Consider the following 57,671-nt stretch of genomic DNA (forward strand, 5'->3'; position numbering starts at 1 on the left):
GAGCCAGACCACGGTGTCTCTGATCGACCACACGGTGCGGGAGCTGCTCGCGAATCCCGATCAGCTGGCCACTGTGCTGACCGAGCCGCGGCGATGGCCCGACGCGATCGAAGAGGCGCTGCGGGCACACTGCCCGGTATCGTCACTGCCCATGCGATGGGCCAAGGAGGACATCGACCTCGGCGACGGAGTAGTGATCCGCGCCGGGGACGCGATCCTGGTCAACTATCTCGCATTCGGTCGTGACCCAGACCTGCACGAGGATCCGGACGTGTTCGACGTCGATCGCGCGGACAAGGAGCACCTCGCCTTCGGCGCCGGGCCGCACTTCTGCCCCGGTGCGCGGCTCGCCCGCTTGGAGGCCGCGGTGGCCGTTCCCGCGTTGTTCGACCGTTTCCCGCGCCTCGCGCTGGCCGTCGCACCGGAGCAGGTCGAGTCATTGCACTCGTTCATCGCCAACGATGTCGCGGCGCTGCCCGTGCTGCTGCGTCACCGCGACGTGAACGCGACATGAGTTTCACCGGCTTAGTCGACCGAACCAGGCGGATCCTGGACGAGGCGAGATACCTGTCATTGGCCACCGTGTCGAACGACGACCGACCGTGGGCGGCGGTCGTCCAGTACGCCTGGGTCGCCGGTCCGTTGCGCTTCCTGTTCGGCTCGCCGGCCGAGTCGAGGCACAGCCGCCACATCGCCTCCCGGCCGTGGGTCAGCGGCTCCCTGTACGTTGCCGGCGACCCGACGTCCCTCACCTCCGTGGACGGTGCCCAGTTCACCGGGCGTTGTTTCGAGCTGGGCGCCGAGGACGTGGCGCGCTTCCACGCCACCTTCTACGACGCCGTACTGCCCGATCCCCAACAGCGTGCGGAGTGGACACTTCCGGAGTCGGACCTCGTCGCCCCCGCCGCCCATCGGCTCTACGTGGTCGACGTCGAGCGATGGTGGCTGGTCGACACCCGTACCTGGGCACAGGACCGCGTCGACCGCCGTGTCGAGATGCCGTTGTCCGAGCTGTCACGTTGACCGGCGGTCGTCACTCGCGGGGTGTCAGCCCTCGTCGAGGCCGTCGGCGAGGACCGACCAGAAGATCGCCTCGTAGGCATTGACCATCCGCGCCGTTCGTACGGCGTCGGCGGCGTTGTCTCCTGTGGACAGTCCGGCCGCGAGCACCTCCGCTGCCTGGTCCTTCATGCTCTGCGGAGTGTCGGCGAAGAAGAGGAAGTGGCCGACTGCTTCCTCGGAGAACCCGTACCGCTCGCGCAGTGTGGCGGCCACGCGAGCGTAGGTCGCGCCGGACTCCTCGACGTTTGCCAGCAGAGCGAGTGCCGCCTCGCTGCTGGTGCCGTACATGGAAGTCTGAGTCAGGTAGGCGGGATACGCCTGCGCGAGCGGATGCGGCTCGTACCCCGCCAGGTCGTGGTGCCCCACGTCGAGCGCCGAGGCGAAGTCCATCAGCAGCCGCAGCGCCTCGGCCTCGCCGCCGGCCATCGTGAGGAAGAGATCTCCGGCCGGCGGCGCGGAGAAGCGGGCCGCGAGCAGCGCGAAGCTCCGTCGATCGCTGCCCACGAGCCGGTACAGCTCACAGGCCAGCCGGCAGAGTCGCTCGGTCGGCACCTTGCCCGCGTCGAGCAGGTCGAGAAACCGGTTGTGTGCGGCCTGCTTCGCGATCTCCTGGCGTGCAAGGTCGACAAGGCCCTCGACGTCGTGGTCCATGTTCGTATGGCAGCACCGGGCCGTGGACGCTGTCCATATATGCGAGCCGGACCCAAGCGTGTCGCCACCGGGACACGAGATTTCCTTGTGACGCTTGGGCGCGTGACCAGGGAAGAGAGAGTGAGGTACCCGCTCCGGTATACAAGTTACCTATACGGGGCTAGGGTATAAAGGCATGACCGACGACAACGACGACGAAGGAAGTCCAATGTCCGCTGCGAACCTCTCACCTGAATCGCGTGCCGGACGTCGGGAATGGATCGGGTTGGGCGTGCTGGTACTGCCGTCCATGCTCCTGTTCATGATGCTCACGATCCTGTTCCTGGCCATCCCGCACATGGCCGCCGACCTGGCGCCCAGTAGTACGGAGATGCTGTGGATCCTTGACATCTACGGTTTCCTGATGGCCGGGTTCCTGGTCGCGATGGGCACGTTGGCCGACAGGATCGGCCGCCGGAAGCTGCTCGTGATCGGCGCTGCAGTATTCGGTGTCGTCTCGATTCTCGCCGCATACACCGACGAACCGGCCATGATGATCCTCTGGCGGGCGATCCTCGGCATCGCGGCCGCGACACAGATGCCCTCGACGCTGGGCCTGATCTTCACGATGTTCCGCGACGCGAAGCAACGCGGAATCGCCATCGGTGTGTGGGCCGCCGGCATCTCCGCCGGTGTCGCCCTCGGCCCGTTGCTGTCCGGAATCCTGCTGGAGGCGTTCACCTGGCGCGCGACCTTCCTGGTCGCGGTGCCGGTCATGGCCGTGGTCGTGATCGGAGCACCCCTGCTGCTGCCCGAGCACCGCGACACGAACGCCGGCCGGCTGGACCTGGTCAGCGTGCTGCTGTTGCTCGCCACGCTGCTGCCGTTCATCTACGGCATCAAGGCGCTGGCCAAGGACGACCCGCTCGCGGTGGCACTGCTGACGGTCGCGGTCGGGCTCGGCTTCGGCGCGTGGTTCGTCATCCGCCAGCTGCGTTCGGATGCTCCACTGCTGGACGTGCGGCTGTTCGCGAACCGAACGGTCAGCGGCGCCCTGGGTGTGTTCATCCTGGCCGCGTCCGCGCTGGGTGGCGTGTACCTCCTGTTCACGCAGTACCTGCAGCTCGTCGCGGACCTCTCGCCGCTGGAGACGGGGCTCGCGATCCTGCCCGGCGCGGCGCTGCTGGTGGTGGTCTCGGTCGTCGCACCGATCATCGCTCGCCGGGTCCGGCCCGGGTACGTCATCGCCTTCGGCCTCGCCGTGCAGGTGATCGGCTACCTGATGCTCACCCAGGTGGAGAGCACGTCCGGGCTGCCACTGCTGATCGCGAGCTTCATCGTGCTCTACCCGGCGGTCAACCCGGCCATGGCGTTCACCACCGACCTGGTGGTCGGATCGGTGCCGCCGGAGAAGGCCGGCGCCGGCTCGGGTCTCAGCACCACCGCGAACGACCTGGGCATCTCGCTCGGCGTCGCGCTGCTCGGCAGCATCGGCATCGCGGCCTACCGCAGCGAGATCGACGGCACCCTGCCGTCTGGGCTGCCGGCCGAGGCGGCCGCGTCCGCCAAGGACAGCATGGACGGCGCCGTCGCGGCCGCGGGTGCACTGCCCGCCGACCTGAGTGCGGCCGTCCTCGAGCCGGCGCGGGCCGCGTTCACCAGCGGGTTGAACCTCGCCGCGATCGTGGCCGCGGTGATCGCCGCCGCCGGTGCGATCCTCGCCGCGGTCCGGCTTCGCCACGTGCCGCCCACCGGCTCGGCCAAGGCCGGGCAGGACAGCGACACGAAGTCGGACGAAGCGGAAACCGTGTAAGGAATTTCAGCCCGGCGGGTTGGAGACGGGATGGCCATCGTGGAACAGTCCGGAACCAGTGGGTCCGATGTGGACATGACCGCACCAGACGCGGCTCGGCCGAGCTTCGGCCGCGGGCTGTTCCACGGCCGGCCGCGAATCGATCTGCTCAACCTGCCGGGCCCCCTTTCCCGCCTGGACGAGGAGAGCGAGGATTTCCTCGCCCGGTTGCGGGTTCTCTGCACCGAGATCGACGGCCGACGGATCGAGCGGGAGAATCGGATTCCTCGCGAGGTGATCGCCGACCTGAGGAACATCGGCGCCTTCTGTATCAAGATTCCCAAGGACTACGGCGGGCTGGGCCTGCCGGGCGTGTGCTATCACAGGGCGCTGATGCTCGTCAGCACCACGCACCCGGCGCTGGGGGAGCTCCTCGCGGCACACCAGGCCATCGGGTTGCCACAGCCGATCCTGCTGTTCGGTACCGAGGAGCAGAAGCGCGAGTTCCTGCCGCGGTGCGTGCGGGAGATCTCCGCGTTCGTCCTTACGGAGCCGGATATCGGCAACGACCCGTTCCGCATGCACACCACGGCGGTGCACAGCGCGGACGGCTCCGGCTACACCCTCGACGGGGTGAAGTCCTGGGCCACCAACGGCACGCTCGCCGAGCTGCTCGTCGTCATGGCCATGGTGCCGCCCTCCGACCAAGGCCCGGGAGGCATGACCGCCTTCGTCGTGGAGGCGCGCGACCCGGGTGTCACGGTGGAACACCGCAGTGCCTTCCTCGGCCTGCGCGGCCTGGAGAACGGAACGCTTCGGCTGCACGAGGTCCTGGTGCCCGCGTGCAACCGGATCGGCGGCGAGGGCGACGGCCTCGAGGTCGCACTGGCGGCGCAGGGCACCGGGCGGCTGTCGCTGCCGGCGGTGTGTGCCGCCGCCGCGAAGTGGAGCCTCAAGATCGCCCGGGAGTGGTCGCGGGTACGGGTGCAGTGGGATCGCCCCATCGGCGAACACGAGGCGGTGGCCGGGAAGATCGCGTACATCGCGGCGACCGCGTTCGCGCTGGAGGCCATGGTCGAGGTGTCCGGCCGGCACGCCGACGCCGGCACGGTCGACACCGGCACCGAAGCGGAGCTGGCGAAGCTGTACGCGTCGGAGAAGGCGTGGACCATCGCCGACGAGCTCGTGCAGATCCGGGGAGGGCGCGGCTACGAGACGGCCGAGTCGGCGGCGGCGCGCGGTGAGAAGGGCGTGCCCGCCGAACAGGTCCTGCGCGACCTGCGGATCGGCCGGATCTTCGACGGTTCGAGTGAGGCACTGCGGGTCTTCATCGCCCAGGAGGCCCTCACCGGCGGTGTCGAGACCGGCCGATTGCCGGACATCGTCGGCGCGACGCGGGTCGGCGCGTGGTACGCGCGGGCGCTGCTCAGCCCTGGCGCCTCCGTGCTGCGGCCCGCCGACTTCGGCGCGCTGGCCACGCACGTGCGTTACGTGGAGCGTGCGAGCCGCCGCCTCGCCCGAAGGCTCGGCCGGCCCCGCTGGGCGGATGTCGAGGAGCGCCAGCTGTTCCTCGGCCGGATCGTCGACATCGCCGCGGAGCTGTACGCGATGAGCGCGAGCTGTGTCTACGCCCGGGCCCGCGCCGAGGACCGCGACGCGGCGACCGCGCTGGCGGACACGTTCTGCCGCCAGGCGCGCGGCCGGGTGGCGGAGCTGTTCGACCGCCTGCGCCGCAACACCGACGACCACGACCGTGCGGTGGCACGCCAGGTTCTCGACGACCGGTACACGTGGCTGGAGGACGGGATTCTGGACCCGTCGATCGACGGGCCGTGGATCGCGGAGCCGGCCCGGGACCCGTCGCGCCCAGCCAACGAGCGCCGTAACGCGGCATAGGGGAGTCGCCGCACGAAACGGCCGGACGGGAGACCGTCCGGCCGTTTCGTCCACCCGGGACTACGCCGGGACCGCCTCGATCAGCGACAGCGGGCCGGCGGCCCGCGGCGACACCGACCGAACGGCGAAACCGGTCTCCTCCAGCATCGCGCGGAAGCGGCTCTCCGTCCGCTCCCGGCCGCCGGAGTTCACCAGCATGTTCATGTCCGTGTAGAACATGATCGGGTCGCCCGACGTCGCGGTCTCCGGCAGGATCGACCCGACGATCAGCAGAGTCGCCGCGTCCGGCATGTGCGCGCGGCACGTGCGCAGCAGCGCGCATGCCGGCTCGTCGTCCCAGTCCTGGAACACACTCTTGATGATGTACAGGTCACCCTCGTTCGGTACCGCCTCGAAGAAGTCGCCCGCGACCACCTCGGCCCGGTCGGCGACACCGGCCGCGGCGAGGACGTCGCCGGCCTGTGCCACGCCGCTGGGACTGTCGAGCACGACCCCGTTCACGTGGGCGTTCGCCGTGAGGATCGCCGCGAGCAGAGTGCCGTCGCCACCACCGATGTCGACGACTGACTTGACGTCCGCGAAGTCGTACGCGGCCGCGATCTGCCCCGCCGAGATCCGTGCCTCCTGGCTCATCGCCTGGTTGAACAGCGCGCTCAGATCCGGGTTGTCGGCGAGGTAGGAGTAGATGTTCTGGCCCAGGACGTGGTTCCAGGCGGCCTCGCCGGTACGCACGGAGTGGTCGAGTCCCAGCCACGCGCGGAAGTGCGACTCGTGGCAGAACATGCGGGTGAAGGCGTAGAGCGAGTTCGGGGAGTCGGAGCGCAGCTGTGCGCCGACGTCGGTGAGCCCGAACCGTCCCGGCTCCGGCTCGGTGGTGATCCCGACCGCGGCGAGCAGGCGCAGCATCCGGCGCAGCGACGGCTCGTGCGAACCGGTCGCCGTGGCCAGGTCCGCGCTGGTGCAGACCCCGTCGTGGATGAGGTCGGCGATCTTCAGCTCGGCCGCCAGACCCAGGGCGTGGGCGGCCATGTACCCGCCGATCATCTCGATCAGCTGTGCTCGGTTGCGCATGCTGTCGGCGATGTTCTCGCTGGTCATCAGGACACCTTTCAGTTCGGTTGGGACAGGCGGTGCCGAACCCAGACGTTGGGCTCGACGTAGACGGCGCGGTCGAGCTCGACGCTGACCTCGACCCGGGTCAGCGCGCCGGGCACCACGACGGGTCCACTGGTGTCGAACGGCAACCCGGTCCAGCCCCGCCACTGGGCGAGACTGCCCGCGATCGTCATCGACACCGGGCAGACCTTGAGGAACTCGCCGCCCACCCGCGCGTGCACGCGCAACCAGGGATCCTCGGGCAGCCCGTCGGGGCGGGTGCGTGCGACGTAGTCGCCCATCGAGAGGTCAGGCTCGGTGTGCTTGTGGCTGGGCCGGACCGGCACCACCACGTCGGTGAAGCCGCACCGCCGCGCGTGCTCGGCCAGTGCCCGAAGGGTGTGTTCGGACAGGTTCCGGGACCGCTTGCCCGGCACGACCGCGACCTCGAGCGCGCACAGGGCGGTCAGCTCGGCACCCGCGTAGGTGTCGTGCATGCTCTGGCGCAGCACCTCGTCCCAGCCGGTGTCGGGCAGGCCGGCCGCGTCGCCGTCCCACGCGAACGGCACGCTCGCCGCCCGTGCCACGACCTCGGTGCCGTCGAGCACCACGAGCTGGTGCTGGGCGTGCTGCTCGAAGGCCCAGTCGACGAGTACCGGGTCCGGGCGGATGTAGTCCGGCCAGGTCGCCTCCATGGTCAGCATCGCGAGCTCGAGGTCGGGCCGATCGGCAAGCGACACCGCAGGCAGGTCCGTCGTAGTAGACATGTGTCCTCCCGGGGACTCAGGCGGCAAGGCTGCGAGCGGGCTGCGGGTCGCTCGGCAACGCGGCGCGGACGCCGGCGTTGGCCCGCAGCAGCTCCAGGTAGCGGGAGCGCGGGATGGTGACCGCGCCGAGCAGCCTGGCGTGACCGCCGTCGTGCTGGACGTCGACGGCGACGCCGCCGCTGTCGGCCACCCGCCGCGCCAGGCACGCCACTGCGACCTTGGCCGCGCCACTGCGCCGGGCGAACTGGGAGTCGGCGCTGAAGATCCCGCCGACCCGCACGCCGAACGTCCCACCAACCAGCTCGTCGCCGTCCCACACCTCGGCACTGTGCGCGTGACCGGCCGCGTGCAGCCGACACAGGCCGGCCACCAGTCCGTCGGTGAGCCACTGCGGGGTGCGGCCGACCCGGCACTGGTGCACCACCCGCTCGAAGCAGGTGTCGAGCGTGGTGGTCCACTCGACCTTGTTGCGCAGCTGTTGGGCCAGGCTGCGCTGGATGCGGAGCTGGTCGACGAAGATCACCGGGCGCGGGTCGGGCGAGCACCAGGCGACCGCGTACGGGTTGCCGTCGTCCCTCGCGTCGTCGATGACCCGGACCCGCCCCGCGTCGATGTCGGCCCCGGCGGTGATCTCGTGCATGATCTGCTGTTCCTCGGTGTCGGCCGGGAACGGGTACAACCCGTGCCGGTACGCGTCGAGGAGGCTTGCCGGACTGAGGTCGTCGCAGAAGGCGACCGGGCCTTCGGCGGGGGCGTCGGTCAGGTCGAGAGCGGCCCAGGGCGACGTCACTTCGGGAGTCAGCCGGTCCATCACGCCACCCGCAGGAAGTCGATCGAGGTCAGGTAGTCGATGTAGCGGTCGAGCATCCCCTCGTCGACCGGTGGGATCTCGATCCCGCTGCCGCGCAGCGCATCCTCCACGTTCGTCCGCGTGAAGCCGGGGAACGTGGTCTCCAGGTACATCTCCGCGACGCTCATCTGACCCTGCGCGCACCGGTCGATGAACAGCGGCGCGAACGGCGTCATCGGGTGGTCCGGCTGCTCGATGGCGACCCGGACGAGCTCGTCGAGCCACTCGCTCCACGAGACGTCGCGGACGTCGTGGCCGTGCGCGCGCAGCCGGTCCGCGAGCATGGCGATGTTGACCTTTCCCGGGTTGGTGAGGTGGTAGACCTCGCCGGTCGGCAGCGCGCGTGCGGCGATGTGTGCCACCGCGGCCGCGAAGCAGTCGACGGGCGTGTAGTCCAGGGGCAGCTCCGCTACCGGAACGGTGCCGGTGTCGACGACGAACCGCTTCATCGCACACATCTCGGTCGCCGTGTTCCACGCTCCGGTTGCCCGGTCCCCGGAGATGTCGGCCGCCCGGTAGATGGCCACCGGAAGGCCCTGTTCCGCCGCGTTCCGCAGCAACGCCTCGGCGACCCACTTGCTTTCCACGTAGCCGACCGACAGGTGGTCGGCATATGCGGCAGGGGTCGTTTCCGAGACGTGGCGGACTCCGGCGGTGCCGAAGCCGGCGATCACCGCCATGGTCGAGGTGTAGTGGATCGGGATGTTGCGGTGGCGCCCGGCCATCCGGATGAGCTCCCTGGTGCCGGAGACGTTGGCCGGTCGCATGTGTGAGTACGGATAGATGAAGTTGACCCGCCCGCCGGGGTGGTGGATGACGTCGACGGTGCGGGCCAGGGTGTCGAACTCCGCCTCGGACAGGCCGAGCAACGGCTCGGCCAGGTCGCCGGGGAGCGCGACGATCCGGCCGGTGTCGAGGTACGGGGCGAGGTCGTCGTCGAGGTAGTGGCGCCAGTTGGCCCGGACGCGCTCCGTCGCGCTGCCGGGGTCGTCGGCGCGGACGAGGCAGTGCACGACCGCGTCCGTCGAGGCCAGCAGCTCACGCAGCAGGTAGATCCCGAGGAAGCCGGTGGCTCCGGTGAGCAGGATGTGCTCGGGGCTCTGCCAGCGCGGCGGGTCGCTGACCGATGCCTGGATGGGTACGTCGAGCTCGGCCTCGGCCTCGAAGTCCACCCGCCGGCTGGTGTCGTCGCCCCCGAGTGTGCCGGCTCTGGCCGCTTGTACGGCCTGGGCGAAGCCGCGCAGTGTCGCGTCCTCGAGCAGCAGCCGGATCAACGGGCGGACCTGGGTGATCAGGACACCGAAGGCGCCGCGGGCCTTGGCCAGCAGCTCCGCGGCGAGGATCGAGTTGCCGCCGAGGGCGAAGAAGTTGTCCCCAGGGTTGACGTGGTCCACGCCGAGCACCTGGCACCACAGCCGCGCGACACCGCGCTCGAGCACGTCGGCACCCTGCCCGTCCGTGTCGTCGTCCGCGTCCGCCGGAGCGGCCGTCTCGGGCTCGGGCAGGGCGGCCAGGTCGACCTTTCCGTTCGACTTCAGCGGCATCTCGGGCAGCGCCACGAACGAGGTGGGCACCAGGTGGTCGGGCAGGTACCGGGACGCGAAGTCCCGCAGCTCCCGGGCCTCGAACTCGCCACCCTTCGGCACGGTCACGTACGCCGCGAGCTGCCGCTGCCCGCCGCGCTCGTAGTCGGTGACCACGACGTTGTCGACCAGCGGGTGCGCGGCGAGGGTCGCCTCGATCTCGCCCGGCTCGACGCGGAAGCCGCGGATCTTGACCTGTCGGTCGATCCGCCCGGCGACCTCCAGGTTCCCTTCGGGTGTCCAGGTGCCGAGGTCGCCGGTCCGGTACATCCGCGCTCCGGGCCTTTCCGCGAACGGGTCCGGCATGAACCGGCCGCCCACGTCCTCGGCGAGGTAGCCGCGCGCCACGCCGCGCCCCGCGATGTAGATCTCCCCGCGCCGGCCGGCCTCGACCGGGCGCAGCCCCTCGTCGAGCACGTACACGGACGTTCCGTGCAACGGCTTTCCGACCGGCGCCGAGCCGCGGGCCGGCAGCACGTCCGTGGTCAGGTCCATGACGCACGAGGTGATCGTGGTCTCGGTGAGCCCGTAGGCGTTGACCAGCCGGGTGTGGGGCAGCAGTGTCAGGGCGGTGCGGCAGTCCTCGGCCAGCACGGCTTCGCCGCCCACGATCACCAGGCGCACCGGCAGCTCGGTGGGCCGGCCGTCGAGCTCGGAGAGGAAGCGACGCCAGTAGGCGGGCGTCAGGTCCATGACGGTGACGCCGTGCCGGCGAAGCTGGTCGGGCAGCTCGCTCGGGGCCCACGCGAGGTCCGGCAGCACGAGCGTCGCGCCACCCAGCAGCGACACGGTGATCTGCTCGATGGACGTGTCAAAGGACAGCGCGCCGAACTGCAGCACCCGATCGGACGGGTTGACGCCATACGAGTCGGTGAGCTCGCGGCTCACGTGGCTCAGCGAGTCGTGGGTGACCACGACGCCCTTGGGGGTTCCGCTCGACCCCGACGTGTAGATGACGTAGGCCGCGTCGGCGCCGTCCACCGGGATCGCCGGCGGGGCCGTGGAAAGGCCCACGCCGGCCGTCGCGGTGAGGGAGGTGACCGGGAGGTCGGCGAACCGGGGATGGTCCTGCTCGTGGGCGATGACCGCCGCGCAGCCGGTCTCCTTGGCGAACGCCGCGATGCGACCGTCGGGCGTCCCGGGTTCGACCGGCAGGTACGCCGCGCCCGCCTTCCAGATGGCGAGCAGGCTCACGATCGTGTCGATCGACCGTTCCAGATGGACCATGACAACGGTGTCCGCTTCGACACCCGTGTCGAGAAGGCAGTTCGCGAGCTGGTTCGAGCGCACTTCCAGGTCGGCGTAGGTGATCCGCTGATCTCCCTGGACAACCGCGATGTCGTCGGGTCGGGATACGGCACGCGCGGCGAACAGTTCGTGGACGTTCGGCTGCCGAGCGATGTTCATATAACCCCTTTGGTACTCGAACATGGCTGAAGTTGTCTGTTCGCAGTCGTCACTTCAACGTTATGAAGAGCCCTTGAGTCTGGGTTGCGACGCGGTTGCGGAATATTCGAGTGCCGCGGCCGCGCTTTAGGGACATGGCCCACGGCCACCTGATTCGTCCGCTGTGCGACCGGGCCGCTAGACCCCACTTCGACACTCTGTTCCCGAGCAGCTCCCAGGCTGAGGAGGACCGGATGTCTGAAGTCCAGTCACGCACGGTGTTGCTGGCGGCGCCGCGGGCGTTCTGCGCCGGCGTGGAGCGCGCGATCGAGATCGTCGAGCGCCTGCTCGCCGCCCGAGGAGGGCCGATCCACGTACGCAAGCAGATCGTGCACAACGCCCACGTGGTCGCCGAGCTCGAGAAGCGTGGTGCGGTCTTCGTGGACGAGCTGGACGAGGTGCCCGCGGGCGCGACTGTCGTGTTCTCCGCGCACGGCGTCTCACCGGCTGTGCGCGCGGAAGCGGCCCGGCGTGGTTTCGAGGTCTTCGACGCGACCTGTCCGCTGGTGAGCAAGGTCCATGCCGAAGCACGGCGCTACGCCGATCGCGGGGACACCGTGCTGCTGATCGGTCACGCGGGCCACGAGGAGATCGACGGCACGCTGGGGGAGGCGCCGCGCCAGACGGTTCTGGTGCAGTCCGTGGCGGAGGCACACACGGTCGAGGTGCCCGATCCGGACCGGGTTTCGTACCTGACCCAGACGACGCTCGCGGTCGACGAGACCGCCGAGATCGTCGACGTGTTGCGGCAGCGGTTTCCGACGCTGCGCGGTCCCGGCTCGGCGGACATCTGCTACGCGTCGACGAACCGGCAGGCCGCCCTGCGCGCGATCGCCGACGAGTCGGATCTCGTGCTCGTGGTGGGCTCGACGAACTCGTCCAACACGCGGCGGCTGGTCGAGCTGGCCCGAGGCCGAGACCGCGCCGCGTACCTCATCGAGGACGCCGATGCGATCCGGCCGGGCTGGCTCGACGCCGTGGCGGTCGTTGGAGTCACCGCGGGCGCGTCCGCCCCGCCCTACCTGGTCAAGGAGGTCGTCGACGCGCTCTCCGAGCTCGGGCCGATAACCGTAGCCGAACGTGAAGTGGCCCAGGAGACCGTCGAGTTCACCATGCCCGGGGCCATGCGATCGCTGTGACCTGCAATTACCGTGCGGTGGACCGGAAATTGCCCGCCGGTGGGTTTGAGATGTACCCCTCCTGGGTATGGTACCGATATGAAGACATGGACGAAGCTAGCGGCGTTCGTATTCGCTCTCGTGTTGGTTTTCGGTAGCGCCTACGCGGTCGGCAAGCTTGTCGGTCCGATGGGCGGTGAACCGGCGACCGGGCCGGCCGCGGCGGCACCCGCTGCCGAGGAGGAAGGCCCTGGCGGTCTGATGATCTCCCAGGAGAGCATGACGCTGAAGGTGCTCAGTGACAGTTTTCCCGCTGGCACCAAGCAGATGTTCGCCTTCCAGATCCAGGAGCGCGACGGCAAGCCGCTGACGCGGTACAAGCCGCAGCACGACAAGCTGCTGCACCTGATCGTGGCGCGGCATGACCTGTCGAACTTCCAGCACGTGCACCCGACCATGGGCTCTGACGGCACCTGGCGGATACCGCTGACGCTGCCGGAGGCGGGGGAGTATCGGGTCTTCGCGGACTTCTTCCCGGCGTGGGGCAAGCACGCGACGACGCTCGGCGCGGATGTCTCGGCATCGGGGAACTACCAGCCGAAGCCGCTGCCGGCGCCGTCGAGCACCGCGGCCGTCGACGGCTACACGGTGACGATGAGCGGCAAGCCGGTCGCGGGCGAGTCCAGCAAGCTCACCCTGCACGTGTCGAAGGACGGCCGGCCGGTGACCGACCTCCAGCCCTACCTCGCCGCCTACGGGCACCTTGTCGCACTGCGGGACGGGGACATGGCCTACGTCCACGTGCACCCGGACGGCGAACCCGGCGACGGGAAGACCAAGCCTGGCCCGGAGATCGTGTTCCACACCGAGGTGCCGACCTACGGCGCGTACCGGATGTACCTGGACTTCAAGCACCAGGGCGTCGTGCGCACAGCCGAGTTCACGGTGAACGTCGAGGGCCCGAACCCGCCACCGCACGGCCTTTCCCCTGAGGAGTTCGAGAAGGCCAAGGACGCCAACCTCGGGGGCGAGGAGGGTTCCGAGTCCGGTGGCGAGGAAGGCGAGTCGGGAGGTGGGTCCCATGAACACGGCGGCTGACAAGCTCGAGCTGCTGGTCGGAGGGATGACGTGCGCGTCGTGCGCGGCGCGGATCGAGAACCGGCTCAACACGCTCGACGGCGTCGACGCGACCGTCAACTACGCCACCGAGAAGGCGAACGTGCGGCACCCGCCGTCGCTGTCAGCGGCCGAGGTGATCGCCGCGATCGAGGAGATCGGCTACACGGCGAGACGTCCGGCGCTGTCCGCCGGTCGGTCCGCGAGGTCCGATGTGGACGGTGTGGCCGCCGAGGACGACGGGAACGCGGCCGACGAGCACGACATCGAGCTGCGCGAGGCGCGGAACCGGGTGTGGATCACCGCCGTGCTCACCGTGCCGGTGATCGCCCTCGCGATGTTCGAGCAGCTCCAGTTCGAGTACTGGCAGTGGGCGTCGCTGGCACTCGCCGCGCCGGTGGTCGTGTGGGGCGCCTTCCCGTTTCACAAGGCCGCGTTCGCGAACCTGCGGCACGGTGCGGCGACGATGGACACGCTGATCTCCGTCGGCACCATCGCGGCGTTCCTGTGGTCGCTCTACGCGCTGTTCCTCGGCACCGCGGGCACGCCCGGCATGACACACCCGTTCCGCATCACGATCGAACCGACGGCCGGCGAGGGGAACATCTACCTCGAGGTCGCCGCCGGCGTGACGTTGTTCATCCTGTGTGGACGCTACCTCGAGGCGCGCGCCAAGCGCCGTGCCGGCGGGGCACTCCGCAAGCTGCTCGCGCTCGGGGCCAAGGACGTCACGGTGCTGCGGGACGGCGCCGAGGTGATCGTGCCCATCGGCGAGCTCACGGTCGGCGACCGGTTCGTGGTGCGGCCCGGCGAGAAGATCGCCACCGACGGCGTGGTCGAGCAGGGCTCGTCCGCGGTGGACGCCAGCATGCTCACCGGTGAGTCGGTGCCGGCCGAGGTCGGCACCGGCGATGAGGTCGCCGGCGCGACGGTGAACGTCGGCGGCCGACTGGTCGTGCGGGCCGTGCGCGTCGGCTCGGACACCCAGCTCGCGCAGATGGCCAAGCTCGTGGAGGACGCGCAGACCGGCAAGGCCGCGGTCCAGCGGCTGGCCGACCGGGTGTCGGCCGTGTTCGTGCCCGGCGTCATCGGTCTCTCGCTCGCCACGCTCGGCTACTGGTTCGGCAGCGGGGCACCACCTGCGGCAGCCTTCACGGCCGCGGTGGCCGTGCTCATCGTCGCGTGTCCGTGCGCGCTGGGCCTGGCCACGCCGACCGCGCTGCTCGTCGGCACGGGTCGCGGGGCGCAGCTGGGCATCCTCATCAAGGGACCGGAGGTCCTGGAGTCCACCAGGAAGGTGGACACGGTGGTGCTGGACAAGACCGGCACCGTGACCACGGGCGAGATGTCCCTTGTGGACTTCGTGGCGGCCGACGGTGTCGACGGCGACGAGCTGCTGCGGCTCGCGGGCGGGCTCGAGGCTGCTTCGGAGCACCCGATCGCCAGGGCGATCGCGGCCGGCGCGCGGGAGCGGGTCGGGGAGTTGCCGGAGGTAGTCGACTTCGTGAACGAGGCGGGTCTCGGCGTACGCGGCACCGTCGACGGTCACGACCTGGTGGTCGGCCGTACCGCACTCCTCGACGCCTGGTCCGCACAGGTGCCGGCGGAGCTCGCGGCGGCCGCGCACACGGCCGATGCGACCGGGCGAACTTCGGTGACGGTGGGCTGGGACGGCGCCGTCCGCGGCATGCTGGTGGTGTCGGACGCGGTGAAGCCCACAAGCGCGGCGGCGGTGGCACAGCTGCGGGAGCTCGAGCTCTCCCCGGTCCTGCTGACTGGCGACAACCGGGCGGCGGCTGAGGCGGTCGCGGCGGAGGTGGGCATCACCGACGTGGTGGCCGAAGTGCTGCCGGCCGGCAAGGTCGACGAGATCAAGCGGCTGCAGGGCCAGGGCCGGGTCGTGGCGATGGTCGGTGACGGGGTCAACGACGCCGCCGCGCTCGCCCAGGCCGACCTCGGGATCGCCATGGGCACCGGCACGGACGTGGCGATCGAGGCGAGTGACCTGACCCTCGTGCGGGGTGACCTGCGGGTGGCAGCCGATGCCATCCGCCTGTCGCGCCGCACGCTCGGCACGATCAAGGGCAACCTGTTCTGGGCCTTCGCCTACAACGTCGCCGCCATTCCGCTCGCGGCGAGCGGTCTGCTCAACCCGATGCTCGCCGGGCTGATCATGGCGGGCAGCTCGGTGTTCGTGGTGTCCAACAGCCTTCGTCTGCGGCTGTTCTCGTCCCGCACGGCGTAGCGGCGAACGTCCGGTCCGAAATTTGGCGGATTCATTTCGAAGCCCTCGGAACTGATCGCGACCCCACAACGACTTCTCCTATGTACCACAAAAGAATTCTGTGGACGTAGGAATCGTCGCATGTAGTCGGTCGTCAATCGTACGAAGGACTTCTTATGAAAATATCCCCGCAGGCTGGCAAGAAGTTCGGCGCGATCGTGGAGGGCTTCGACGCCGAGACGGCGTCGGCGGACGAGATCGTGGAGCTGAAGAGGGCCGTCTACGCCAACAAGATCGCGGTGCTGAAGAACCAGGACCTGAGCGCCCAGCAGTTCCACGCGCTGGGCAAGCGGATGGGCGAGACGGGTGCGTACTACGAACCGGTCTACCACCACCCGGAGGTCGCGGAGGTCTTCGTCTCCTCCAACGTCAAGGAGGAGGACGGCCGGCAGATCGGCGTGCCGAAGACCGGCAAGTTCTGGCACTCGGACTACCAGTTCATGCCGGAGCCGTTCGACATCACGCTGATCTACCCGCAGGTGGTGCCGTCGAAGAACCGCGGCACGTACTTCATCAACATGGCGGAGGCCTACGAGAGGCTCTCCGAGGAGCTCAAGGTGGCCGTCAAGGGAACCACCGCGACGCACAGCGTGCTGCAGTACTTCAAGATCCGCCCGACCGACGTCTACCGGCCGATCTCCGAGATCATCGACGAGGTCAACGCGAAGACGCCACCGGTGACCAGCCCGACCGCGGTGACGCACCCGGCGACGGGGGAGACCGTGCTGTATGTCAGCGAGGGCTTCACGATGTCGATCGAGGACGCGGATGGCACGCCGCGACCGGACCTGCTGAAGGAGCTGCTCGAGGCGACGGGTCAGCTGGACCGCACCTACGAGCACGAGAACATCCACCTGCAGACGTTCGAGAAGGGCGACATGCTGGTGTGGGACAACCGAAGCCTCATCCACCGGGCGCTGCACACCGCGACGCCGGAGCCGGCCGTGTCCTACCGGGTCACCGTCTACGACGACCACTCGACGGCATAGACCCCAGACGTACGCACACGGGTCGCGGAGTCGACCGGCGGCGGCCCACGGCCGTCCGCCGGCTCCGCGACCGTGGTAGCCCGCGACGACCAGGCGAGGGGAAACATGGCAGACCCATTGACCCCGGCAGCCATCCGGGCGGACGTCGCCAGGATGCTGCACCGTGCTCCAGACGAAAGCCTCGACGAGGACCTGTTCGAGTGTGGCCTGGACTCGGTGCGGCTGCTGACGCTGCTCGAACGGTGGCGCGAGGCGGGAGCCGACGTCGGCTTCGTGGAGCTGGCGCAACGGCCGACGCTCGAGAACTGGTTGCCCCTGTTGACCTCGCGGCTGTCTGCGACGCCACATGCGTGACCGGGAGAGCACGCGGCTGCCGCTGACCGCCGCACAGGAAGGGATCTGGACGGGCCAGCAGTTCGATCCGGACAGTCCGGCGTTCAACACCGCCGAGTACGTGGAGATCCACGGTCCCGTCGACGTCCGTCTGTTCGAGGCCGCACTACGCCGTGCCGTCGCCGAGACCGACGCGGTCAACGTGCGGTTCGGGGTGGACGAAGACGGACGACCGTGGCAGGACCTGGCCGACTGGCCACAGTGGACCTTGCACCTGCGAGACCTGAGCGGCGAACCCGACCCGGTCGCCGCGGCGGTGGAATGGATGTCCGCGGATCTGGCGGCGCCGGTCGACCTGCGCACCGAGCCGCCGTTCGGGCAGGCACTTCTCCGGGCCGGCGCCGAACACTTCCTGTGGTACCAGCGGGTCCATCACATCGCGCTCGACGGGTACGGCCTGTCGCTCGTGGCGCGCCGGGTCGCCGAGATCTACACCGCGCTGGTGGAGAACAGGGAGCCCGCGGAGCACGCGTTCGGCCCGCTGCACGCCGTCGTCGACGCCGACATGTCCTACCAGGACTCTCGGCAGTACGCCGCGGATCGGAACCACTGGATGGCGAAGGCCAGGACTGGGGTCGCGCCGGTCGTGCTCGCCGACCGATCGGGGCCGCTCGCACGAACCGTGGTCCGGGAGCACGCCGATCTCGACGCCGCCGCAGTCGACGCGCTCCGGGCCGTCGCGGACGACGCCGGCGCGATGTGGACCGACGCCCTGACCGCGGCGTTCGCGGCCTACCTGCACCGGATGACCGGAACGGCCGAGGTGGTGCTGGCGCTGCCGGTGATGGCCCGCGTCGGCTCGGTGTCGTTGCGCGTGCCGTGCATGTTGACCAACGTGGTGCCGGTGTGGCTGCGGTTCGGGCCGACCACCACCCTGGTCGAGCTGACCGGACAGGCGGCGGCCGAGCTTCGGGAGGCCCGGCCACATCAGCGCTACCGGTACGAGCAGCTGCGCCGCGATCTCAAGCTCGTCGGCAGCGAGCGGAAGCTCTTCGGCCCGTCGGTCAACATCATGCCCTTCGACCACCGCCTGCGCTTCGCCGGGCACCGCGGTGTCGTGCACAACGTCAGTGCCGGGCTCGTCGAGGACCTGGTGGTGCACGTCTACGACCGTGGCGAGGGCACTGGGCCGCGAATCGTCCTCGACGCCAACCCGAACTGCTACGACGCCGTCGAGCTCGCCACCCACCTGCGCCGGTTCCTGACCTTCCTTCGCCGCGCGGTCGCCGAGCCCACCGCACCGGTCGCGCGCATCGACCTGCTGGTCGGGCAGGAGCGACGGCTCCTGTTCGAGCAGTGGAACGACACCGCCCGCGAGCTGCCGGAGATGACCTTGCCGGAGGTGTTCCAGGCGCAGGTCGCGGCGACGCCGGAGCGAACCGCGCTCGTCGCCGCCGGCGGCACGTTCGACTTCGCCGAGCTCAACCGGCGGGCCAACCGCCTGGCCCGGCTGCTGATCGAGCACGGCGCCGCACCCGAGCTGTACGTGGCACTGCTGCTCCCACGCACGGCCGACGCGATCGTCGCCCTGCTGGCCGTGCTCAAGGCCGGCGCCGGATACGTGCCGGTCGACCCGGACTACCCGGCCCGGCGGGTCGAACTGGTGCTGGCCGACAGCGAGCCGGTCGTGCTGGTGACCACGGAAGCGCTTCGGCCCGCCGCTGCCGGCGGGACCACGCAGGTCGTCGCGCTCGACGCGCCGGACACCGCCGCTCGCCTCGACCAGTTGTCCGACCGGGACCTCACCGACGGCGAGCGGCTCGCGCCGCTGGTGCCGGCGCACCCGAGCTGCCTCGTGTACACCTCCGGCTCGACCGGGACCCCCAAGGGTGTGGTCATCGAGCACCAGGGCCTGGTCAACCTGTTCCACCACCACCGCGACGAGATGATCCGGCACGAGACGACCGCGACCGGCCGTGAGGTCATGCGCGCCGCGCTGTCCGCATCGCTGTCGTTCGACACCTCGTGGGAAGGGCTGCTCTGGCTCTTCGACGGCCACCAGCTGCACTACGTCGACGACGACCGCCGACGCGAGCCCGAGGCGATGCTCGACTACGTCGTCGAGAACCGCATCGACTTCCTCGACATCACACCGACCTACGCCGGGGAGCTGGTCGCGGCGGGGCTGCTGGGCGAGGGCCGGCACCGGCCCGCGGTGATCGCGCTCGGCGGCGAGGCGGCGGGACCCGCGCTGTGGAGGGCGCTGCGCGACGTGCCGGGGACCGCGACCTACAACCTGTACGGGCCCACGGAGTGCACTGTGGACACGCTGTCGTGCCGGCTGGCCGACAGTCCCGACCCGATCGTCGGCCGCCCGTTGGCCAACACCCAGGCCTACGTGCTGGACGCCGCGGGGCAGCCGGTGCCCCCGGGGGTGGTCGGCGAGCTGTACCTCGGCGGCCGCCAGGTGGCCCGCGGTTACCACAACCGACCGGACCTCACCGCGGAGCGGTTCGTCCGAGACCCGTTCGGCGCGGACGACGCGCGGCTCTACCGCACGGGTGATCTCGCGCGTTGGCGTCCGGACGGCCGTCTGGAGTTCCTCGGCCGGTCCGACGACCAGGTCAAGATCCGCGGCTTCCGGATCGAACCGGGCGAGATCGAGGCGGAGCTGCACGAGCACCCGGACGTCGCGCAGGCGGCGGTGATCGTTCGCGAGGACGCGCCCGGCCTGCCGCGACTGGTGGCCTACGTCGTCCCGACCACGAACCGCGTCCTGCCGGATCCGGCCACGCTGCGCCGGTTCGTCGCCGAGCGGCTGCCCGACTACATGGTCCCGCCCGCGTTCGTGACGGTCGATCGGCTTCCCCGCGACACCAACGGAAAGCTCGACCGCCGCGCCCTGCCCACTCCGGACGGTGACGCTGCTCCCGGCGGTCGCGCGCCGCGAGACCGCCGGGAGATCGCGCTGTGCGAGCGGTTCGCGGAGCTGCTCGGCCGGGACGAGGTCACGATCGACGACGACTTCTTCTCACTCGGCGGACATTCGCTCCTCGTCGGCAGGTTGATCGCCGGCATCCGCACCGACTTCGGCGTGAGCATCGGAATCCGAGCCGTGTTCGAGGCGCCCACCGTCGCCCAGCTCGCCGAGCGGCTCGGCGGCGGTGAGCTCGGCGGTGAGCTCGACGTGCTGGTTCCGTTGCGGCGAGGGGGAGACCTGCCCCCACTGTTCTGCATGGCCCCGGCCACCGGGCTCGCCTGGTGCTACGCGAACCTCATCACGGCCATCGGCGAGGACCGGCCGGTCTACGGCCTGCAGTCACCCGGACTCACCGCCGCGGCGCCGTCGCCCGCGAGCGTGTCCGAGCTCGCCGCCGACTATGTGCGGCGAATCCGGGAGGTCCAGCCCGACGGTCCGTACCACCTGCTCGGCTGGTCCTTCGGCGGGCTGGCGGCCCACGAGATCGCGGTGCAGCTGCAGGAGCGGGGAGACGAGGTCGCCGTGCTCGCACTGCTCGACTCGTTCCCGATCCCGCACGCGTGGCGATCGGCCCCTAGTCCGTCCGAAGAGGACTACTTCGCGGAGACCCTCGGCGAGGCCGGGACCGGCCGTGCCGTCGTCGACGAGCAGCACCGAGGGCGGCTGTACCGCGTGTTCCTCGACAACTCTCGGCTCGGCGCCGCGCACATCCCCGGACACTTCGCCGGCGACGTGACGCTGTTCGAGGCGGTCGAGGGCAAGACGGCCGACTGGCCCGGGCCGGAGTCCTGGTGGCCCCATATCGGCGGCGAAATCTATGTGTACCAAGTGGACAGCACGCACGAGCGGATGACCGGGCCGGCGGCCGCGGCACGGATCGGCACGGTGCTCGCCGCGCCCGCACGTCGGGAGAACGCGGCGTGATCGGCCGCCGGAAGTGGGTCGGCCTCGGCACCGTGCTGGCCGCGACGTTCATGACCCAGGTCGACGGGTTCATCGTCAACGTGGCGAGCCCGTCGATCCAGCGCGACCTCGGCGCTGGGTTCGACCAGATCCAGCTCGTCGGCGCGGCCTACGTGATCGCGTTCGGCGCGCTGCTGATCGCCGGCGCGCGGCTCGGCGACCGGGCGGGGCACAGTGTCGTGTTCCTGTACGGCGTCGGCGGGTTCACGCTCACCTCGCTGCTGTGCGGGCTCGCGCCGAGCGCCGAGCTGCTGATCGCCGCCCGCTTCCTGCAGGGTGCCACCGCGGCGTTCATGGCACCGCAGGTGCTGTCGATCATCCGGGCGACGGTCCTGGACGCGGAGGACCGGGCGCGCGCGGTCGGCGCGTACGGCGTGGTGATCGGTCTGGGCGTGATCTGTGGGATAGCCGGCGGCGGGATTCTGGTCGACCTCGACATCGCCGGGCTCGGGTGGCGACCGGTACTGCTCGTGAACGTCCCCGTCGGACTGGCGATCCTGGCTCTCGGTCCGGTGCTGCCGCGCGGCGAGCCCGGTGCGGCGCAGCGGCTGGATCTCGCCGGCGCCACCCTGACCATGGTGGGGCTGCCCGCCGTGCTGGTCCCGCTGATCTTCGGTCCGGGAGGGGCCTGGTGGACCTGGCTGGGCCTGCCGCTCGCGGCCGCCGTGTTCGCGGTGCTCGCGAGGCAGCAACGGCGGCTGGTCGCGCGCGGCGGAGACCCGCTGTTCCCTCCGCGGGTGGTCACCGCACGCGGGATGCGGCTCGCGCTGGCGACCGTGGTCACGCTGTTCGCCACGAACTCCGGGCTGTTCCTGGTGTTCACCTACCACCTGCAGACCGGGCTGGAGATCGGTCCGCTCGCCGCCGGGTTGATGTTCGTGCCGCTCGGACTCGGCTTCTCGCTCGGCTCCGCGGTCAGTCGCCGGCTCGCCCGCCGCGTGGCCGCCCCGGTCCCGGTCGTCGGCTGTGCGACGCTCGCCGCCGTCCTGCTCGCCGGGGCAGCCATCGCGAAGACCCCGGAGTCCGTGCAACCACCCCTGCTCGTGGCGATGATCGGTCTCGCCGGCATCGGCCAGGGGCTCGTCGTGGCGCCGCTCGTGGCCGGGATCCTCGGCCGGGTCGGCCCGGCCGACGCCGGCGCCGTGTCCGGCATGGCGGCGACCGCCACGCAGCTCGGCCTCGCACTCGGCGTCGCGGTGGCCGGCTCCTGGTACCGGCTCGTCCTCGGCGCGCCACCGGGCCAGAGCGGTGTGCCGTTCGCCGACCACGCGACGGCCTTCGCCGCCGCGGCCGTTCTGCTCGCGGCGCTGGCCACGGCCACCAGCCTGCTCAGCCGGCGGCTAGACCGGCTTCCCGTGCCACCAACCGAACCCGAGTCCAAGGCGGCGAGCATCACGGCTGCCGCCCCGAGCAGCTAGAGGAGGCCATGATGAAGGTCAAGCGGACCGTGCCGGCGGTGATCGGCGCCCTGTGCCTCGCCGCGACGGCATGCACCACGGCGACCACCTCCGCCGAGTCGGGCGGCGCGGATCGCCCCGGCTTTCCGGTGACGATCGAGAACTGCGGCAAGGAGTACACGTTCACCGAGCCACCGAGCCGGGTGGTCGTCATGAACGGCGGATCGGTGGCCGAGGTCTCCGCGCTGCTCGAGCTCGGACTCGGCGACCGGATCGTCGCCAACGCCCAGTCCTACGGCGCCTCGGAGGTGCCGGACCGGGTCGACGCGATCGCGGCGCTGCCCACCGGCGACATCGAGCTGAACGAGCAGATGGACATCCCGCGCGAGGCGATGGTCGGGCTGGCCCCCGACTTCGTGATCTCCACCTACGACGGCGGTTTCCGCGCCGAGGCCGGCTTCGCCACCCGCGACGACCTCGCCCGGATCGGCGCCAACACCTACGCGCCGGCCAGCGCCTGTGGCGAGGTCGGCACGGTTTCCGGTCGGCCGTCCATCGAGGACAGCTACCGAATGCTGCGGGACTTCGGCAAGATCTTCGGCGTCGGTGAGCGGGCCGAGGAGGTCATCGCCGAGTCGGAGCGGCGGATCTCGGCCGTGACGGACCAAGTCGGCGACCTGCCGGAGCAGAAGGCGATGGTGATCGTCCCCGGCATGGCGATGGGCGGCGAGTTCAGTTCCGTCGGTGGTAACGGAATCTGGAACGACATCCTGACCAAGGCCGGAGCGGTCAACACGTTCGACGGCGCTACCGACAACCTGTTCGCCGACCTCAGCAAGGAGCAGGTGGCGAAGGCCGACGTGGACGCGCTGATCGTGGTGAACTACCAGGCGCCGGACTCCGACGCCGACGCGCGGGCGCTGTTCGACCAGTTCCCGCAGTGGGATGCGGCGAAGAACGATCGGTACGTCGTGCTGTCCGACTCCATCTACCTCGGGCCGAGCAACCACCTCGCGGTCGAGCGGATCGCCGAGGCCGTCCATCCGGACGCGTTCTGACATGACGACGACGACACGACCGGCGGCGCGGGAGGCTCCCCGGGCCGGTTCGAGGATCCGGGCGGACCGGCCGGCACCGTTGCACGCGGTGCCGCTGCCGCTGTGCCTCGGCTTGCTCGGTGTGGTCCTGGTGGTCCTGGTGCTCGCGGCGGCCGCGATCGGCTCGGTGTCGGTGTCCATCGGCGACAGCTGGCAGGTCGTCTGGGGGCACCTCACCGGGCAGGCCGTGACGGTCAACCCGGCGCACGACCAGATCATCTGGAACTTCCGGCTGCCGAGGGTGTTGCTCGCCGCGCTGTGCGGCGCGGGCCTGGCGGTAGCCGGGGTCGTGCTGCAGGCGATGGTGAACAATCCGCTGGCGGACCCGTTCATCCTCGGCGTCTCGGCGGGCGGGTCGGTCGGTGCGGTCGCCGTGATGGCACTCGGCGCGGGCGCGCTCGGTGGCCTCGGCGTGTCCGGTGCGGCGTTCCTCGGGGCGATGCTCGCGGTGGTCCTCGTGTTCGTGCTGGGACAGCAGCGCGGCCGGCTCAACCCGGTGCGGCTGGTGCTCGCCGGGGTCGCGGTCAGCTACGTGTTCACGTCGATCACCAGCTTCCTGCAGCTGCAGACCGAGCCGAACAACATGCGCCAGATCATGTTCTGGTTGCTCGGCAGCGTCTCCGGGGCGCACTGGGAGCAGCTGCGGGTCGCGGGAGTCGTCGTGGTCGCCGCGACCCTGCTGCTGACGTGCCACGGCCGCCAGCTCAACGCGCTGGTCACCGGCGACGAGTCGGCCACCGCGCTCGGCGTCGATGTCAGGCGGCTGCGGCTGGTGCTGATCGTGCTGACCTCGTTGGTCGCGGGAGTGCTGGTCGCGATCGCCGGCGGGATCGGGTTCGTCGGTCTGATGGTTCCGCACCTGGTCCGGCTCGCCTTCGGCGCCGACCACCGCCGGTTGCTGCCGCTCGCGGCGCTCGTCGGTGCTGTCTACCTGGTGGCGGTCGACCTGCTGTCGCGGACCGTCGATCCACCCAACGAGCTGCCGTTGAACATCCTGACCGCGGTGTTCGGCGCGCCGTTCTTCATCTGGCTGCTGCGCCGGGATCGGAGCCTCTCTCACTCATGAAACTACAGGTTCAGCAGGTGAGCGTCACGATCGGCGGCACGCCCATCCTGCGCGATGTCAGCCTCGACGTCCTGCCCGGCGAGTTCGTCGGGCTCATCGGTCCGAACGGCAGCGGCAAGTCGACCTTGCTGCGCACCGTCTACCGGTCGGTGCGGCCGGCAGGTGGAGTGGTGCGGCTCGGCGACGAGGACGTGTGGTCCATGTCGGCCCGGACCGCCGCGCGGCGCACCGCGGCGGTTCTGCAGGACAGCCCCATCCCGCCCGGCCTGACCGTGCGGGAGGTCGCCGCACTGGGCAGGACACCGCACCAGGGGATGTTCGAGCGGGAGACCGCTGAGGACCGCGAGATCGCGGACTCCGCGCTGGCGCGTACCGGCATGCTGGGCCACGCCGAGCGGATCTACGGCTCGCTGTCCGGCGGTGAGCGGCAGCGGGTGCTTTTGGCCAGGGCGCTCGCGCAGCAGCCGCGACTGCTCGTCCTCGACGAGCCGACCAACCACCTGGACATCCGCGCCCGGTTCGAGCTGCTGGAGCTGGTGGGCACGGCCGGCGTGACCACCCTCGCGGTGCTGCACGACCTGGACCTGGCCGCCCGGAGCTGCGACCGGTTGGTGGTGCTGGACAAGGGCGAGGTCGTAGCGGCCGGCCCGGTCCTGGAGGCGTTGACTCCCGAGGTTCTGACGGACGTGTTCGGGGTGTCGGCCGTGACCGAGCAGCACGAGGACGGGATCGTGCGGGTGTCCTACGGAGCGCGGCCTCTCGCACGGGCGAGCTGACCGTCGTTCCCTGTGCGGTCAGAAGTTGCGCTTCCGGTAGCTCTGACGGGACTCGAACCGAGATTCCGGTGCGATGCTCCGAATCACGGCCTGCGTGCCGGCTCCGGCATCCTTGCCCGGTTTCGGCGCACGCCGGATCCGGCCGGCGACCGCGACGGGCGGACTCGGCCCGCGCCGCGGCGGCGGCATCCTGCCGAGCAGCACGACGAGCACCAGACCGAGCACGACCAGCAGGTGCGACAGCACGCCGGCCACGTTCCACCGGCCGGACAGCACGTCGCTCACATGGCCCCAGGACAGCACCGCGACGAACGTGCCGAGCAGGGGCACCAGTGCGGCCGGCGCCGCGCGACGGGTGGCCACGGCGATGAAGGCGACGCCGAGCGCGAGATGCCATCCGGCGTTCTCATATCCCGCCGGGGACTGGGCGCTGCCCGGCAGGGCAAGCGAGACCAGGGCGGAGGCACCCAGCAGCACACCGGTCCCGGCCAGCGTCACCCGGGGCTTGACGTCGCGCGAGCTCGCCGGTGGCACCCGCGCCAGGACCGCCTCCGTGACATCCGGCCACGCCACCACGGCCGTGGTCCTGGTCCGCCTCGTGATCAGCGCGGCGTCGTCGTACCACCGCGTGCAGTCGAAGCAGTGCTCCAGGTGCTGGTCGGGCGCCATGCCGGCGTCCTCGGGGCCCTCCTCGTCATCGAGGCGGGCGGACAGAGCTTCTCGGTATTCTTCGCAGTCCACGCGATAGTAGTCGGACAGTTCGCCGGGCCGGTTCCAACAAACCACCAATTGCGCGGACGAATCGCGCTTGACAAGCGCTGGATCGCATTCTCCTGCGCCGGAACCGCGCTTACGGTGAAAAAATGTCAGAGGCAGCGTTAGACGACACAATCACCGATATGGCTCTCGCCGCCGGGCGCGGTGACCGCGCCGCGGCCAACTCGCTCATTCAAAACACGCAGCGTGATGTATGGCGTTTTCTCATCTACCTCGTCGGCCGCGCGGACGCGGAGGATCTCACCCAGGAGACATTCGTGCGCGCGCTCGCCGGTGCACACCGGTTCAGTGGACGTGGCCACGCGCGGGCATGGCTCCTGGCCATCGCGCGCCGGGTGGCGGCCGACCACTTCCGGGCACTGTCGACACGTCCGAGACTCGCGACCAACGACGACTGGCAGGTCGCCGTCGAGCGGGCCCGGGCGCCGAACCTGCCCGGCATCGACGAGACGGTGTCGATCGGGCTCGCGGTTCGGGAGTTGTCGACCGAACGGCGAGACGCCTTCGTCCTCACGCAGGTGCTCGGACTGGCCTACGCGGAGGCGGCGCAGGTGTGCGGTTGCGCGGTCGGCACGATTCGATCCAGGGTCGCCCGCGCCCGCCAGGACCTCGTCGAGATCTTGGAACCTGGACTGCTCCGACACGGCCGGGGGAGTCGGCGGTAGCCCGAACGGGTGACGCTGTCCGTCCGATTGTGCACGACTGCGTGCCGACCCGTACAACGCCGCGAAACACCGGCACATCGCAGCTGGCACACCTGCTGAGCAGGGCCGTATCAGGTGGACCGGCGCGCCGGGGGCCGAAGCCGGTCCACGGCCGGGATCGGCCGTGTTTTCCCAGAGTAGAGGCATTTCCGGCCAACATCGGCTCGTCGGCCGGCACCGTTGTCACGGAGAGTTCAGTTGCCGGAAGATCAAGTCTCGCCGCACACGCTGGTGTAGTCTCTTCGCATAGTGTGTCCTATTTGCGAGCTTCTTGCGGTAGGCGACAAATGGGGGAGGAAACCTTCGCCGGGCGGACCCAGGACCCGTACGAGACACACGCGAGGAGGAATATCGTCGAGGTCAGGAGTGAGATCTGTGCCTGGTCACCAGCCGCTGAGTAGCGTCGCGCGTCATCGCCGTCCCGGAACCCGCGCCGGCGTGCCCGGCGCCGTGTCCGCGTCTTTCACGAACCCCTTACGTTGAGCCGGGTTCGGGGCGCATCGTGGAGCCTTCCGCAGCACCCGGTTACCTGCCGTCGAGCGTGAGAGCGGGGCCGGTGCTGGCGCCGAGGCTGGCGGTGGGCGTGGTCGTCGCCGTGTTCGTCAGCATCAGCCTGATCGGCTTCGTGCACGTGCTGTTCCTGCCCGTCGGAGTGGGCGGGATCGTGTTGTCGTTCGCGTGCATCGTGGCGTTGCTGCTGTTGCAACTGCTGTGGTACGCGGGTGAACCTTCGCGGTTTCGATCTCCGATCGGGTACGGCATCCTGGCGGCGCAGGCCGGCCTGGCCTACCTGCCGATCCTGATCTTCGGACAGGCCTGGGCCGGGATGCCCGGGTTCCTCGCCGGCAGTGTGCTGCTGGCCCTGCGACCGGTCGTGGCCTGGCCGGTGTTCGGCGTGATCGTGGCCAGCATGGGGTTCGCGCAGGCGCAGTTCACAGGCGTGCCTGTCGACATCCTCTACACCTCCGTGTCGACAGTGACGACTGGTCTGGTGGTGTACGGGCTGTCCCGGCTGCGCGCGCTGGTCGTGGAGGTACAGCGCAACCGCGCCGAGATCGCGCGGATGGCCGTGTTGCGTGAGCGGTTGCGGTTCGCGCGCGACCTGCACGACCTGCTCGGCTACAGCCTCTCGGCGATCACGTTGAAGGTGGAGCTGACCCACCGGTTGATCGAGAAGGCGCCGCGGGAGGCGAGCGATCAGTTGCTGGAGATCCTCGACATCTCCCGGCTGGCGCTGTCCGACGCCCGCACGGTCGCCAGCGGCTATCGGGAGTTGTCGTTGGAGGAGGAGTGCCGCTCGGCCGCATCCGTGCTCTCCGCCGCCGACGTCAACGTCCAGATCGACGCAGACCACACGGACTTGCCTGTCCGGGTGAGCACCGTGCTGGCCACCGTGTTGCGCGAGGGAGTGACCAACCTGCTCCGGCACAGCAAGGCGAAGCATTGCGAGATCATCATCAGGCAGTCACGCGACCACGCCACGATCGAGATCGTCAACGACGACGTGCACCGGGCCCGGACACCCACCCCGTCCGGTGGTGGTGGCGGCGGGCTGCACAACCTCTCCGTGCGGGCCGCGGAGATCGGCGGCTCGGTCACCGCCGAACGCGAGCACAAGCTGTTCCGGCTACGGGCTCAGGTCCCTCTGCGACCGCAACGCCAGCAACGCGACCAGTCGGACGTGACGTCACAGCCAGCCGGCCTCCCGGGCGATCCGGATCGCATCGACTCTGTTGCGTGCACCGAGCTTGCTGATGATCGTGGTGAGGTAGTTGCGGACCGTGCCGACCGAGAGGAAGAGTCGTGAGGCGATGTCGTCGGCCTGCATCCCCTCCGCGGTGAGGCGAAGAACCTCGGTCTCACGCGGGGTCAGCGGCGTCTCCGCGCTGTCCCAGGCAGCCATGGCAAGCTGGCTGTCGACGACCCGACGGCCGGCTGCGACGTCGCGGATCGCGTCCGCGAGCTGATCGGGCGGGGCGTCCTTCAACAGGAAGCCGGTTACCTTCGCCGATAAGGCGCGGCGCAGGTTCCCCGGCCGCGACAGTCCGGTGACGATCAGCGTCTGGATGTCCGGCAACTCCTCGTGTAATTCGCTGACCGCGGTCAGGCCGTCCTTGCCCGGCAGGTCGATGTCGACGACCGCGACATCGGGCCGAACCTTGTGCGCCGTCGGGAGAATTTCGGTCCCGTCGGCGATCTCGGCAACCACTTCGATATCCGGTTCGAGGTTGAGCAGGGCCGCAAAGGCGCCGCGAATCATATGCATGTCCTCGGCGAGCATCACCTTGATCATGTGGCCCCCTTCGGGCTGCCCGATGTGCCCGTTCTACCACGCTTCGTCGGCATCTGCATCGTTCGTGAACACGAAGGCCCTGCCGTGACAACGCTTTCTGTCGAGGTTCAGCCGATTCTCGTAACGGTCCTCGTGGCTGGTCACAAAAGTGTTGGCTATTTCCGCCACGATTTGCCGGAATTTCAATCCGGCGTCTTCGCAGGGAGACCGACGACGAACTCGCCGACGCTGACCTCCGCCGGCCAGTCGAGGTCGAACGCGGCGGTCGCCACCTCGCTGTCGCCCATCGCCAGCGCGCACGGCGCGAGCCCGAGCATCGTGGCGACGAGGTAGAGAGTCTGCTGCAGCACCCCCACGTGCTTGAGCGCTGTGGTGTACGAGATGCCGTCGTAGACCCAGGACAGGCGACCCAGGCGAGCGGTCATCGTGATCAGCGTCGGCGGCCGCCGACGGGCGCCGGCGAGCATCATCGCGTTGTCCAGCAGCTCGTCGGTGTGCGCCTGGTTCTCGTTGACCAAGGTGAGCGCGTGGCCCTGCGGGTCGTAGTGGTAGATCCCGCGTGGCAACCCGGCGCAGCGGTCGATCGTCAGGTAAAGGTCGAGCTCGTACAGCGAGCCGGCGCTCGGGTACGGGCGCTCGGTAACCGTGTAGTTCACCAACCCGGCGCCGAGTATCTCGGTTTGCGAGCGGACCCTGGCCGACCGGTACAGCAGCTCGCCGAGCTGCTCGAGGGAAGGGCCCTCATCGGCGAAGTGGCGTACCGAACGGCGCCCCTCGATGGCCTCGGTCAGCGACATGTCGTTCGACGCGGTGGTGAGGTCTGGCTCGTACAGCGGGAACCGGGGCCCGTCCGGCGGCGGCTTCACCGCCGGCAACGGCGGCAGCCGGCCGACGTGGCGGAACACCGCGCCGGCCGGACCGTCGTGCCGCCCCAGTCGGGTGCGCGAGTGGAACAGCAGTTCATGCGGCGACCAGGCGAGAAGCGCCGGATCGGTGTCCTCGGCGAACCGGGGGGCGCCCGGCCGCGCCGACGGCTCGGCTGTGTCTGGTTCGACGTCCCCGACGACCACGATGTCCGCTGCCGCGAGGAAGGCGACGATCTCCTCGACCAGCGGCTCGGCGACGTTGACGCGATTGGCGACCTCGGCGCAGGTCGTGGGCCTGGCGAGGGAACCGACCACCCACGAGGCGAGCGGCCGGTGCAGCGCGACCTGGTGGTGCGACAGCGGGGACTCCACCAGCAGCTCACCGTCGTGCACGCGGAGAAAGGCGAACCGGGACAGGCGGATCCGCGCACCGGCGGCGAGCTCGGGCGGCTCGAACGTGTCGCGCGGGGAGACCGGCGTGGCCGACAGCAGCGGCGTGGGCGAGTCCGGCAGGCACAGCGAGCACACGACGCAACCCGGCAGCCGGAGGAACAGGTCGTGCACGTCGTCGCAGACGAGGTCGGCCACGTTGGTGAGTGCGACCGGCCCCAGCGTCATCCGATGCAGCGTCTCCTTGATCGCCGGCGTGGGCGGGTCCACGCGCACGTCCTCCCAGCGAGTCAAGACGGTCACGCTGCCGTCCTCGGCCGACTCGATGGCCACGTCCTCACGGAATGACCACAGCAGACGGCTCTTCGGAGCTGGAGCGGCGGACTGGGGAGGCAAGGTCGCTCCTGGGGTCGGGGCCCGTGCGAGGGCTCACACGAACAACGGGAGGGGGTTGAGGTCGTCGTAGGAGGTGGGCCGGGCCAGCCGGCCGAGCTGCACGGGCACGTCGTACAGCCGACCCGGCGCGAAGCGGGACCAGAAGGAGCGCATCCCCGGCACGATCGCCTTCACCACTGGAAGGCCCACGTCCGGCCGAGTCTGGTCCAGCACCAGCACGTCGAGCCCGATGTCCTCCAGCCTGCGCCGGACCGTGGTGACATCCTCGTGGAGATCGTTCGTGGGGGAGTGCCTGTAGTCGGTGAGCCTCCGTGCCGGCACTGCGGGATCCGGCCGCAGGTAGGCGTTTCCGGCCCAGGTGGCGGTGCGCCACCAGCGAACGGCGTCCGGGTCGGACCAGTCGTACCGTCCGTCGCGGCCGGCCTCGACGACCGCGGGCATCAGCTGGTTCATCTCGGTGAGCGCGCGCGTGAGCGCGATCGTGGGGTCGAGGTGTGCCCCGAACCCGAACATGATGTCCTCGCACGCCTTGTCCGTGCGGCGAGACAACGCGACCATGGTCGGGATCCCGGTGTCTGACGATACATCCAGCACCCAGACGTCGCGACGCAGAGCCGCGTAGGTCTCGCGCAGCTCGGCGACCCAGGGGTCCTCGACGCTGTCGAGGTCGACCGCCGGGGCCCGGGTCCGGTTGTACCACCACAGGGCGACCGCGTCGCGCTCCACCAGCTCGAGCAGACCCTGCAGCAGCGCGTCCTCGAGGCTGCTGCCGGCCGCGTTGCCGTTGGAGTCGGCGCTGACCGTGCCACCGCCACCGTGCTCGGGCGGAACGTCGAAGTACAGCATTCCCGTGGGCAGCAGCCGGTGCCGCGACTCGGTGAGCGACCACACCGGCGTCCAGCTTGTCTCGGCCGACTCGTCGAACGGGTCGCACACGTGCTGGAAGGACGAGTGGGCCGCGTTCCAGCTCGCCCGGTCGGCGAACTGACGCTCGTCGAAGAGCTGGCACGCGTCGGGATGGATCGCGGGCTGGGCGGCGTCGTCGCGAAGCGAGGCATAGCTGCCGACGATCCGCTGCTCGTCTCCGTGGTAGTGGCCGCTGTGCCGCTCAATCGCCTCGCACAACGCGCTCACCCGGCCGTGCAGGGGAGTGATCCCCTTGCCGCCGTTCTCCGCGCGAAGCGTCGATCGCATGTGCTCGAACCGCCGACTCGCGTTCAGTGCGAGGTTCGGCCCGGCGCGGAACGCGTTGAAGAAGGCAGGGCCGCGCTCATCACGGGTGATCTCCTTGAGCACACCGGTGATCGGACTGATCAGGTGCTCGTGGCGCCGCATGACCTGCTCGGCCGACATGGACCGGTGCCCGCCACCACCGCGGCTGGCCTTCTGCCGGCTGCCGAGCGTCACCGGACGCATGGTCTGCCGCCGCATGAGGTCGGCGTCGCCGCAGGCCGCGCACTGTGGCCGCCGGCGTAGCTCGTGGTGGCTGCCGCACATGTCAAGGCTGTCGAGGGTCCACACGGACGACTGCCTTCCGCGGCGCAGCCCGGCCGCCCACTGCACCACGGTGAGCGCGATCAGGTTCAGTGCGGCCGTGCCGAGCGGAGGCAGCGACACGGCGGGCGGGGCGAGCGGGGCCTGCCCGTCCACCAGGTTACGCAGGCGTGTCTCGGCCCTGCGGTGGCCGCGAAGCCGGTGGGCGAGGCAGTGCCAGCAGGCGGTGCCACTGACGGGTTCGAAGATCGGGCCGATCCAGACCTGGGCGCCGCCGGGCTTGGCCAGCAGCCACGGGCGGCCGGCCGCGCGATGCAGGGCGTCGATGCGGGCCAGTGGAGCGTCTAGGTAGTCCTCGCAGAGGACGACGGAGATGTCGGCATCGTCGGTGAGGCGGTCCGCCGGCCCCTCGGCGGTGTCCAGTCCGGCGCCGTCGAGAGCGGCGAGTGTCGCGTCCGTGGCAGACCTGCTCCCGAACTCCCCGACGGCGATCGCCTGGACCCGGGTGGCGCGGGTACGCCGTACGGCGCTCACCGGATCGAGCTCCGTGGCCTCCCAGTAGGCGAGCGTCGGCGCATCCGCCGTGGACTCCAGCTCGGAGTCCGGCGGCGTGCGCAGCGCCACCAGGCCGGCGTCGACCAGCCGCGTGACGATCGCGCCGGCTTCGGCCGGTGCCATGCCGTCGGGCACCTCCCGGCGGAGCTCGGCGAGGTTCCTGGTGCCGTCGAGCAGCGGGGCCAGCGCCTCGACGTGGGCGCCCTCGACCGAGGTCGTGCCACGCTCGGAAAGCAGGTAAACGGCCTCGCCTCGGACGACGTGAGGCCGAAGGTGCCGCTTGAAGCCGACCGTGAGGCCCGCGGCCTGCTCGGACGTGGTCATGACAGCTCCCCACATCGCTCGACCGGCGCTGGAGCGCGCCTGGAGTCCAGGCTGCCTTGTCCGCGGTGCGATGCACAGTGCGCCGCTCACCTGCTCACTCCCCATTACTCATCACCCATTTATGACCTCGTCACTATCGGCTCACACCTCGGTAGGAATAGCGTTGAGTTGTCGTAAAACCGATGATCTTCGCATCCTCCCGGGACGGTCGAACCGGGTTCCCGGAGGCGGAAGTGCGGTGGGTCTGGCTGATAGCGAGGTCCCTAGAATGGTCACCAAGTTAGACGAACTGGAATTAATGACGAACGAGGAGAAGTTGACTCTCCTCGCCACGTTGCTGGAAGAGACCGAGGTTCCGGAGCCGGACTTCTGGCCACAGCCGGCCGGGTCCAAGTCCGCAGCCGGCGATCCGCGTACGGATCTGCGTTTCGAGCTGCTCGGTCCGCTGGTCATCCGGCCCGCCGACGCCGATGTCGAGGCCGATGTCGCACCGAGCGCGCCCAAGCTGCGGCTGATACTCGCGACGCTGCTGTTCAACGCCAACAAGCCCGTCGGGGCCTCGGCGCTGATCAGGGAGCTCTGGGGCGAGAACGCACCTCGCACCGCGAACTCGACGCTGCAGACATACATCTTCAAGCTGCGCAAGCTCTTCCAGGCTGTGCTCGGCACCTCGGTGGAGCACATCACCCATGAGGTGCTGCTCACCTGCTCCGGCGGGTACACGCTGCGAGTGGACGCACAGCAGCTGGACATCACCGAGTTCGACCAGTTGGTCACGTCCGGCACCGCCGCGATGCGCGCCGGCGACTACGAGAGCGCGGCCGAGAAGCTTCGCCGCTCGCTCGCCCTGTGGCGCGGCAGCGTCGTCCATCAGGGACAGTGGGGAACGTGCCTGCGCGCGCAGGTCGCCCGGCTGGAGGAGCGTCGCTTCTACGCCCACACCACCAGGATCGACGCCGACCTGTGCCTCGGCCGGCACCGCGAGATGATCAGCGAGCTCGCCTCGCTCGTAGTGGAGCACCCGCTGCACGAGTCCGCTCACGTCATGCTGATGATCGCGCTGCACCGGGCGGGCCGCGCATCCGCGGCACTCGAGGTCTACATGCGCTTCCGGCAGCGGATGCTGCATGAGCTCGGCATCGAGCCGTCCGAACGGATCAAGGCACTGCACGTGGCTCTGTTGTCGGCGGACCCCGTCCTCATGGACCTTTCGCTGACCTCGGAGATGCTGCTCGACCGTCTCGCACAGCCAGGTCTGGTGCGCGCCCGGGAGAATTCGCCCGCTGTTACCGGTGTATGACCGTTGGCACCTACGTTCTGTTTCGATATCGGTTTCGATGTCGAATGCGGTGAGGAGGAACGATGACCACGTCGCCCTTGCACAGTGATGCGGACCGCGGGCGAATGACGTTCGCGAACGACCCGGAACTGTTGTCCGGTGTTCTGCGACCGTACGCGCGACCGAAGACGCAGTACCTGAAGTCCGCCACCGTGGACACGGCCGACGGGCTCGCAATCGCGGAAGGCCAGTTCTCCATTCCCCACTCGTGCTACATCGACGACACGGGCCACCTGAACTCGGTCGAGGTCAACATCTGCTTCAACCAGCTGATGTACTACCTGATCGCGAAATGCGTGCAGGAGCAGGCCCTGCCGGCGTTCGACGCCTGGACGATGGAGGACTACTGGGCCAAACAGCTGCCGGACATGCTCATCGCGAACTTCAGGAGCAACTTCCGGCGCCCGATCGACTCGGCCTCCTTCACCGGCGCGGTGTCGTTCGGCGACTTCAGCGTGCGCAACGTGCGGCGAGCGATCCAGCTCGTCGACATGCCGTGGCAGTTCTGGGACGCCTCGGGCGGCCACGCCGACGGTGAGGTGCGCATGGCACTCGTCGAGCCGCCGGGCATGGGCTACCAGGCCAACGCGGCCTGAGCACCCACACCAGTGCAGCGAGGAGAGGGAGACACGGTGACCGTTCAGTTGCGCACGCTCGTCGACGTGGTGCGCCACCACGCCACTCGACAGCCGGATGCCGTCGCGATGATCTGCGAAGGCCGGCGGGTCGACTACGCCGCGCTGCACCGGGTGAGCAACCAGGTCGCGCACGGTCTCCAGGCGGCCGGCCTGCGTCCGGGGGACCGGATCGCGTACCTCGGCAAGGAGTCCGAGCACTACTACGAGCTGCTGTTCGGCTCGGCGAAGAGTGGTGTCGTGCTGGTGCCGATCAACTGGCGGCTGGCCCCCGAGGAGGTCGAGCACATCCTGCGCGACTCCGGTACGGCGCTGCTGTTCGTGGACGCCGACGCCGAGGCGACCGCCGCCCGGCTCGCCCCCGAGCTGCCGCGGCTGAGCCAGGTGCTGCCGCTGGACCAGCCGGGCGCGCCGGGTGCCGGGTTCGCCGACTGGGTGGCGCGGCAGCCGGACGTCGACGTGCTCTCCCGGGTCCGTCCGGACACGCCGCTCGCGCAGATGTACACCAGCGGCACCACCGGGCTGCCGAAAGGCGTGGTTCTCGCGCACCGCAGCTTCTTCGCGGTCCGCGACGCGCTGGCCGCCGCCGACCTGGACTGGATCGACTGGCGCGCTGGCGACCGCAGCCTGATCGGCATGGCCGGCTTCCACATCGGCGGCCTGTGGTGGTCGACGCAGGGCTTCGCGGCCGGTGTCACGAACGTCGTGATGCGCGAGTTCACCACCGCCGGCGCGGTGGAGCTGATCCGGACGCTGGGCGTGACGACCGCGTGCATGGTCCCGGCGATGCTGCGACTCCTGCTGGCCGAGCCGGGTGTCACCAAGGACGACTTCGCCACCCTCCGCAAGGTCATCTACGGTGGCGCGCCGATCTCCGCGGCGCTGCTCGCCCGGTGTGTCGAGGGCTTCGGCTGCGAGTTCGCCCAGATCTACGGGTTGACCGAGACCGGCAACACCGCGATGTGCCTGCCGCCGTCCGACCACGTGCCGGACGGGGCCCGGATGCAGGCCGCAGGACGGGCGTACCCAGGGTTCGCGGTGAAGGTCGCCGACGCGGCGGGCAACCCGCTGCCGGCCGGTGAGATCGGTGAGGTCTGGCTGCGCACCCCGGCGGCGATGCTCGAGTACTGGAACCTGCCGGAGGCCACGGCGAAGACCCTCGTCGACGGCTGGGTGGTGACCGGAGACGCCGGTGTGCTGGACGAGGACGGCTACCTGTACATCCGCGACCGGATCAAGGACATGATCATCATCGCGGGGGAGAACGTGTACCCCGCCGAGGTGGAGAACGTCATCGGCAGGCACCCCGCGGTCGCCGAGTCCGCCGTGGTCGGTGTGCCCGACGAACGCTGGGGCGAGGCCGTCTACGCGTTCGTGGTGCCGGTGGAGGGCGAGCAGCTCACCGAACGGGAGCTCGCGCTGTTCCTCAAGGGAAAGCTCGCCACGTTCAAGTCGCCGCTGCACTACGAGTTCGTCGACAAGGTGCCGCGCAACCCGAGCGGCAAGATCCTCCGCCGCGAGCTGCGCGAGCGGTTCTGGGACGGCCACGAGCGCCGCGTGAGCTGAGCCCGGCCGCAGCAACCCGATTCCCCCGAACCGCCCTCGTGGAGTGACACCGATGCCGAACAACGAGGAAAAGCTGCTCGACTACCTCAAGCGGACGACATCGGAGCTCCGCGACACCCGACGCCGGCTTCGGGACCTGGAGGACGCGGAGAACGAGCCGGTCGCGATCGTCGGCATGTCGTGCCGGTTCCCGGGTGGGGTGCGGACGCCGGATGACCTGTGGTCGCTGGTGTCCGGCGCCCGAGACGCGGTCACCGGGTTCCCGGCCGACCGCGGCTGGGACCTCGCGTCACTGTACGACCCGGAGCCGGGTGTGCCCGGCAGGTCGTACACGCGCGAGGGCGGCTTCCTCCACGAGGCGGCGGAGTTCGACGCCGAGTTCTTCGGGATCAGCCCGCGCGAGGCGGTGTCGATGGACCCGCAGCAGCGGTTGCTCCTGGAGGCGTCGTGGCAGGCGCTGGAGAGCACCGGGCTGCTGCCGGCGGAGCTGCGGGGCAGCGCGACCGGCGTGTTCGCCGGGATGATGTACCACGACTACACGGGCAACAGCAGCACGGGCGCGATCGCCTCCGGCCGCGTCTCGTACACGCTCGGTCTCGAAGGGCCGGCGGTGACGGTGGACACCGCATGCTCGTCGTCCCTGGTGTCGCTGCACCTGGCGATGCGGGCGCTGCGTACCGGGGAGTGCTCGCTGGCGCTCGCCGGCGGTGTCACGGTCATGGCCACGCCGGAGACGTTCGTCGAGTTCTCCCGCCAGCGCGGCCTCGCACCCGACGGCCGGTGCAAGTCGTTCGCCGGAGCCGCCGACGGCGTCGGCTGGTCCGAGGGCGTCGGCATGCTCGTGGTCGAGCGACTGTCCGACGCGCGGCGCAACGGACACCCGGTGCTCGCGGTGGTGCGAGGATCGGCGGTGAACCAGGACGGCGCGTCGAACGGGCTCACCGCGCCCAACGGGCCGTCGCAGCAGCGGGTGATCCGCGCGGCGCTGTCCAGTGCCGGGCTCACGGCGTCCGATGTGGACGCCGTGGAGGCGCACGGCACCGGGACCACGCTGGGCGACCCGATCGAGGCACAGGCGCTGCTCGCCACGTACGGGCAGGGACGCCCGGCCGGCAAGCCGCTGTGGCTGGGCTCGGTCAAGTCGAACCTCGGGCACACCCAGGCCGCCGCCGGCGTGGCGGGCGTCATCAAGATGATCATGGCGATGCGGCACGGAGTGCTGCCACGGACCCTGCACGTCGACGAGCCGAGCCCGAAGGTGGACTGGACGGCGGGGGAGGTGCGGCTGCTGACCGAGGACGCGCGTTGGCCGGTCACCGAACGTCCGCGCCGTGCGGCCGTGTCGTCGTTCGGGATCAGCGGCACCAACGCACACGTCGTGATCGAGGAGCCGGGGGAGACGACCGACGCCGACGCCGACCGCACCGAGGCGTCGCCGTCCTCGATCGTGCCATGGGTGCTGTCCGGGCGGACCGAGGACGCGGTGCGGGCGCAGGCCGCCCGCTTGAAGTCCTTTGTGGAACAGCAGCCGGAGCCGCGCCCGGCGGACGTGGGGCTGTCCCTCGCGACGACCCGCACGTTGTTCGAGCGTCGCGCGGTGGTGACCGGCGAAGGCCACGACGAGCTGGTTCGCGGGCTGACCGCGCTCGCCGGCGGAGAGTCCGCGCCGGGTGTGGCGCTGGGCCACGCCGAAGGCGCGGGCGCCACCGCGGCGCTGTTCTCCGGGCAGGGCGCACAGCGGCTGGGCATGGGTGCCGCGTTGTGCGCGGCGTTCCCGGTGTTCTCGCGGACCTTCGACGACGTGTGCGCCGAGCTGGACACGCACCTGGACGGTCCCGTGCGCGAGGTGCTCGACAGCGACGAGCTGCACCAGACCGGCCACACCCAGCCGGCGTTGTTCGCCTTCGAGGTCGCCCTGTACCGACTGCTCGAATCGTGGGGTGTGCAGCCGGACTTCGTGGCGGGGCACTCGATCGGTGAGCTGGCCGCCGCCCACGTGGCGGGAGTGTTCTCCCTCCCGGACGCCGCGCGGCTGGTCGCCGCCCGCGCGCGGCTGATGCAGGCGTTGCCCGCCGGCGGCGCGATGGTCGCCATCGGGGCGACCGAGGAGGAGATCCTCCCGCACCTGCCCGACGGGGTGGGTGTCGCCGCGATCAACGGGCCCGCCTCCGTGGTGCTGTCCGGAGCCGAGGACGCGGTCCTGACGGCCGCCGAGCACTGGGGCGAGCAAGGTCGCAGGACCAAGCGGCTCACGGTGTCGCACGCGTTCCACTCACCGCTGATGGAGCCGATGCTGCCCGAGTTCCGCGCGGTCGCCGCCGACATCTCCTACGCGGTGCCGCGGATCCCGGTCGTGTCCACCGTGACGGGCCGGCTCGCGTCCGCGGCCGACCTGTGCGACCCGGAGTACTGGGTCGCACAGGTCCGGCAGGCGGTCCGGTTCGCCGACGCGCTGCACGCCGCCGCCGAGGCCGGGGTGGCCACCTTCGTCGAGATCGGCCCGGACGCGGTGCTCACCGCGATGGGACGGGACTGCTTCGCCGACGCCGAGGGCATCGAGCTCGTTCCCACGCTGCGCAAGGACCGCGTCGAGCCCGAGACCGTGGTCGAGGCGCTCGGCCGGCTGCACACCCGCGGTGTGGACATCGACTGGCCCGGCTACTTCTCCGGCGCCGCCCGCGTCGACCTGCCGACCTATGCCTTCCAGCATCGGCGCTACTGGGCCGAGACGGCCGGCGTGGCCGGGAGCGCGACTCGCCTCGGGCTCGCCGACACGGAGCATCCGCTGCTCGGAGCGTCCGTGGCGATGCCGGACTTCGACGGCGTCGTGTTCTCCGGCCGCCTCTCGACCGGAACCCAGCCGTGGCTCGCCGACCATGTCGTGTCCGGCAACGTGCTCCTGCCCGGTGCGGCCATGGTCGAGCTCGGCATGTACGCGGCCGACGCCGTCGGCGCCGCGAGCATCGAGGACCTGACCATGGTGGCCCCGCTCGTCCTGCCGGCGGACGGCGGCGTGCAGCTCCGCGTTCGAGCCGGCGAGCCGGACGCCGAGGGCCGCCGCGAGCTGTCCATCCACTCGCGACCGGAAGGCGCGGACGACCTGACGTGGACGCCGCACGCGACCGGGCTGGTCACTCCGGGCCCCGTCGGTGCGCCGGATCGCCTAGCCGAATGGCCGCCCGGCGACGCCCGGCCCGTCGAGCTGACCGGCGGCTACGACAGGCTCGCCGACCAGGGCTACGAGTACGGGCCGGGCTTCCGCCGTGTGACCGCCGTGTGGCGGCGCGGCGAGGAGCTGTTCGCCGAGGTCGCCCTGCCCGAGCAGGCCGACGCGGAACGGTTCGGGCTGCATCCGGCGCTCCTGGACGCGGCGCTGCACGCGCCCCTGCTCGCGGGCACCGCGGAGGACGATGCCCCGGAGCTCCCGTTCTCGTGGCGGGACGTGCGCCTGCACGCGACCTCCGCGACCGCGCTGCGCGTGCGCATCGCACCCGCCGACGGCGGCGGCTGGTCGATCGTCGCGACGGACGTCACGGGTGCGCCGGTGCTGTCGGTCGGCACCCTGGAAACCCGGCCGATGACAGCCGACCAGCTCCGCGCGGCTTTCCACGACTCGTTGTACCGCCTCGAATGGACGCCGCTCGGCGCGGAGCCGATGTCAACCTCGCTGTCTACTTGGGACGATCTGGACGCGGACGGCGACGTGCCCGACGCCGTCGTGCTGCGCGGCATCGCCGGCGGCGACGCCGCGACGGCTCGAGCCGAGGTGCACCGGGTGCTGGACGCACTGCGGTCCTGGTTGGCCGACGAGCGGTTCACCGCGTCGACACTCGTCGTCGCGACCAGCGGCGCGGTCGCCCTGCCCGGCGAAGACGTCACCGACCTCGCCGGCGCCGCGGTCTGGGGCATGGTGCGGTCGGTTCAGGCCGAGCAGCCGGGCCGGGTCGTGCTGGCCGATGTGGATGATCCCGAGAACGTCGGGAGGGCTCTGGTCGACGGAGAGCCGCAGGTGGCCGTGCGCGCAGGGGTGGCGCACGCGCCGCGCCTGGCACGGGTTCCGGTCCAGCCGGACGAGCGGGCGGCCGGGTTCGAGCCGGGTCCGGTGCTGCTGACCGGTGCCTCGGGGGCACTGGGGCACTCGGTCGCGCGGCACCTGGTGGCCGAGCGAGGAGTGCGAGACCTGGTGCTGGTGAGCCGCCGCGGGTCGGCCGCACCGGGCGCCGAGGCGCTCGCCGCGGAGCTGTCGGACCTGGATGCCGTGGTGGAGTGGGTGGCCTGCGACGTGGCGGACCGGGACTCGCTCGCGGCGCTGCTGGACGGGCGGTCTCTCTCGGGCGTGGTGCACGCCGCCGGTGTCGTGGACGACGGGCTCGTCGGGTCGTTGACACCGGAGCGGGTGGATGCCGTGCTGCGGCCGAAGGTGGACGCGGCCTGGCACCTGCACGAGCTGACCGCCGGAATGGACCTTTCCGCGTTCGTGCTGTTCTCGTCGGCCGCCGGGATCTCGGGCAACGCGGGGCAGGCCAGCTACTCGGCGGCCAACGCGTTCCTCGACGCGCTCGCGACCCACCGCCGGGCGAGCGGTGCGGTGGCGCAGTCGCTCGCCTGGGGGCTGTGGGACGGCGACGGCGGCATGTCCGGTGACCTGAGCGCGGCGGAACGGCAGCGGCTCGGTCGCGCCGGCGTACGCCCGCTCACCACCAAGCAGGGTCTCGAACTGCTCGACACCGCCACGGGACTCACTGATCCCGTCCTCGTTCCGATGGGACTGGACCTCACCGCGCTGACCGCGGTCGCCGACCTTCCCGCCCTCTACCGCGGGTTGGTGCGAGGCCGGACCCGGCGGTCCGCCGCCGCGGCCGGCGACAGCGGGCAGCTGGCGCAGCGTCTCGCCGGAATGTCCGAACAGGACCGTGCCGACACGCTGCTCGATCTGGTGCGCACTCACGTGGCCGCGGTGCTCGGGCACGCCTCGCCGGACTCGGTGGAGCCCGACCGGGCCTTCACCGAGCTGGGCTTCGACTCGCTGGCGTCGCTGGAGTTGCGCAACCAGCTCAACGCGGCGACCGGCATGCGACTGCCGGCCACCCTGACGTTCGATCATCCGAGCGCGACCGCCATCGCCGGACATCTGGCCGAGACGTTCGCCGGTACCGTCACCGAGCAGGCGGTCTCGGTCAAGGTTCGCGACGACGAGCCGATCGCCATCGTCGGCATGTCGTGCAGGTTCCCAGGCGGGGTACACACCCCCGAGGACCTGTGGTCGCTGGTGGCCGGCGGGCACGACGCGATCTCGGAGTTCCCCGCCGACCGCGGGTGGCGGATCGAGGACCTGTACGACCCGGAGCCGGGCAGGCCCGGCAAGTCCTACACGCGTCAGGGCGGCTTCCTGCACGACGCGGCGGACTTCGACGCCGAGTTCTTCGGGATCTCGCCGCGTGAGGCGTTGTCGATGGATCCGCAGCAGCGGCTGCTGCTCGAGACGTCCTGGGAGGCGATCGAGCACGCCGGGCTGGATCCCGCCGCGCTGCGGGGCAGCCCTACTGGTGTGTTCGCCGGGATGATGTACCACGACTACAGCGGCAACAGCAGCACCGGCGCCGTCGCCTCCGGCCGGGTCGCGTACACCCTCGGCCTCGAAGGACCGACGCTGACCGTGGACACGGCGTGCTCGTCGTCGCTGGTGGCGCTGCACCTCGCGATGCGGGCGCTGCGCGACGGGGACTGCTCGCTGGCGCTGGCCGGCGGCGTCACCGTGATGGCCACGCCCGAGACCTACGTCGGCTTCAGCCAGCAGCGCGGTCTCGCGCCGGATGGCCGGTGCAAGTCGTTCGCCGGCTCGGCGGATGGCGTCGGCTTCTCGGAGGGCGTCGGCATGCTCGTGGTCGAGCGACTGTCCGACGCGGAGCGCAACGGGCACCCGGTGCTCGCGGTGGTGCGAGGGTCGGCGGTGAACCAGGACGGTGCGTCCAACGGGCTGACCGCGCCCAACGGCCCGGCCCAGCAGCGGGTGATTCGCCAAGCGCTGGCGGACGCCGGTCTCACTCCGTCCGATGTGGACGCCATCGAGGCGCACGGCACGGGCACGACGCTGGGTGACCCGATCGAGGCGCAGGCCCTGATCGCCACCTACGGTCAGAACCGGGAACGGCCGCTGTGGCTGGGCTCGCTCAAGTCGAACGTCGGGCACACGCAGGCGGCCGCCGGGGCGGCGGGTGTGCTGAAGATGGTTCTCGCGATGCGCCACGGTGTGCTGCCGAAGACCCTGCACGTGGACGAGCCGAGCCCGAAGGTGGAGTGGTCGGACGGTTCTGTCGAGCTGCTCACCGAGCCCGTCTCGTGGGAGGCGAACGGCCGCCCGCGCCGAGCGGGCGTGTCCTCGTTCGGGATCAGCGGCACCAACGCGCACGTGATCATCGAGGAGCCGCCGGCACCCGCGCCCGCCGCGGAGGCCTCCGAGCCTGCGGTGCCGCCGGTGGTGCCGTGGGTGCTGTCGGCCCGGACCGACGAGGCACTGCGGGCCGTCGCCGGCCGGCTGCGGGCGCACGTGTCCGAGCGGCCCGAGCTGCGGCCGGCGGACATCGGCCACACCTTGGCGACGATGCGTGGCCGCCTCGAGCGGCGTGCGGTCGTCGTGGGCTCCGATCGTGCCGAGTTGCTGGCGGGTTTGGGGGAGTTGGAGCGGGGTGAGCGCGCGTCGACCGGCGCGGGTTCGCGGCTTGCCTTGTTGTTCACGGGTCAGGGTGCGCAGCGGTTGGGTATGGGCGCCGAGCTGGCCGCTGGGTTCCCGGTGTTCGCTACCGCCTTTGGCGAGGTGTGTGCGGAGCTGGATCGGCACCTGGACAGGCCGTTGGGGTCGGTGCTGGACACCGACGCGTTGCACCACACCGGGTTCACCCAGCCGGCGTTGTTCGCGTTCGAGGTCGCGTTGTTCCGGTTGTTCGAGTCGTGGGGTGTACAACCGGACTTCGTGGCCGGGCATTCGATCGGCGAGCTGGCCGCCGCCCACATCGCCGGCGTCTTCTCTTTGACCGACGCCGCACGCCTGGTCGCGGCACGCGGCCGGCTGATGCAAGCCCTGCCCGCCGGCGGAGCGATGATCGCGGTACAGGCCACCGAGGACGAGATCACCCCGACGCTGTCCGGCACCGACGGGATCGTGTCGATCGCGGCAGTCAACAGCCCGGACTCGGTCGTGCTCTCCGGCGAAGAAACAGCCACGCTGCACATCGCCGCCGAACTCGAACACCGCGGCCGCAAGTCCAAGCGGCTCAGCGTGTCCCATGCGTTCCACTCACCGCTGATGGACCCCATGCTCGACGAGTACCGCACCATCGCCGACGAGGTGTCCTACACCGACCCCCGCATCCCCGTCATCTCCACCGTCACCGGACAGACCGCCGACCAGCTCACCGACCCCGACTACTGGGTCAACCAGGTACGCCAACCCGTCCGCTTCCTCAACACCATGCGAACCCTCGATTCGGCAGGTGTCCAGACGTTCCTCGAAATCGGTCCCGACACGGTCCTCACGGCCATGGGCCAGCAGGCCGTGGACACCGCCGACGTGGCGTTCATCGGTGGCAGCCGCGCCGGCCGGGACGAGATCGCCACCGCCGTCGAGGCGCTCGGCCGTCTGCACGCTCGCGGCATAGGCGTCGACTGGGCCACCTTCTTCATTGGCGCCTCTCGCGTCGACCTCCCGACCTATGCCTTCCAGCGCAAGCGGTTCTGGCTCGACAGCACGGGTGTGGCAGGCGACCCGGCCGGGCTCGGGCAGGGCGGCGCCGGCCATCCGCTCCTCGGTGCGGTCGTGGCGTTGCCGGACTCCGACGGCCTGCTCCTCACCGGCCGCCTGTCCCTCGACACCCATCCCTGGCTCGCCGACCACGAGATCCTCACGACCACGCTCGTGCCGGGAACCGCACTCGTCGAGCTCGCGCTCCGGGCCGGCGGCGAGGTCGGCTGCGAGACGCTCGACGAGCTGACCCTGCACGCACCGATGACCCTGCCGCGAACCGGCGGCATCGCCGTTCAGGTCGTCGTCGGCGGCGACTCCGGCGCGGGCCGCCCGGTACGCGTCTACTCCAGGGCCGAGAACACACCGGACGAGTTCGCGTGGACGTTGCACGCGGACGGGATCGTCACCGACGTGCCCGGCGAGGCTCCGGCGCCGATCGACTGGCCACCGTCGGGCGCGACTTCGATCGCCACCGACGGCGCCTACGACCTGCTGGGTGGGCGCGGCTACGACTACGGGCCGACGTTCCAGGGGCTGCGGGCCGCATGGCGCCGGGACGACGAGCTGTTTGCCGAGGTGGTGCTCCCGGAGCACGCCCATGCCGATGCGGAGCGGTTCGAGCTGCACCCGGCCCTGCTCGACGCCGGCCTGCACGCCGCGCTCCTGGCCACCGATAGCGATGGCCCCATGCTGCTGCCGTTCGCGTGGTCCGGCGTGCGGCTGCACGCGGCGGCCGCGTCGTCGATTCGGCTGCGACTCACCTCGACCGGCCCGGACAGCGTGTCACTCACCGCCTTCGACCCGTCCGGGCGGCCGGTGCTGTCGGTCGAGTCGCTGACGTCCCGCCCGGTCTCCGCCGAACAGCTGACCGTGCCTGACAACAGCTTCCACGACTCGTTGTTCAGCCTGGAATGGGTTCCCGTCGCGACCGGCCCCGCCCACCGGTCCTCTGTGGACTGGACGGAGCTGGGTGACGAAGAACCGCCCGAGGTGGTCGTGCTGCGGAGCGAGCCAGGTGCTGACGCCGACGCGGCGCGAGCCGAGGTGCACCGGGTGCTGGACGCGGTGACGTCGTGGTTGGCCGACGAGCGGTTCGCCTCCTCGACTCTGGTCGTCGCGACCGCGGGGGCGGTCGCGCTGTCCGGCGAGGACGTCACGGACCTCGCGGGGGCTTCGGTATGGGGGCTGGTGCGATCCGTGCAGGCCGAGCAGCCGGGGCGGATCGTGCTGGCAGACGTGGACGATGCCGAGGATGTCGCGCGTGTGCTGGCCGACGGGGAACCACAGGTCGTCGTGCGGGACGGTGTCGCGCACGGGGCCCGCTTGGCGCGCGTGCCAACCGGCGAGCCGGAGGAGCCGTCGGCCCGGTTCGGCCCGGACGGCGCTGTCCTGGTGACCGGTGCGTCGGGTGCGTTGGGGCGGCTGGTCGCCCGGCATCTGGTGGCCGAACGCGGGGTGCGCGACCTGGTGCTGGCGAGCCGCCGTGGCTCGGAGGCTCCGGGTGCCGAACAGTTGACTGCGGAGTTGTCCGACCTCGGCGCCGCCGTCGAATGGGCCGCCTGTGACGTCGCCGATCGTGAGTCGTTGGCGGCCGTGCTGTCGAGCCGACCACTGTCCGGTGTGGTGCACGCCGCGGGTGTGGTCGACGACGGACTCGTCGGGTCCTTGACCGCGGAGCGGGTCGACGCGGTGTTGCGGCCGAAGGTGGACGCGGCGTGGCACCTGCACGAGCTGACCGCCGGGATGGACCTGTCGGCGTTCGTGCTGTTCTCGTCGGCTGCCGGTGTGGCCGGCAACGCGGGACAGGCGAGCTACTCGGCTGCGAACGCGTTCCTGGACGCACTGGCGGTGCACCGGCGCGGGCAGGGGCTGGCGGCACAGTCGCTGGCCTGGGGCCTGTGGGAGAGCGCCGGCGACGGCATGTCCGGCGAGCTGACCGCGGCCGAGCGGCAGCGGCTGAGCCGCTCGGGAGTCCGGCCGCTCACCGCCGAGCAGGGACTTGCGCTCTTCGACACCGCGACCGGCCTCGCCGGACCGGTGCTCGTCCCGAGTGGACTCGACCTTGCCGCGTTGAGCGCGGTGGGCGAGCTTCCCGCTGTCTATCGCGGTCTGGTCCGTGGTCGGGCCCGCCGGGCCGCGGCCGCCTCCGGCGATGCCGGTCAGCTGGTGCAGCGTCTTGCCGGACTGTCCGAAGGTGACCGCCGGGAGGCGGTGCTGGAGCTGGTTCGCGCCACCACCGCCACGGTGCTCGGCCACGCCTCTCCGGATGCGGTGGAGTCTGGCCGGGCGTTCACCGAGCTGGGCTTCGACTCGCTGGCCGCGCTGGAGCTGCGCAACCAGCTCAACTCGGCGACCGGTCTGCGGCTGCCCGCCACGCTCACCTTCGACCACCCCAACGCACAGGCCGTCGCCGACGTGGTGTGCGCGCGGCTCGTTCCGGACACCGCCGCGACTAGCGAGGAGACCGACGACGACGTCCGTCGGCTGCTGCTCGGCGTCCCCGTCGATCGGCTGCGCGATGCCGGCCTGCTCGACCGGATCCTGGCGCTCGGCGCGGACCAGCCGGTGCCCGACGAGGCACGCGGTGACGAAGGCGAGGCCATCGACGAGATGGACGCCGACGCGCTGATCAACATGGCGCTGGCCGACAACGGCGGTACCGCACGCTGACAGTCCGAGACAGACCGAGAGGCCCGACCGATGTGATCGGTCGGGCCTCTGCTGTGAGGTGGACTTCCCGCCCTGGCATACGGTGCACGGGTTCTTCACCCGCTGGCAGCGGACCGAAATGGTTGCCTGCCTGCATGACCGGCTTCGCGACCAACTCCGCACCGTGCGGGCGGCTACCCACAGCCGAGCGTGGGATCGATCCACGCCCAGTCGGTGCGGGCCGCGGAGACCGTCAGCCGCGCCACCCGAGGCTACGACGCCGGCATTCGGGGTCGCCGGACACCAACGGCACACCGTCCCTCCACCTCGCCGACGGGTCGTCGAACGCACCCTCGCCTGGATCACCCGCGCCCGCAGCAACACCCGCGACGACGAACGCCTTCCCCGCCACCCCGAAGCGTTAGTTCTCAGGCGGGTTCTCTCAGGCGACGTCGAGCTCGTTGTCGAGGATGTCGAACAGGTCGTCGGCGGTGGCGCCGGTCAGGTCCGCGTCCGCGTCGGCCTCGGCGGACTTGTCGCGCCACCTGACGACCAGCCGTTGCAGCGCGGCCGCCACGTCGGTGTCCCCGACCTCGCCCGCGTCGACCACGTCCAGGGTGGCCTCCAGCGCGGCGATCCCGTCCACCAACGCCCGCGCCTTCGCGCGGCCGCCGCCGAGCTCGGCGAGGAGATGATCCACCAGCGCCTCAGGTGTCGGGTGGTCGAACGTGAGCGTGGCGGGCAGCCGCAGACCGGTCGCCGTGTTGAGCCGGTTGCGCAGCTCCACGGCGGTCAGCGAGTCGAAGCCGAGCTGCTTGAACGCCTGCTCCGCCGGGATGGTCTCCGGCGAGGTGTGGGCGAGCACCGTGGCCACGCTGGACCGCACCAGGTTCCGCAGCAGCTCGCGCTGCTCGTCCGGGGAGCGCCCGGCCAGTTGGCTCGCGATGTCGACGACCTCGGGCCGGGCTGCGCGGCGGTTCCGGACGAAGCCCCGCAGCGGCGGGGGAGCGTTGGTGGCCGTTCGCAACGCGGCCGGGTCGAGCTTGATCGGCACCAGGTGTGGCTCCTCCGCCCGGCACGCGGCGTCGAAGAGCGCGAGCCCCTCCTCGACCGTGTGGGCGAGCACGCCGCCACGGTTGATGCGCGCCAGGTCGGCCTCGCTCAGATGGCCCGTCATGGCACTGTCCTGGGCCCACAGGCCCCACGACAGGGCGGTCGCGGCCTGCCCGTCGCGGTGTCGCCGCACGGCGAGGGCGTCGAGCGCGGTGTTGGCCGCGGCGTAGTTCGCCTGCCCCGCCGTGCCGAGGATGCCCGTCGCCGACGAGAACAGCACGAACAGCTCGAGTTCGCCGGTCAGCTCGTGGAGGTTCAGCGCCGCGTCGATCTTGGGGCGCAGTACCGAGTCCAGCCGTTGCTCGTCGAGCGACTCGATCGTGCCGTCGTCGAGCACGCCGGCAGCGTGGACGACGCCGACGAGCGGGTGCTCGGCCGGGATCGTCGTGAGGAGGTCGGCGAGGCCGGCCCGGTCCGCGACGTCGCAGGCCCTGATCTCGACCCGGGCGCCGAGCTCGGTCAGGTCCTCGCGGAGGGTGCCCGCCCCGGGCGCGTCCGGACCCCGGCGGGAGGTGAGGACGAGGTGCCGGGCGCCGTGTTCGGTGACCAGATGGCGGGCGAGCGCGGCGCTCAGCGTGCCGGTGCCGCCGGTGATCAGGATCGTGCCGTCCGGGTCGAACAGACGCTCGTCGTCCGGCGCGGCGCCCGCCTTGACGAGGCGGGGCGCGGTCAGGTCGCCGTCGCGGATGGCCACCTGCGGCTCGCCCGTGGCCAGCGCACCCGGAAGTGCTTGCCAGGACTGCTCGCCGCCGTCGAGGTCGACGAGCACGAACCGGTCGGGGTGCTCGGTCTGGGCGGTGCGGAGCAGGCCCCACACCGCGGCACCGGCGAGGTCGGCGCCCGTGGTGGCGCCATGCGTGACGACCACCAGCGGTGTCGCGCCGAGCCGGTCGTCGGACAGCCAGCGCTGGACCACGGCCAGGACGTCGCGGACCAACGCCCGCGGTTCGGCCCCGGCCGCGTCCAGTACTCCGACGGCCGGCGCGGGCTCACCGGCGTCCATCGCTGCGGTGAGGTTCGCGAGGTCCGGATAGGACGCCGCGCCCAGGTGGCCGGAACCGTCTCCGCCCAGCATCGCCCAGCGCTCACTGGTGCCGGATGCGGCCGCGAACGGGACCCACTCCACGCGGTACAGCGAGTCCGGGCCGCGCCCGACGTCGAGCTGCTCGGGGGTCACCGGTCGTGCGACGAGCGACGCGACTGACGCGAGCGGGGCACCGGCACCGTCGGCGAGGTCGACCGCGAACGCGTCCGCCCCGGACGGCGTGATCCGAACCCGCAGCGATGTGGCGCCATTCGCCGACGCGGCGCGAACACCGTTCCAGCTGAAGGGAAGCACGAGCTGATCGTCGGCTCGCTCAGGCACGAACAATGCGTGCAGTGCCGCGTCCAGCAGCGCCGGATGCAGCCCGTACCGACCCGCGTCGGTTGACACCTCATCCGGCAGCGCGACCTCCGCGTAGAGCACGTCGTCCCGCTGCCACGCCGCGCCGAGGCCCTGGAACGCCGGGCCGTAGTCCACGCCCATATCGGCGATCCGGTCGTAGATTCCATCCAGGGCAGCGGGTGTGGCCTCCGGCGGGGGCCATTCGCCGGCCCAGCCGGCAGACACCGGCTCGCCGTCGGGGGCGAGGAGCCCGCTCGCGTGGTGCGTCCACGGCACGTCGGCCCCGTCCTCGGGGCGTGAGTGGACGCGCAGCGGTCGCCGGCCCGCGTCGTCCGGTTCGCCGATCTCGACCTGGACGTGAACGGCGCCGTCGCCCGCGAGCACCAGGGGTGCGTGCAGGGTCAGCTCGTCGACGACGTCGAGATCGGTGTGCTCGGCGGCCTGCCGGGCCAACTCGACGAACGCGGTGCCGGGCAGGATCACCGTGCCCAGCACGGCGTGGTCGGCCAGCCAACCGTGGTCCCGGAGGGACAGTCGGCCGGTGAGCACGACACGGTCGGAGTCGGCCAGCCCCAGGGCGGCGCCCAGCAGCGGGTGGTCCGTCGCGTGCAGGCCGAGCCCGGTCGGGCTGCCCGCCGCGTCCGGTGTGATCAGCCAGTACCGCGTGCGCTGGAATGCGTACGTCGGCAGGTCGACCCGGCCCGCGCCGGGGAAGAGCCCCGCCAGGTCCAGGGGGACGCCACGCGCGTACAACCGGCCCACCGCCTCGGTCACGGCGGCCGCCTCGTCGCGGTTTCGTCGCTGTGCCGGGACGAACGTCGCGGTGTCGCTGTCGGCGAGTGCGGTGAGTGCGGCGTCGGGTCCGATTTCGAGGAACGTCTGGACACCTGCCGACTCGAGGGTTCGCATGGTGTCGGCGAAGCGGACGGGTTGGCGGACCTGGTTCACCCAGTAGTCGGGGTCGGTGAGCTGGTCGGTGGTCTGTCCGGTGACGGTGGAGATGACGGGGATGCTGGGGTCGGTGTAGGACAGGTCCTCGGCGATGGTGCGGTACTCGTCGAGCATCGGGTCCATCAGCGGTGAGTGGAACGCATGGGACACGGTGAGCCGCTTGGTCTTGCGACCCTGCTGCTCGAAGTCCTCGGCCACCCGCAGGGTCGCGATCTCCTCGCCCGAGAGCACGACGGAGGTGGTCCCGTTTACGGCCGCGACCGACACACCCTCCACATCGGACAGCAGCGGCGTGACCTCGTCCTCGGTCGCCTGGACGGCGACCATCGCCCCGCCGGACGGCAGGGCCTGCATGAGGCGGGCGCGGGCGGTGACCAAGCGGGCGGCATCGGCGAGTGAGAACACCCCCGCCACATGAGCCGCGGCCAACTCACCGATCGAATGCCCCGCCACGAAGTCCGGCCGTACACCCCACGACTCGAACAACCGGAACAACGCGACCTCGAACGCGAACAACGCAGGCTGGGTGAACCCGGTCTCGTGCAGCTCCTCGGTGTCCAGGACGGTCCGCAACGGCGTGTCCAGGTGCTGGTCCAGCTCCGCGCACACCTCGTCGAACGCGGCGGCGAACACCGGGAAGACGGCAGCCAACACGCCACCCATCGCCAGTCGCTGCGCACCCTGACCCGTGAACAGGACGGCAAGCCGGCCGGTCCGTGCCAGGTCGGTGACCACGTCCGGCGACGCGTCGCCGGCCGCAGTCGCGGCCAGACCGCGGAGCAGGTCGTCGCGCCCCGATCCGCACACCGCCGCACGGTGGTCGAAGCCGGCGCGCGCGGTCGCCAGCGACAGCCCGACGTCCGCGGGGTGCAGCTCCGGGCGCGCGGTGACGTACTCGTGCAGCCGGCGAGCCTGGTCGCGCAGTGCCGGCTCGGTGCGGGCCGACAGCACCCACGGCATCGCGGCGGCGGGCTCGCGCTCGACGTCCGCGGCGGACGGCTGGGCCGGCGGCTCCTCGATGATCACGTGTGCGTTGGTGCCGCTCACGCCGAACGAGGAAACGCCGGCGCGGCGTGGGTGGCCGCCCGGCTCCCACGAGACGGGCTCGGTGAGCAGTTCGACGGCGCCCGCGGTCCAGTCGACCTTCGGGCTGGGCTCGTCGATGTGCAGGGTCCGCGGCAGCACCTTGTGGCGCATGGCGAGCACCATCTTGATGACCCCGCCGACACCGGCGGCGGCCTGCGTGTGGCCGACGTTCGACTTGAGCGAGCCAAGCCACAGCGGCCGGTCCCGGTCCTGCCCGTACGTCGCGATCAGGGCCTGCGCCTCGATCGGGTCGCCCAGCGTCGTCCCGGTCCCGTGCGCCTCGATGGCGTCCACATCGGACGGTGTGAACCCGGAGCTGTCCAGCGCGGCCCGGATCACCCGCTGCTGGGACGGTCCGTTGGGCGCGGTCAGGCCGTTGGACGCGCCGTCCTGGTTGACCGCGGTGCCGCGGACGACGGCGAGGACCGAGTGGTTGTTGCGCACGGCGTCCGAGAGCCGCTCCACGACGAGCACGCCCGCGCCCTCGGCCCAGCTCGTCCCGTCCGCCGACGCCGAGAACGCCTTGCACCGGCCGTCGGCGGCGAGGCCGCGCTGCTTGGAGAACTCGACGTACAGACCTGGTGTGGCCATGACGGTCACGCCGCCGGCGAGGGCGAGCGAGCACTCGCCGGACCGCAGCGCCTGTGCGGCGAGGTGCAGTGCCACGAGCGACGACGAGCAGGCCGTGTCCACGGTCATGGCGGGGCCCTCGAGGCCGAGCGTGTACGCGACGCGACCGGATGCGACGCTGCCGGCGGTGCCGGTGCCCCAGAACCCCTCGACACCGTCCGGCACCGCGCTGGGCCGGACCGCGTAGTCGTGGGTCATCAGCCCGGTGAACACACCGGTGGGACTGCCCCGCAGCGCGCCCGGATCGAGGCCCGCACGCTCCAGCGCCTCCCAACAGGTTTCGAGGAACACCCGCTGCTGCGGATCCATGGCGAGCGCCTCGCGGGGACTGATCCCGAAGAACTCGGCGTCGAACTCGGCGGCGTCGAGCAGAAACCCGCCCTTGCTGACGTAGCTCGTGCCCGGCGTGTCGGGGTCCGGATCGAACAGGGTGTCCAGGTTCCAGCCGCGGTCGGCCGGGAAGCCGGTGATCCCGCTCGCGCCGGTGTTCACCAGCCGCCACAGGTCATCGGGCGAGGCGACGCCGCCCGGATAGCGGCAGGCCATGCCAACGATCGCGATCGGCTCGTCCGCGCGTACCGGCGCGGCGACCCTGGCCGGCCGCTCCGCCTCGGTCCGCTCGGCGAACTCGGTCAGCAGGTGCTCGACGAGCGCCTGCGGCGTCGGGTAGTCGAAGGTGAGCGTGGCGGGCAGCCGCAGACCTGTGGCGGTGTTGAGCCGGTTGCGCAGCTCGACGGCCGTGAGCGAGTCGAACCCGAGCTGCCGGAACGCGTTGGCCGCGGTGACGGCGTCCGGATCGGGCTGGGCGAGCACCGCGGCGACCTGGGTGCGAACGATGTCGAGCAGGTGATGACGCCGCTCGTCCTCGCTGCGTCCGGCCAGCTGCCGAGCCAGGGTGCTCGACGTCGGCCGGCCCTGGCCGGCGCGCTTGCGCGGAGTCCGGGTCAGCCCCTGCAGCGGCGCGGGCGGGTTCGTGGCCGTGCGCAGCGCGGCGATGTCGAGCTTGACCGGCACCAGGTGTGGTCGCCCGCTGCGGCAGGCGGCGTCGAAGAGTGCGAGTCCTTCATGGACGGTGTGCGAAAGGATGCCGCTGCGGTTGATGCGGGCCAGGTCGGCATCGCTCAGGTGACTGGTCATGGCGCTGTCCTGCGCCCACAGGCCCCAGGAGAGTGCGGTCGCGGTCCGCCCGGTGGCGTGGCGGTGCGTTGCCAAGCCGTCGAGGAAGGCGTTGGCCGCGGCGTAGTTGGCCTGCCCGGCGGTGCCGAAGACGCCGGCCACGGAGGAGAACAGCACGAACAGCTCGAGGTCGCCGGTCAGCTCGTGGAGGTTGATCGCGGTGTCGACCTTGGCCGCCAGGACGGCGTCGACCCGTTCCTGGTCGAGCGACTCGATCGTCCCGTCGTCGAGCACGCCGGCCGCGTGGACGATCCCGACGAGGGGGTGCTTGGCCGGGATCGACCTGAGGAGGTCGGCGAGGTCGGCCCGGTCGGTGGCGTCGCAGGCCATGATCTCCACCTGGGCACCCAGCTCCGTGAGCTCACGGTGCAGGTCGTACGCACCCGGCGCATCAGGTCCGCGCCGGGAGATCAGGATGAGGTGCCGGGCGTCGTGCTCGGTGACGAGGTGGCGGGCGAGCGCCGCACTGAGAGTGCCGGTGCCACCGGTGATCAGCACCGTGCCGTCCGGGTCGAACAGACGCTCGTCGTTCGGCGCGGGAGTCGCCTTGGCGAGGCGTGGGACGGTGACGGTTCCGTCGTGGATGGCGAGTTGGGCTTCGCCGGCGGCCAGCGCGACGGGAAGTGCGTCCCGGGACGCGTCGTCGGTGTCGACGAGCAGGAACCGGTCCGGGTGCTCGGTCTGTGCGGAGCGAACGAGACCCCACACCGCCGCTCCGGCCAGATCCGAGCCCGTCGCGGCACCCTGTGTGACGACGGCCAGCCGCGACTGCTCGAACCGCTCGTCGCCGAGCCATTGCTGGAGCGTCGCGAGTGTCCGGTGCACCGAGGCGTGCACCGCGGCGGAATCCGTGCCCGCCTCCGACCGCAGCACCACGATCTCCGGAGTCGGCTCACCGGCGTCGATCTTGGCGCCCAGCTCCGCGAGACCGGCGTCGCCCAGTGCGGTCCACTGTGGGGTCTCCGGCCCACCGGTGCCGGGGACCGGCACCCAGTCCGCGGCGTACAGGTCGGCCGCCGGTGTGCCGGTGTCGCCGAGCTGTGCCGTCGAGACCGGCCGCACGGCGACCGACTCGGCGGTGAGCACGGGGTTACCCGACTCGTCTGACGCGCTGACCTGGACCGCGCTGGTGCCGTCGGGCACGAGGTGGACCCGCAGGGCGGCAGCGCCGGACCGGTGCAACCGCACGCCACGCCACGAGAACGGCAGCCAGGCCTGGCCAGGCTCAGCCTCGGCGTCCAGATGCAGCACCATCGCGTGCATCGCGGAGTCGAGCAGCGCCGGGTGCATGCCGAACCGGGCGGCACCGGCCCGCTCCTCCTCGCGCAGCGAGACATCCGCGAACAACTCCGCACCTCGCCGCCACACCTCCTGCACGCCCTGGAACGCGGGGCCGTAGGAGAAGCCACGGGACAGCAGCCAGTCGTAGAAGTCCGGCACCGCAACGGGTTCCGCACCCGGCGGCGGCCACTCCGGCCCCGCAGTCGCGGGTGTCGCCTCCGGTTCGCCGGCCAGCAGACCGGAGGCATGACAGGTCCACGCCTCGCCCGGAGCGGCGTCGGCGGGACGCGAGTAGATCTCGACGGACCGCCGGTCGTGCTCGTCCGGCTCTCCGGTCCACACCTGCAGGTGCACCGCGCGCTCACCGGTCAGCATCAGCGGTGCCTGCAGCGTCAGCTCCTCGATCACGCCGTGGTCGGTGTGCTCGGCGGCACGTCCGGCCAGCTCGACGAACGCCGTGCCCGGCAGCAGGACCGTGTCGAGTACGGCGTGGTCGGCCAGCCAGGGCTGCGCGGAGAGGGAGAGCCGCCCGGTCAGCACCAGCCGGTCGGAGTCGGCGGCGCCGAGCTTCGCGCCGAGCAGTGGGTGCTCGGCGGGGGCGAGCCCCGCGGCACTCACGTCGGCGCTCTCCGGTGCGCGCAGCCAGTACGAGCGACGCTGGAACGCGTAGGTCGGCAGCTCGACCCGCTCGGCGCCGGGGAGGAACGCGGCGGCGTCCACGGTGACACCGGACGCGACGAGCCGGCCGACCGCCTCGATGACGGTCCGCGCCTCGTCGCGGTTTCGACGCTGTGCCGGGACGAACGTCGCGGTGTCGCTGTCGGTGAGTGCGGTGAGTGCGGCGTCGGGTCCGATTTCGAGAAAGGTGGTGGTGCCTGCCGACTCGAGGGTTCGCACGGTGTCGGCGAAGCGGACGGGTTGGCGTACCTGGTTCACCCAGTAGTCGGGGTCGGTGAGCCGGTCGGCGGTCTGTCCGGTGACGGTGGAGATCACGGGGATCCGAGGCTCGGTGTAGGTGATGGTCTCGGCGATGGTGCGGAACTCGTCGAGCATCGGGTCCATCAGCGGTGAGTGGAACGCATGCGAGACGGTGAGCCGCTTGGTCTTGCGACCCTGCTGTGCCCATCGCTCGGCGATGGCCAGCACCGTGTCCTCGTCCCCGGACAGTACGACCGAGTCGGGGCTGTTGATCGCGGCGATGCCGACCACGCCCGCCGCCTCGGACAGCGTCGGGGTGATCTCGTCCTCGGTGGCCTGCACCGCGACCATCGCCCCACCCGCTGGCAGGGCCTGCATCAGCCGGCCCCGTGCCGCGACCAACCGCGCCGCGTCGGCCAGTGAGAACACCCCCGCCACATGAGCCGCGGCCAGCTCACCGATCGAATGCCCCGCCACGAAGTCCGGACGCACACCCCACGACTCGAACAACCGGAACAACGCGACCTCGAACGCGAACAGGGCGGGCTGGGTGAACCCGGTCTCGTGCAGCTCCTCGGTACCCAGCACAGCACGCAACGGCGTGTCCAGGTGCCTTTCCAGCTCCACACACACCTCGTCGAAAGCGGTAGCGAACACCGGGAAGACGGCAGCCAACACGCCACCCATGCCCAACCGCTGCGCACCCTGACCCGTGAACAACAAGGCAAGCCGCGAACCGGCGACCACACTCGACGCCTGCTCGCCCCGCTCGAACCCCGCCAGACCCGCCAACAGCTCGGCACGATCCGAACCGGTCACCGCCACGCGATGGGGGAGGCGTGTCCGGGTGTCCAGCAGGGACCTCGCGACATCGATCGGGCGCAGCTCGGACCGATCCTCTACAAAGGACCGCAGACGCGCGGCCTGCTCGCGAAGCGCGGGCTCGGTCCGCGCCGAGAGCACCCACGGCACCGCCGGCGGCTCCACCGCGCGCTCCGCGACGGCCGCGGGCTCCGGCGGTTCCTCGATGATCACATGCGCGTTGGTGCCGCTCATCCCGAAGGAGGAGACGGCCGCGCGGCGCACCCGCTCACCGGCTGGCCACTCGACCGGCTCGGACAGCAGGGTCATCGCGCCGGCGGTCCAGTCCACCTTTCGGGTCGGCTCGGACACGTGCAGCGTCCGCGGCAGCAGCCTGTTGCGCAACGCCTGCACCATCTTGATCACGCCGCCGACCCCGGCGGCGGCCTGGGTGTGGCCGACGTTGGACTTGAACGAGCCGAGGTGCAGGGGAGCGGGGCGGTCCTGGCCGTACGTGGCGAGAAGCGCCTGCGCCTCGATCGGGTCGCCGAGCATGGTGCCGGTGCCATGGGCCTCCACAGCATCCACATCGGACGGTGAGACACCGCCGTCGGCGAGGGCCGCGCGGATGACCCGCTGCTGTGAGGGACCGTTGGGGGCCGTGAGCCCGTTGGAGGCACCGTCGGAGTTGATCGCCGTGCCGCGCAGGACGGCGTGCACGGGGTGGCCGTTGCGCACCGCGTCGGAGAGCCGTTCGACCACCAGTACGCCCGCGCCCTCGGACCAGCCCGTGCCGTCCGCGGACTCGTCGAACGCCTTGCATCGTCCGTCCGGGGACAGGCCGCCCTGCCGGGAGAACTCGGTGAACGTCTCCGGTCCGGACATCACGGTCACCCCACCGGCCAGCGCCAGCGAGCACTCTCCGGACCGCAGCGCCCGGACGGCGAGGTGGAGGGCGACCAGGGACGACGAGCACGCGGTGTCGACGGTCATCGCCGGGCCTTCCAGCCCGAGTACGTAGGAGATCCGGCCCGACGCCACACTGCTCGCGATGCCGGTGATCAGGAAGCCCTCGACGCCGTCCTCGTCGGTGTGCCCGCTTCGGCCGTACTGCTGCACCGGCACGCCGGCGAACACTCCCGTGGAGCTGCCGCGCAACGAGCTCGGGTCGATGCCCGCCCGCTCGATCGCCTCCCAGGACGTCTCCAGCAGCAGCCGCTGCTGGGGGTCCATGGCGAGCGCCTCACGGGGGCTGATCCCGAAGAACTCCGCATCGAACTCGGCGGCGTCGTGCAGGAAGCCACCCGCCCGGGCGCTGCAGGTGCCCGCGCCGTCCGGGGCTCCGTCGAACAGCGCCGA

The 57,671-nt window shown here is 70.9% G+C and carries 31 protein-coding genes (2 of these 31 cut by a window edge); 21 read left to right on the forward strand and 10 right to left on the reverse strand.

Annotated elements, in window-relative coordinates:
• Positions 1-514 carry the end of a cytochrome P450 family protein gene (locus tag ACRDSK_RS00240; RefSeq protein ID WP_431437753.1) on the forward strand. Its footprint begins 677 nt before the window's first position, so the window shows 514 of its 1,191 coding nt (coding positions 678-1,191); the start codon falls outside the window, past its left edge; its stop codon occupies positions 512-514.
• Positions 511-1,023 carry a pyridoxamine 5'-phosphate oxidase family protein gene (locus ACRDSK_RS00245; protein ID WP_431437754.1) on the forward strand — a complete coding sequence of 171 codons (513 nt, stop codon included), beginning with the start codon at positions 511-513 and terminating at the stop codon, positions 1,021-1,023. Before ACRDSK_RS00240 ends, ACRDSK_RS00245 begins: the two co-directional genes overlap by 4 nt.
• Before the next feature lie 24 nt (positions 1,024-1,047).
• Here ACRDSK_RS00245 and ACRDSK_RS00250 read toward each other — a convergent pair whose 3' ends face one another.
• On the reverse strand, positions 1,048-1,713 hold the full coding sequence (locus tag ACRDSK_RS00250; protein WP_431437755.1) for a hypothetical protein: 666 nt from the start codon (positions 1,711-1,713) through the stop codon (positions 1,048-1,050).
• 175 nt (positions 1,714-1,888) lie between these two features.
• Here ACRDSK_RS00250 and ACRDSK_RS00255 point away from each other — a divergent pair, with 175 nt between their 5' ends.
• Together ACRDSK_RS00255 and ACRDSK_RS00260 are read left to right on the forward strand one after the other, a co-directional pair.
• Positions 1,889-3,505, forward strand: a complete 1,617-nt coding sequence (locus tag ACRDSK_RS00255) for an MFS transporter (protein WP_431437756.1) — start codon at positions 1,889-1,891, stop codon at positions 3,503-3,505.
• A 75-nt stretch (positions 3,506-3,580) separates the two neighbouring features.
• Complete coding sequence (locus ACRDSK_RS00260; RefSeq protein ID WP_431437757.1) at positions 3,581-5,380, forward strand: acyl-CoA dehydrogenase family protein; 1,800 nt, start codon at positions 3,581-3,583, stop codon at positions 5,378-5,380.
• Positions 5,381-5,440: 60 nt separating this feature from the next.
• Here the strand turns inward: ACRDSK_RS00260 and ACRDSK_RS00265 are convergent, their stop codons facing one another.
• From ACRDSK_RS00265 to ACRDSK_RS00280, 4 genes are read right to left on the reverse strand one after another with little or no spacing between them, the layout of a single operon-like run.
• On the reverse strand, positions 5,441-6,478 hold the full coding sequence (locus ACRDSK_RS00265) for a methyltransferase (RefSeq protein WP_431437758.1): 1,038 nt from the start codon (positions 6,476-6,478) through the stop codon (positions 5,441-5,443).
• An 11-nt stretch (positions 6,479-6,489) separates the two neighbouring features.
• Entirely contained in the window at positions 6,490-7,242 is a 753-nt protein-coding gene (locus ACRDSK_RS00270) for an N-acetyltransferase (RefSeq protein WP_431437759.1), read from the reverse strand.
• A 16-nt stretch (positions 7,243-7,258) separates the two neighbouring features.
• Positions 7,259-8,053, reverse strand: coding sequence for a leucyl/phenylalanyl-tRNA--protein transferase (locus tag ACRDSK_RS00275; RefSeq protein WP_431437760.1), 795 nt, complete (start codon positions 8,051-8,053; stop codon positions 7,259-7,261).
• Complete coding sequence (locus ACRDSK_RS00280) at positions 8,053-10,986, reverse strand: amino acid adenylation domain-containing protein (protein ID WP_431437834.1); 2,934 nt, start codon at positions 10,984-10,986, stop codon at positions 8,053-8,055. The genes ACRDSK_RS00275 and ACRDSK_RS00280 overlap by 1 nt, the downstream gene beginning before the upstream one ends.
• Between ACRDSK_RS00280 and ACRDSK_RS00285 the strand changes: the two genes are divergently transcribed.
• From ACRDSK_RS00285 to ACRDSK_RS00335, 11 genes are all read left to right on the forward strand, one after another.
• Positions 10,894-11,112 (forward strand): hypothetical protein, encoded by a 219-nt coding sequence (locus ACRDSK_RS00285; RefSeq protein ID WP_431437838.1) that lies wholly within the window; start codon positions 10,894-10,896, stop codon positions 11,110-11,112. The two genes, ACRDSK_RS00280 and ACRDSK_RS00285, sit on opposite strands and share 93 nt — an antisense overlap.
• A gap of 203 nt (positions 11,113-11,315) precedes the next feature.
• The gene (ispH, locus tag ACRDSK_RS00290; RefSeq protein WP_431437761.1) at positions 11,316-12,260 is read left to right on the forward strand and encodes a 4-hydroxy-3-methylbut-2-enyl diphosphate reductase; all 945 of its coding nucleotides are present in this window, start codon (positions 11,316-11,318) and stop codon (positions 12,258-12,260) included.
• Positions 12,261-12,338: 78 nt separating this feature from the next.
• Positions 12,339-13,337: a hypothetical protein gene (locus ACRDSK_RS00295; protein ID WP_431437763.1), complete on the forward strand. Its 999-nt coding sequence runs from the start codon at positions 12,339-12,341 to the stop codon at positions 13,335-13,337.
• Positions 13,321-15,600, forward strand: coding sequence for a heavy metal translocating P-type ATPase (locus ACRDSK_RS00300; RefSeq protein ID WP_431437765.1), 2,280 nt, complete (start codon positions 13,321-13,323; stop codon positions 15,598-15,600). The genes ACRDSK_RS00295 and ACRDSK_RS00300 overlap by 17 nt, the downstream gene beginning before the upstream one ends.
• Positions 15,601-15,755: 155 nt before the next feature.
• The gene (gene scoE, locus ACRDSK_RS00305; RefSeq protein WP_431437766.1) at positions 15,756-16,628 is read left to right on the forward strand and encodes a (3R)-3-[(carboxymethyl)amino]fatty acid oxygenase/decarboxylase; all 873 of its coding nucleotides are present in this window, start codon (positions 15,756-15,758) and stop codon (positions 16,626-16,628) included.
• A gap of 105 nt (positions 16,629-16,733) precedes the next feature.
• Positions 16,734-16,982 carry a phosphopantetheine-binding protein gene (locus tag ACRDSK_RS00310; protein ID WP_431437767.1) on the forward strand — a complete coding sequence of 83 codons (249 nt, stop codon included), beginning with the start codon at positions 16,734-16,736 and terminating at the stop codon, positions 16,980-16,982.
• Positions 16,975-20,865 carry an amino acid adenylation domain-containing protein gene (locus ACRDSK_RS00315; RefSeq protein WP_431437768.1) on the forward strand — a complete coding sequence of 1,297 codons (3,891 nt, stop codon included), beginning with the start codon at positions 16,975-16,977 and terminating at the stop codon, positions 20,863-20,865. The genes ACRDSK_RS00310 and ACRDSK_RS00315 overlap by 8 nt, the downstream gene beginning before the upstream one ends.
• The gene (locus ACRDSK_RS00320; RefSeq protein ID WP_431437769.1) at positions 20,862-22,322 is read left to right on the forward strand and encodes an MFS transporter; all 1,461 of its coding nucleotides are present in this window, start codon (positions 20,862-20,864) and stop codon (positions 22,320-22,322) included. The genes ACRDSK_RS00315 and ACRDSK_RS00320 overlap by 4 nt, the downstream gene beginning before the upstream one ends.
• 11 nt (positions 22,323-22,333) lie before the next feature.
• Complete coding sequence (locus tag ACRDSK_RS00325) at positions 22,334-23,359, forward strand: ABC transporter substrate-binding protein (protein WP_431437770.1); 1,026 nt, start codon at positions 22,334-22,336, stop codon at positions 23,357-23,359.
• A gap of 1 nt (position 23,360) precedes the next feature.
• Positions 23,361-24,464 carry a FecCD family ABC transporter permease gene (locus ACRDSK_RS00330; RefSeq protein ID WP_431437771.1) on the forward strand — a complete coding sequence of 368 codons (1,104 nt, stop codon included), beginning with the start codon at positions 23,361-23,363 and terminating at the stop codon, positions 24,462-24,464.
• 17 nt (positions 24,465-24,481) lie between these two features.
• Entirely contained in the window at positions 24,482-25,240 is a 759-nt protein-coding gene (locus tag ACRDSK_RS00335; protein WP_431437772.1) for an ABC transporter ATP-binding protein, read from the forward strand.
• Positions 25,241-25,258: 18 nt separating this feature from the next.
• Here ACRDSK_RS00335 and ACRDSK_RS00340 read toward each other — a convergent pair whose 3' ends face one another.
• The gene (locus ACRDSK_RS00340) at positions 25,259-25,981 is read right to left on the reverse strand and encodes a hypothetical protein (protein WP_431437773.1); all 723 of its coding nucleotides are present in this window, start codon (positions 25,979-25,981) and stop codon (positions 25,259-25,261) included.
• 158 nt (positions 25,982-26,139) lie between these two features.
• Between ACRDSK_RS00340 and ACRDSK_RS00345 the strand changes: the two genes are divergently transcribed.
• A complete protein-coding gene (locus ACRDSK_RS00345) occupies positions 26,140-26,682 on the forward strand; it encodes a sigma-70 family RNA polymerase sigma factor (RefSeq protein WP_431437774.1) in 543 nt (180 codons plus the stop codon).
• 580 nt (positions 26,683-27,262) lie between these two features.
• A complete protein-coding gene (locus ACRDSK_RS00350) occupies positions 27,263-28,528 on the forward strand; it encodes a sensor histidine kinase (protein WP_431437775.1) in 1,266 nt (421 codons plus the stop codon).
• On the opposite strand, the gene ACRDSK_RS00355 is transcribed toward ACRDSK_RS00350, so the two are convergent.
• The 3 genes from ACRDSK_RS00355 to ACRDSK_RS00365 all read right to left on the reverse strand — a co-directional run bounded on the left by ACRDSK_RS00355 (position 28,409) and on the right by ACRDSK_RS00365 (position 33,039).
• A complete protein-coding gene (locus tag ACRDSK_RS00355) occupies positions 28,409-29,014 on the reverse strand; it encodes a response regulator transcription factor (protein ID WP_431437776.1) in 606 nt (201 codons plus the stop codon). The two genes, ACRDSK_RS00350 and ACRDSK_RS00355, sit on opposite strands and share 120 nt — an antisense overlap.
• A gap of 182 nt (positions 29,015-29,196) precedes the next feature.
• Positions 29,197-30,603 carry a SagB/ThcOx family dehydrogenase gene (locus tag ACRDSK_RS00360; protein ID WP_431437778.1) on the reverse strand — a complete coding sequence of 469 codons (1,407 nt, stop codon included), beginning with the start codon at positions 30,601-30,603 and terminating at the stop codon, positions 29,197-29,199.
• Between the two features lie 96 nt (positions 30,604-30,699).
• Complete coding sequence (locus tag ACRDSK_RS00365; RefSeq protein WP_431437780.1) at positions 30,700-33,039, reverse strand: TOMM precursor leader peptide-binding protein; 2,340 nt, start codon at positions 33,037-33,039, stop codon at positions 30,700-30,702.
• 268 nt (positions 33,040-33,307) lie between these two features.
• Between ACRDSK_RS00365 and ACRDSK_RS00370 the strand changes: the two genes are divergently transcribed.
• The 4 genes from ACRDSK_RS00370 (at position 33,308) to ACRDSK_RS00385 (ending at position 46,990) form a co-directional block, all read left to right on the forward strand.
• Positions 33,308-34,339 (forward strand): AfsR/SARP family transcriptional regulator, encoded by a 1,032-nt coding sequence (locus ACRDSK_RS00370; RefSeq protein ID WP_431437781.1) that lies wholly within the window; start codon positions 33,308-33,310, stop codon positions 34,337-34,339.
• A gap of 62 nt (positions 34,340-34,401) precedes the next feature.
• Complete coding sequence (locus ACRDSK_RS00375; protein WP_431437782.1) at positions 34,402-34,974, forward strand: FcoT family thioesterase; 573 nt, start codon at positions 34,402-34,404, stop codon at positions 34,972-34,974.
• Positions 34,975-35,010: 36 nt separating this feature from the next.
• Positions 35,011-36,579 carry a fatty acid--CoA ligase gene (locus tag ACRDSK_RS00380; protein ID WP_431437783.1) on the forward strand — a complete coding sequence of 523 codons (1,569 nt, stop codon included), beginning with the start codon at positions 35,011-35,013 and terminating at the stop codon, positions 36,577-36,579.
• Between the two features lie 43 nt (positions 36,580-36,622).
• On the forward strand, positions 36,623-46,990 hold the full coding sequence (locus tag ACRDSK_RS00385; protein WP_431437784.1) for an SDR family NAD(P)-dependent oxidoreductase: 10,368 nt from the start codon (positions 36,623-36,625) through the stop codon (positions 46,988-46,990).
• Between the two features lie 421 nt (positions 46,991-47,411).
• Here ACRDSK_RS00385 and ACRDSK_RS00390 read toward each other — a convergent pair whose 3' ends face one another.
• Positions 47,412-57,671, reverse strand: partial view of an SDR family NAD(P)-dependent oxidoreductase gene (locus ACRDSK_RS00390; protein ID WP_431437785.1) — the 3' portion only. 2,994 nt of this gene lie beyond the right edge of the window; the window shows 10,260 of its 13,254 coding nt (coding positions 2,995-13,254); the start codon falls outside the window, past its right edge — the gene reads right to left on this strand; the stop codon is at positions 47,412-47,414.

This window comes from Actinophytocola sp., from assembly GCF_050699915.1.
Taxonomy (GTDB): domain Bacteria; phylum Actinomycetota; class Actinomycetes; order Mycobacteriales; family Pseudonocardiaceae; genus Actinophytocola.

Coding starts and splice junctions, on each gene's coding strand:
- ACRDSK_RS00315 (WP_431437768.1), top strand. CDS start 16,975: ATGCGTGACCGGGAGAGCACGCGGCTGCCGCTGACCGCCGCACAGGAA.
- ACRDSK_RS00345 (WP_431437774.1), top strand. CDS start 26,140: ATGGCTCTCGCCGCCGGGCGCGGTGACCGCGCCGCGGCCAACTCGCTC.
- ACRDSK_RS00330 (WP_431437771.1), top strand. CDS start 23,361: ATGACGACGACGACACGACCGGCGGCGCGGGAGGCTCCCCGGGCCGGT.
- ACRDSK_RS00370 (WP_431437781.1), top strand. CDS start 33,308: ATGGTCACCAAGTTAGACGAACTGGAATTAATGACGAACGAGGAGAAG.
- ACRDSK_RS00355 (WP_431437776.1), bottom strand. CDS start 29,014: ATGATCAAGGTGATGCTCGCCGAGGACATGCATATGATTCGCGGCGCC.
- ispH (WP_431437761.1), top strand. CDS start 11,316: ATGTCTGAAGTCCAGTCACGCACGGTGTTGCTGGCGGCGCCGCGGGCG.
- ACRDSK_RS00295 (WP_431437763.1), top strand. CDS start 12,339: ATGAAGACATGGACGAAGCTAGCGGCGTTCGTATTCGCTCTCGTGTTG.
- ACRDSK_RS00270 (WP_431437759.1), bottom strand. CDS start 7,242: ATGTCTACTACGACGGACCTGCCTGCGGTGTCGCTTGCCGATCGGCCC.
- ACRDSK_RS00310 (WP_431437767.1), top strand. CDS start 16,734: ATGGCAGACCCATTGACCCCGGCAGCCATCCGGGCGGACGTCGCCAGG.
- ACRDSK_RS00250 (WP_431437755.1), bottom strand. CDS start 1,713: ATGGACCACGACGTCGAGGGCCTTGTCGACCTTGCACGCCAGGAGATC.
- ACRDSK_RS00260 (WP_431437757.1), top strand. CDS start 3,581: ATGACCGCACCAGACGCGGCTCGGCCGAGCTTCGGCCGCGGGCTGTTC.
- ACRDSK_RS00245 (WP_431437754.1), top strand. CDS start 511: ATGAGTTTCACCGGCTTAGTCGACCGAACCAGGCGGATCCTGGACGAG.
- ACRDSK_RS00285 (WP_431437838.1), top strand. CDS start 10,894: ATGGACCATGACAACGGTGTCCGCTTCGACACCCGTGTCGAGAAGGCA.
- ACRDSK_RS00255 (WP_431437756.1), top strand. CDS start 1,889: ATGACCGACGACAACGACGACGAAGGAAGTCCAATGTCCGCTGCGAAC.
- scoE (WP_431437766.1), top strand. CDS start 15,756: ATGAAAATATCCCCGCAGGCTGGCAAGAAGTTCGGCGCGATCGTGGAG.
- ACRDSK_RS00375 (WP_431437782.1), top strand. CDS start 34,402: ATGACCACGTCGCCCTTGCACAGTGATGCGGACCGCGGGCGAATGACG.
- ACRDSK_RS00275 (WP_431437760.1), bottom strand. CDS start 8,053: ATGGACCGGCTGACTCCCGAAGTGACGTCGCCCTGGGCCGCTCTCGAC.
- ACRDSK_RS00325 (WP_431437770.1), top strand. CDS start 22,334: ATGAAGGTCAAGCGGACCGTGCCGGCGGTGATCGGCGCCCTGTGCCTC.
- ACRDSK_RS00300 (WP_431437765.1), top strand. CDS start 13,321: ATGAACACGGCGGCTGACAAGCTCGAGCTGCTGGTCGGAGGGATGACG.
- ACRDSK_RS00265 (WP_431437758.1), bottom strand. CDS start 6,478: ATGACCAGCGAGAACATCGCCGACAGCATGCGCAACCGAGCACAGCTG.
- ACRDSK_RS00365 (WP_431437780.1), bottom strand. CDS start 33,039: ATGACCACGTCCGAGCAGGCCGCGGGCCTCACGGTCGGCTTCAAGCGG.